Origin of the sequence: Phenylobacterium sp. (assembly GCF_036821595.1) — a bacterium.
Classification (GTDB): domain Bacteria; phylum Pseudomonadota; class Alphaproteobacteria; order Caulobacterales; family Caulobacteraceae; genus Phenylobacterium.
Map to the genome: position 1 here is coordinate 1 of NZ_DAISJG010000002.1, position 56,631 is coordinate 56,631.

The window sequence follows — 56,631 nt, forward strand, 5'->3', positions numbered from 1 at the left end:
GGGCGAAGAAGAAGGCGGCCGGCAGGAAGACCTCCAACTCGCGCATGGCGTTGCGTGCGAAGACCGCGTCGGCGCTCAGCCGCCCCCCATCGCTGGCGATCACCCGGAGGCCCATGGCCCGCTTGCCTGGCGTGGCGGCGCCGGGCCGCAGTTCGAAGAAGACGAAGTAGAAGTAGCGGACCGCGAAGAAGCCCAGGGTCCAGACCACCGCAGCCAGCTCCAGGGCGAAGCCGAACCGCAGGCGCAGGTTGGCCAGCACCACGACCAGGGTGAAGGCGACCAGGCCCGCGGCGATGATCAGGGCGTCGAGGACGAAGGCGGCGGCGCGTTCGGAGTAGGCGCCCACTTTCAGCCGCAGGTCGACCCCCTCGGGCGTGATGAACTCGCGCCAGCCGTCGTCCGGCGCGCGGTCGGGCCGCTCTCGCTTCCGCCGGCGGAGCACGCCCGCGAGGCTCATCGGGGCGCCTTGCGGGGCAGGTAGAAGTAGCCGGCCCAGAAGATCCCCGTGGCCGCCGCCACGGCATAGCGGGCGAGGTCGTGGCGGATCAGCTGCCGGGCGAAGCCCTCCAGCAGGCCGGCGGCGAACAACATGACCACCACCCCGCCCATGACCATGGCCGCTCGCCGCCCGGCGTGGGCGGCGGCGTCGACCCGGGTCCGCTCGCCGGGGAAGGCCACCGCCCAGCCGATGGAGAAGCCCGCCGCGCCCGCCAGCGTGATGGCGAAGAGCTCGGTGACCCCGTGGATCATCAGCCAGCCCGTCGCCTCGAACGCCAGGCCGTGGCTCGCGAACAGCGCCAGGAAGGCTCCCAGCATGCAGCCGTTGTAGACCATCAGCCCTGCCGTCGGCAGGCAGAGCGCGAAGCCGAGCGCGAAGGCGAAGATCGCCACCTGGGAGTTGTGGGTGAACAGGAAGGCCGCCATGACGCCCAATCCGTCGCGCAGGGTGGCTTCGCCGTAGAGCGTGCTCCGCAGGCTGGCGGCGGAGGCCGTAGGGTCGCGCCCGCCGGCCAGCTCCGCGGGGATGAAGCCGTAGAACCAGTCCGGGTCCTGGCCCACCAGGACGAAGGCGGTGATCGCGCCCACCACCATGATCGCCGCCGACACCAGGGTCTCGCGCCAGAGCCCCCGCACCGCCGCCGGCCACTCGTGGCGGAAGAAGCCCAGCACACGTTCGCCCAGCCGCGTGCGCGTGCCGTAGACGAAGAAGTAGGCCCGGGTGCAGAGGCTCTCCAGATATTCCACCAGGCTCTGGTCCAGGGAGATCGACCGCGCCACCGACAGAGACGAGAGCGCCTGCTGGTAGAGCACTGGCATCTCCAGCAGCTCGTTGCGCCGCAGTTTCGCCGCGCCGCCCTTCTCGACCTTGGCCAGCAGGGTCTCGAGGCGCCGCCAGTCGGCCTCGCGCTCCTCACGGAACCGGTGGCTCTTGAGCTGCAGCTCGGCCATCAGAGGAGCTCCCGCCGCTTGGCGTCCAGGTAGGCGTTGACCAGCGCGGGCCCGAGCTCGCCGGCCTTCGCCTCGACGATCTGCGCGCCCAGCCGCTTCAGCCTCGCCACCACCACCTCCCGCTGGCGCAGCAGGGCGCCGGCCACCACAGCACGCGAAACGTCGTCGGCGTCCTGCGGCTCGGCGCGGACGAGGTCCTCCAGCTCCTGGTCGCGGAAGACCACGAACATCACCAGGTGGGTGCGCATCAGGCGCTGGACGTTCTCCACCATCAGCTCGGCGCTGGTCGGGTCGGCGAAGTCGGTGAACACCACGACCAGGGCCCGGCGGTCGAGCCGACCCGCCAGCGTGGTGAGGCCCAGCGTGAAGTTGGTCTCCTCGGCCGAATACTCGATCTGCGCCGCCAGCCGCTGGATCAGCGGGAAGGCCTGGGCGCCGGCGGTGACGCCGCTCGCCACCCTGGGGCGCGCGTCGAAGGCGAAGAGGCCCACCCGGTCCCCCAGCTTGAGGCCCACGAACGCCAGCAGCAGGGCCGCGTTGATCGCGTGGTCCAGGCGCGGGACGCCCGCTGTCGGCGCCGACATCAGGCGGCCGGTGTCGATCGCCAGGATGACATGGTGGTTGCGTTCGGTGCGGTACTCCCGGCCCACGAGCTTCGCGTGCCGCGCGCTCTGCTTCCAGTCGATGGACCGGAGGTCCATGCCCGTCTGGAACTCCTTCAGGGCGTGGAAATCGGAGCCCTCGCCGGTGTCGAGCTGGGCCTTCTGGCCGAACGGAGCGTCACGGGCGAAGAGACGCAGGGCCTCGTCCTTCACGCCCTGGACGTCTGGCGTCACCGCCAGCGTGCGGGCCGGCCTCGTCTCGCGCTGGCGCCAGACCAGGCCGAGCGGGCCCCGCCACCGCGCCCAGAGCCCCTCCAGCCGCCCCTCGCCCCGCCGCTGCGGCGACAGCGCGAACCGGGCCCGCGCCGCACCCCCGGCGGCGGGCGCCGTATGGCGTACGGGCCAGACCGACAGGCGGTCGTTGACGCCCACGGCCAGCTCCACCTCGCGTGGACCACGACCGGAGAAGGCCGCAGTGACCTCCGCCGCCGCCTCCCGGCCCACGCCCAGCACCCGCGGCGCGACGACGCTCAGCTCCAGCGCGGCGGGCCTCGCCGACAGCAGCGCGTCGGCCAGCATCAGCCCCACCGCCATCAGCACCCAGGCGCCGGCCGCCACCCACAGCCCGGGCGCGGCGAGCGCCACGGCCAGCGCCACCGGCGCCCCGGCGGCGGCGAGCCATATGGCCCTGCGGGTGGGGTAGAGGGTCACCGGCTCAGCGCGGGGCTGCGGCCTGGTCGACGAGGTCGCGGATGACCTCGTCGGCCCGGCGGCCCTCGATCTCGGCGGCCGGCGACAGGATGACCCGGTGGCGCAGCGCCGGCAGGGCCAGCGCCTTCACGTCGTCGGGAATGGCGTAGTCGCGGCCGTCCAGGGCCGCCCGCGCACGGGCGGCGAGCGCCAACTGGGCCGCGCTGCGCGGCGAGGCGCCGCTCGACAGGTCCGTGGTCTCCCGCGTCGCCCGCACCAGGTCGATGACGTAGCCGGCCACGTCGTCGTTCAGCCGCACCTCGGACACCGCCTTGTGCGCGGCGCTCAGCGTCTTGGTGGTGGCGACCTTGGCGACGCCCATGTCGGCGGGATCGGCCTGGCCGGCCTGCACGCCGTAGGCCTTCACGATCGCCAGCTCCTCGTCGCGGCTCGGGTACTGCAGCGACTGCTTGAACAGGAAGCGGTCGAGCTGGGCCTCCGGCAGGGGATAGGTCCCCTGCTGCTCCAGCGGGTTCTGGGTGGCCACCACCATGAACCGCTCCGAGAGCGGATGCGACTTGCCGTCGATGGTCACCCGCCGCTCCTGCATGGCCTCCAGCAGCGCCGCCTGGGTCTTCGGCGGGGTGCGGTTGATCTCGTCGGCCAGCAGCAGCTCGCAGAACACCGGCCCCGGGTTGAGGGTGAAGCTGGAGGTCTGGAAGTTGAACAGGTTGGTGCCGATGATGTCGGCCGGCATCAGGTCGGGCGTGAACTGGATGCGGCCGAAGCCCAGGTCGAGCGTGCGGGCGAAGCACTGCGCCAGATAGGTCTTGGCGGTCCCCGGCGGCCCCTCCAGCAGCACGTGGCCGCGGGCGAACAGGGCCACGAGCAGCAGGTCGACCGTTTCGGTCTGGCCGACGATGGCCTTGCCGATCTCCGCCCGCACCTGTTCGGCGAGGGCCTTCACCTCAGTGACGTTCACGCGTCATCTCCAGTCTCCAGTCGTGCAGCTTGCGCGCGGCGGCGAGAAGCTCGTCGCGGGTCTTGGCGCGCCCGGCCTCGGCCGCGATCTCGGCCGGCGGGACGGCGCCGCGCAGACGCGCCAGTTCCTCCAGCCAGGCCTCGTCCGCCCGTTCGGCGCCGGCGGCGCGGGCGATCAGGGATTTGATCAGGGCCACGTAGTCGGCGGCCATCTCGGGCTCGCGGCCGGCCATCCGCACCAGGCCGGCGGAATTGTCCACCAGCGCCCGCTTGCCGAGCGCCACGGCGCGGCCTCGTTCACGCGCCGGGCCGAAGCGCGCGAGCGCGTGCAGGCCCAACAGCAGGGCGGCGGCCACGGCGCAGAGGGTGGCCGCCAGCCACGGCGGCTCCAGCAGGGTGCGGCCGATGCTGCGGCCCTGCTTGAGCCCGTTCAGGGTGACGTCGAAGCTGACGCCGTTCTTGCCGGCTTGCGGGTCCAGCACGATCAGTCCGGCGCGGGCGTTGGCCAGGCTGTCGATCCCCTGGTTGTTCAGGAGATCGGGGTCGGCGAGCACGATCACGTCCGGCCGTCGGCGCGACTGGCCCACCACCGTGCGGCCCAGTTCGTCTGCGAGCAGCGGGATCCAGTCCGGACCGGAGATGGTCTGCAGCCGGTCGATCTCGCCCAGCGGCAGCTCGCCCGCGCCGGCGAACGCCGCGCCGACGCCATGCAGGCGGGGACGGGAAACGCCCTTGCGGTGGGCCACCTCCGTGCGGTCGGCGAACGGCGCCAGCAGCGCCGTCGCCTGGGCGGCGCTGGCGCCCAGCCCCGCCTTGCGCAGCCGGCCGGCGCGTATCGGATCGCGCGCCGTCCGCCATTTCGGCAGCACCACCAGGGTCTTCTCCGCCCTGGGAAAGGCGGCGAGGTCCTTGCCCTCGGTCTTCCAGCCGGGCGTCAGCACCCTGACCAGCTCCGGATCGGCCTGCAGCCGGCGCGGATCCTGGCGGTTCACCTCGACCGGCGTCCCCATCTCCTCCAGCAGGATCACCGCGCCCCGAAAGCCCACGGCGGAGCTGGAGAGCGCGTGGCCGCCGGTGTCCTGGCTGATCCTCATCTCGGGCGCGTAGGCCGACAGCACCGCCAGGGAGGCGAAGGAGACGATCCCCACCAGCACCAGCGCCAGCACCGTGCGCGGCGAGAAGGTCGCCGCCTTCGCCTGGCGCGCCTCGGCCGCGGCGCTCACCGCCAGGCCCCGGAGAAGGCGAAGGCCTCGTAGTCGGCGCGGGCGGCGCGGAAGTCGTCGGCGTCCACGGGCCGTCCGCCGAAGAAGCTGCGCTCGACCACCTCGGCGATGCGGGCGAAGGCGCCGCGCGGCTCACCGGGCAGCGCGTCCAGGCGGGCGATGTCCCGGGCGGTGAGCGCGGGCCGCACCACCCCAGGCCGGCGGCCGGAGAGGTCGTCGATGCTGCGGAACAGGAGCAGGTGGATGGCGTCGGCGAAACGCCCCTCGCCCGCGAGGCGGTCGGCGTCCTCCAGCAGGGCCCGGGCCCGCGCCGCGTCCGGCCGCCAGTCGGGCGGCTCGACCCGCACCCGTTTGCGCGAACCGATCCGCAGGCCCATGAGCTCGCCGGCGACGAACCAGAGGATCAGGGCCGCGCCGAGGATCACCCCGCCCCAGAAGACGTATTTCAGCACCGGACCCAGCGCCGTCAGGGCCTCGATCAGCGGCTGCAGCCACGGCGGCGGCTGTTGCGGCCGGAGGACCGGAAAGTCGAACTGCAGGCCGGGCGTCCGGAGCAGTTCGGCGTGCGCCTCGGCCAGGCTCGCGCCCGCCGTCCGGCCCGCCTCCGACGCCCCCGCGCCTGCCGCCACGCAACACCCTCCGCCGCCGCAGGACCGCGCGGCGTCGGCCGAGGCTAGCGCAGCGCGCCGCCCCCGTCAGCCGGCATCGTCGGGCGCGTCAGGAGCCGGGCGCCGACGCCGCCTGGGGCAGCATGGCCACGACCTCGTTGGTCTTGGACATGAATTTCACGCCCTTCAGCCGGTCCTTGGGGTAGCCCGTCCAGGCCCGCTCCGCCTCGATGGGCGTCACCGCCTGGGCCGCGGCGCCCTCGGGCTTGGTGGCGATCACGTCCACCTCGTAGATCCCGTCCTTCGGCGCGGCGGCGTAGATCCTGGGCAGGAAGGCCGCGTCGCTCCAGCCGGCGGTGGGCGCCTTGCCCTCCACCTTCAGGATGAGCTTGCCGCCCTGTTCGAACTCCAGCTCGCCCTTGTCGATGCTGAGGATCTGTTCCTGGCCGGCGTACATCTGCGCCGGCCGGGCCAGGGACTTGGGCTTGGCCGGCGCCGGCGGGGCGGCCGCCTCGCTGGCCGACTGTTCGCAGCCCGACAGTGCGACCCCGCCCGCGAGCAGGACCGCCATCAAGAGGGTGCGCATCGGTATTCCTCCCCGTAATCACACCACGTCAGGGAGGGTGCCCACGGCAGCGCTTGGCTGGCAAGCCCGATGAACCGCGTTACGCCGCCGACTCAGGTCGCGAAGAAGGCCCAGGCGGCCCACAGGCAGAAGATCCCCGCCAGCGCCGCCACCAGCCGGGCCAGCCGCCTGCGCGCCGGGCTTTCCATCCCGCCGGAGAAGCGGATCAGCGCCAGCGCGCACAGCAGGTACATGCCGAGGTTGGCGAGCACGGCGGCGTTGATCAGGGCGTTGAACTGGCGGGTGAGGGTCGGGGAGAGGGTGGCCAGCGCCGTCAGCGACATCAGGACGGCGGTGACGATCACGCCACGCACCGGCAGGCGCGATCCGCGCTCACCGGCGATCGCCCGGGGCAGGTAGCCGCTCGCCCCGCCGGAGGCTCCGGCCTCGGCCGCCACCAGCAGCCAACCGGCGAGCGTGCCGAGCGTCTTGGCCAGCGCGCAGGCCGCCACCACCGCGCCCGCGATCGGCCCCACCAGCCGCTGGACCACGTCGGCGAAGGGCGCGGTGGACGCCGCCAGCTCCGACGCCGGGATCACCCCCATCACCGCCGCCGTGGCCGCCGCATAGATCACCGACGCCAGGGCGACCCCGCCCAGCGCCGCGATCGGCAGGTTTCGGCGGGGGTTGTCCACCGCCTTGGCCGCGATGGTCGCGCTCTCCAGACCGAGATAGGCCCAGAAGATGGTGACCAGGCTGGCCGGGATCGCCTGGGCAAGCGGCTGGCCGCTGACGTTCCAGGAGGCGGCGAAGACGTCGCGGTCGAAGGCCAGGGCGCCGAACACGACAGCCGCCAGGATCGGGACCAGGCCGATCAGCAGGGTCGAGCCCGCGAACCAGCCCACCGCACGCGGCCCGAAGAGGTTGGCCAGCGTCATCAGCCAGATCAGGCCGATGGCGGCGAGGGCCGTGGGCCAGGCGCCGATCAGTCCGGGCAGGAAGAAGGCGAGGTAGCCCACCGCCGCCAGCGCGATCGCCACGTTGCCGATCCAGCAGGACGCCCAGTAGGCGGCCCAGGCCACGAACCCCGCCGCCGAGTGCAGGCCGTCGGCGGGATAACGCACCAGGCCGTTCGGATCGGGCCGGATCGCCCCCAGGATCGCGAACACTCCGGCCAGGGCCATGGCCCCGGCCCCGGCGATCGCCCAGCCGATCAGGCTGGAGCTGCCGACGCTGGCGAGCGAGGCCGGCAGCAGGAAAAGGCCGGAGCCCACCATGTTGCCGGCCACCAGGAAGGTCGCGGTGAGCGGCCCCAGGCCCCGCTGCTTCGCCTCGTCCACGCTCGGTCCCCCCGCGAGGGGCCAATGGAGCACATCCCCCCTGCCCCGGGGAGAGGGAGCGGGTCAGAACCGTCTGCGCCGTGCGTCGCGGACCACCTCGCGGGCCGCGTTGTGCCCCGGCGCGCCGGTGACGCCGCCGCCCGGGTGGGTGCCCGCCCCGCACTGGTAGAGTCCCGCCACCGGGGTGCGGTAGTCGCCCGCGCCCAGCACGGGGCGGGCGGAGAACATCTGATCCAGGCTGAGATTGCCGTGCATGATGTCGCCGCCCACCAGGCCGAAGGTCCGCTCCAGGTCCAACGGCGAGAGCACCTGGCGGCCGAGCACCGAGGCCCTGAACCCCGGCGCGTGGCGGTCGACCGTCGCGATCATCAGGTCGGCCACCTCCTCGCGGCAGTCGTCCCAGGAGCGGCCGTCCGGCAGCGCCGGCGCCACGTGCTGGCAGAACAGGCTGGCCACGTGCCGGCCGGCCGGCGCCAGGCTGTCGTCCAGGGTTGAGGGGATCAGCATCTCGACGATCGGCGCCTTCGACCAGCCGTGGTGGCGCGCGTCGGTGTAGGCGCGGTCCATGTAGTCGAGGCTCGGCGCGATGATGATGCCGGCCGTGAGGTGGTCGCCGAGCTCGGGCAGGACCGAGAACCGGGGCAGTTCCGAGAGCGCCACGTTCATCCGGAAGGTGCCGGAGCCGGAGCGGTAGCGGCCGATCCGCTCCCGGAAGTCGGCGGGCTGGTGGGCCTCGTCCACCAGCTTACCGAACAGCTGCTTGGGATGCAGGTTGGAGACCACGGCGCGGGCCTTGAGGGTCTCGCCGGCCCCGGTGACCACGCCCGTGGCGCGGCCCTTCTCCACCAGCACCTCCGCGACGCCGGTCCCGGTGCGGATCTCCACGCCGCGCTCGCGGCAGCAGGCGGCCATCGCCTGGGTGATCGCGCCCATGCCGCCGATGGCGTGCCCCCAGGCCCCCTTCTTGCCGTTCACCTCGCCGAACACATGGTGCAGCAGGACGTAGGCCGAGCCCGGCGTGTAGGGGCTGGCGTAGTTGCCGACCACGCCGTCGAAGCCGTAGGCGGCCTTGATCGGCTCGCTCTCGAACCAGCCGTCCAGCCAGTCCCCGGCCGACTGGGAGAACAGGGCCAGGAGGTCGCGCTTGCCGGTCATGTCCAGCTTGGAGAGCCGCCGGCCCAGGCTCGCGCTCTTCAGGAGCTCGGGGATGGCTCTCGCCAGCCCGCCTTCCACCAGGTTCGGCGGGGTCATCAGGACCAGTTCGCGCAGCACGTCGGCGATGCGCTCGAGGCGGTCGCCGTAGGCGTCCAGCCGCTCGGCGTCGCGGGCCGAGAAGCGAGCGACCTCGGCCTTGGTGCGGCCCTCGCCGACGCAGAAGTGGTCCCCCCCCAGCGGGAGGAAGTTGGACATCTTCCGCTCCACCACCTTCAGGCCGTGGCGGTGCAGCTCCAGGTCGCGGATGACCTTCGGGTTGAGCAGGGAGACGGTGTAGCTGGCCACCGAATTGCGGAAGCCCGGATAGAATTCCTCGGTGACGGCGGCCCCGCCCACCACGTCGCGGCGCTCCAGCACCGTTACCTTAAGCCCGGCGGCGGCCAGATAGGCGGCGCAGGTCAGGCCGTTGTGGCCGCCGCCGACCACGATCACGTCGGTCATCAGGCGGCTTCCTTCGGCGCATGGTCGAGGGCGGCTTCGGGGATCTGGGCCTTCAGCCGGCGGGCGAAGGCGGCGAGGCAGACCTCCGAGGGCCCGAGCGGACCGGAGACGTAGCCGGAGGTGGCCATGCCGTCCTGCACCCGCTGGATCAGCACCGTGTCCTCGGCGTTGACCTGCCGGTTGATCCGCCAGTTGAGGTAGCGGGCCGCCTTCACCTCGCGCCGCGCGTCCGGCCGCACATAGGCGATCTCGCGGATCAGGGTCTCGGTGGGCGACACCGGGATGAACTGCATGAAGTCCACCTGGTCCGGATAGACGTCGAAGGCGAGGTTCGGCCAGAGCCGGTAGTACAGCCACCGCCGCCGCCCCTCCGGCGGCAGGTGGTCGAAGCTGCCCAGCAGAGCCTGGTAGTTCCGCTCCACCCAGTTGGACGACGGGGTCTCGGTGATGTCGCCCCACAGCCGGTCGGTCCAGGCGCCGGCCTCCATGGCGTAGGTCGGGCCGAACAGGCGCGTGAGCCCCGGGTGGGCCACCGGGATGTGCAGGCCGTCGGCGTAGTTGTCGGCCACGTTCTTCCAGTTCACCGGACGGGGCCGGAGCGTCACCCGGCCCTGCGGCTGCAGGTCCTCGAAGCCGTGCGGCTCGATCTCGGCCTCGTAGGGGGCCATCATCTCGGCCACGCTCGGCAGGCCCGGCGCGAAGCGGACGAAGACGAAGCCGCGCCAGACCTCCTGCTCCACCGGCTTGAGACCGTGGGCGGCGAGGTCCAGGTCCTCAAAGCCCTGCCAGCGCGGCACGTTCTTCAGCGACCCGTCCAGGCCGTAGCTCCAGGCGTGGTAGGGGCAGACCAGCCGGTGGCCGCAGTTGCCCTCGGAGCCGTCCACCAGCCGCGCGGCCCGGTGGCGGCAGGCGTTGTGGAAGCAACGCACCGCCCCGTCGTCGCCGCGCAGGGCGATCACCCGCTCCCCCAGGATGTCGAGGGTCTGGTAGTCGCCGGCGTTCGGCACGTCGTTGACGTGGCAGACCACCTGCCAGCCGGTGCGGAACACCGTCTGCCGCTCCCGCTCGAAGAAGCCCGGATCCGAGTAGATCCAGGCCGGAAGGCTCTGCTCCAGTCCGCTCACCGCGCGCACCTCGCTCTTGCTATACGCTCGTATAGCAACGGACCCACTGCCGGGCCAGCCGCACCGCCTCCTCCGCGGTGAAGGTCTTCGGGTCGAGGCACAGTTCCAGCCACAGGCCGTCCAGCAACGCCGAAAGTCCGAGCGCCGCGGGCCTCGGCTCGGCCACGCCGAGATCCGCCAGCAGCCCCTCGATCCGCCGGCGGTAGGCGGCGAAGGTCTCTGCGTGCACGGCCGCGGCGCCCGGGTCGGAGCGCACCAGCCCCCAGAAGCCCAGCCAGGCCGACAGCAGGTCGCGGTCGACGATGGCCGGGGAGAAGCTGGCGGCCAGGAAGGCGTCGAGCCGCGCCTGCGGCTCGCGCCCCGCCTCCGCGATCGCCCGGTCGATGTGGACATCGACCCGGTCGACCACGTGGCGGTAGGCCTCGACCAGGAGCTGGCCGAAGCCGCCGAAGTGGTGGCGGACCAGACCGGGGGAGACGCCGGCGCGCCTGGCCACATCGCGCACCGACACCGCCCCCAGCCCCCGGTCGGCCAGGCTCGCGAGCGTGGCCTCGATCAGCGCCTTCCGGCGGACCTCGGCCAGCTCGCGGGAGAACCGTGCGTTCAGAACGACTGTCCGAAGCGCACCCCGATGGTCCGCGGCCGGATCGGCGTCACGAACACCCGGGTGCAGACCCCGGGGACGCACTGCACGCCGCGGTCGAGCTGGCCCTCCTCGTCGAGAAGGTTCTTGGCGAAGGCCTCCACCCGCCAGTTGGCCCGCTGCAGCCCGGCCGCGAGGTCGACGGTCGTGTAGGCGGGCAGCTTGCCGATGATCGCCCGGTCGTCGAGGCGCAGGTCCGGCCAGGCGGAGGTCGTATGCACGACCGAACCCTGCAGGTGGGCCTCCATCTCGCCCACGGTCCACTCGTAGCGGGCGGTGAGGTTGCCCTTGAACTTCGCCGTCACCGGCAGCGACGTGCCCTTCGGCGCGGCGGGCGGCGCGGTGGGGTCGGGGATGTAGTCCTCGTCCAGTTCGGCGTCGGTGTAGGCGGCCGCGCCGGTCAGGGTGAGGCCTTCGGCGACCAGCCAGTTCAGGTCGGTCTCGATCCCCTTCATCTTGGCGTTGCCGGCGTTGCGGATCTCCGTCAGGCCGTTGGCCCCCAGGAACGAGAACTGAAAGTCGTCCCAGCTCTCGGAATAGATCGCCCCGTTCCACCGCAGCCGGTTCTGCAGCCAGGTGGTCTTCCAGCCGAACTCCAGGTTCTTCAGATAGTCGGACTCGTAGGGCGGCAGGGTCCCGCGACGGTTGATGCCGCCCGGCCGGTAGCCGGTCGAGTAGGTGACGTAGACCATCCGGTCCTCGTCGATGTCGTACTGGGCGTTCAGCCGGTAGGTGTGGCCCTTGTCCTCCGTGACCTTGTCCACGTTGGTGCAGGGGCTGCCCTCGACGTCCTCGGGCGCGAAGCAGGCTGCGACGCCCGTGCTGCCGCTGTAGCCCTCGCCGAAGCCGAAGAAGCCCACGAGCGAATTGCGCGCCTTGAAGAAGCGGATGCCCGCGTTGAACGTCAGTCTCTCGGTCGCATCGAAGCTCAGGTCGGCGAAGGCGGCGGTGTCGCGGTCAACCCGCAGTTGCTTGGTGAGCCAGATGGTGTCGGGCCAGCCGGGGACTTCCGTCGCCTCGGCGAGGGAGTCGATCTTGTAGCGCTGCTGGATGTTGTGGGTCTGGCGCTGGTAGAACAGCCCGCCCGTGACGCGCAGCGGCTGGTCGGACGGGGTGCTGATCCGCAGCTCGTGGCTCTGCTTCTTGTAGACGTCCTTGGCCTGGATGTACTGCGATACGTCGTGGGCGTTGCCCGCATCGTCGCGCCAGTAGTCGGCGTAGCCGGCCAGGGTGTCGTAGAAGTACGAGTAGTCGGAATAGTCGGACTCGGAGTCCATCCAGCGCTTCATCAGCGCGCCGGCGTAGACGATGTCCAGGTCGGACGCCGTGCCCTCGATGGTCATGGCCGCCTGGTACCACTTGTCGTCCGAGCGCTCGGGCCGGAACCGGCTGACGTTCAGGTCGCCCTTGCCCGGATCGTAGGCGAAGCCGCCGTCGGCCTCGGTCCGCTGGGCGTTCAGGGTCGGCGTGACCGTCCAGTTCTCGTTGAGATCCACCCGAAGGGCCGCGCGGGCGCCGTAGGTGTCCACCTCGTTGTAGTCGTTCTCCACCAGCGGAGCGTTGTTCACGGTCACCGGGCCGGTGGGATAGGTCAGCGAGCCCGGCACGTTGTCGATGTAGCCGGCGTCGTGCTGGGCCCAGGCCACGAGGCGCACCGCCATGCTCTCGCCGAGCGGCTGGTTCACATAGCCTTCGAAGCCGTAGCCGTAGTCGCCGTGGCTGATCTTGTTGGCCTCCAGGTCGTAGGCGGCGGAGAAGCCCGACGGCGAGGGCTTGTTGGTGATGATCCGGATGGTGCCGGCCTGGGACGAGGCGCCGTAGAGCGTGCCCTGCGGGCCCGCCAGCACCTCGACGCGGGCGATGTCGTAGACGTGGATGTCCAGCGGGCCGGTGATGGTCGTCACCGGCTGTTCGTCCAGGTAGACGCCGACGCTGGGCAGCGGGCCGGAGTGGTTGTTGTTCTCGCCCGAGGCCACGCCGCGCATGTAGATGGTCGAGAAGCCCGGCGCGGCCGTCTGGATGGTGACGTTCGGCAGGAACCGGGCGTAGTCGGTCATGTCCGAGATCTGCAGCTCGTCGAGCCGCTCGGTGCCGATCGCCTGGACGCTGACCGGCACGTCCTGCAGGTTCTCCGACCGCTTCTGGGCGGTGACGACCACCTCCTCCAGCTGCGACGCGGCGGTCTGGGCGAGCGCAGGCGCCGCCAGTCCGGTGAACATGGTGGACGCCAGCAACGCGGCCAGCCTCCCCTTGGATTGAAGCCTCATACGCACCCCCTCTTCTCGGTGATCGGCCCCTCGTACGCCGGGGCTCTTGGATAGCTCTCCAGCACCGGGCCGAGCGCCGCCTTCAGCGGCTCCAGCCAGGGCTCGAAATGCCGCCAGTGCTCGGCGGCGTCGGTGTAGATCGGCTGGCGCACCTGCTCAGATGACGCCGTGCGCACCGCGCGGTCGTTCTCGTAGAAGCGGAGGCAGGCCGCCTCGAAGGGCAAGCCGCAATAGGCCAGCAGGCGCCGGACCTCCGTCTCGGGATCGGCGACCATTTCCTCGTAGATCACCCGGTGGACGCGTCCCGGCAGGACGGCGTCGACGTGCGCCATCAGCTCCACATAGTCGGCGTAGTAGCGGCCGATGTCGGTGAGCGAATAGGTGAAGCCCTGGCCGCGGGCGAAGTGCTGCTTGAAGGCCGAGAAGCCGCAGCCCAGCGGGTGGCGACGGGCGTCGATGATCTTCGCGTTCGGCAGGGCGAGCTGGATCAGCCCGACGTGCGCCCAGTTGTTCGGCATCTTGTCGATGAAGAACGGCCGGCCGAGCTTGCGGTGGACCTTCGCCCGGTCGAGGTACTCCTGCCCGAGCGCCGCCAGCTCGGCGGGCGACAGCGCGGCCAACGCCTCGGGATAGGCCGTCCGGCCCTCGGCGTCCGGCTTGCCGCCCAACCGCCGCGAGAGCGCGATGATGTCCGGCAGCTCCTGCGTCCCCTCCACCTGGGAGTGGCTGGAGAGGATCTGCTCGATCAGGGTCGAGCCGGCCCTCGGCAGGCCGACGATGAAGATCGGGTCCGGCGCGGCGCACCCCTGCCCGGCCCGCGCGGCGAAGAAGCCCTCGGTGAACAGGGTCTTGGCCCGCTCCACCTGGTCGCGGGTCAGGCCGGCGTCGTAGCCCAGCCCCTCCCGGCGGAGCGCGTTGCCGGCCTCGTAGTGGCGGAAGGAAGCCGCCCAGGCCTCCGCGTCCTCGAACGCCTTGCCGAGCGCGAACTCGAGGTGGAAGCGGTCCTCGTCGGCGATGTCGCCGCGGGCGAGCTGGCCCTGCATCGCCGCCACGTCGGCGTCGGCGAAGCGGAAGGTCTTGAGGTTGGCCAGGCTCCACCAAGCCTCGCCCAGGCTGGGCTGCAGCTCCACCGCCTTGCGGTAGGCCTCGATAGCCTCCGGCTGCCGGCCGACCGTCTTCAGGGTGTGGCCGAGGCTCATCCAGCCCTTCGGCTGGGCAGGGTGCTGGGCGAGCACGCCGCGGTAGAGCTCGATCGCCTGATCGTACTCGCCGATCCGCACGAGGGCCGCGGCCTTCAGGTTGCGGTAGCCCGGGTGCCGCGGGTCCGCCGCCAGCAGGTGTTCCAGCTGGGCCAGGGCTTCCACGGGCTTGGCCTGCCGGTAGAGGATGGTGGCGTAGTTGTGCCGCGCGGCCGTGAACCCCGGGGCCAGCTCCACGCAGCGGGCCAGCAGGTTTTCGGCGTCGCCCAGGCGGCCCAGCCGGGCGCCGGTCTCGGCCAGCATGCGGATGGCCGCGACGTCGGTGGGATGGCGCTTCAGGAAGCCGCGCAGCACCTGCTCGGCCACGCCCAGCCGGTTCTCGCAGAGCGCCGTGGCCGCCTCGATGAGTTCGGGGTCGCGCACGGAGGCCTTGATGTGCCGGGCATAGGCCGCGTCGGCGCGGGCGGCGTCGCCGGCGAGCGTCCAGGCGTCGCCCAGCGCCCGCCAGGCCTGGGCGTGGGCGGGCTCTATCCGCACCGCCCGCTCCAGGGCGGCGATGGCGCCCGCCCCGTCGCCCAGGGCCGCCAGCGCCAGCCCGAGTTCCGCCTGCGCCTGGGCCCAGCCGGGATGCCGCGCGGCCAGCGGCTGGACGAGGTCGCGGGCCGCGGCCGCCGCGCCCTGGCCCCGCAGGGCGGCGGCGAGCAGCACCAGGGCCTGCGGATGGTCGGGTGCGACCTTTAGGATTTCGCGGGTCTGCGCCTCGGCCATCGCCGGGCTCTGCGTCAGGAGGCGGGCCGCGTGGCCGAGCGCGGTGGCGAGCGTTCCGACAGGCTCTGCGGCGGCGTCGGGCAAGCAGTTATCCGATCGTGCAACAACGATATGCGGATGGGAGGATTCGCGCCGCGCCTTGTCAATGCACGGCGAAGCTTCGGTGACGGGGTCGGCCGGACGGTGTGGTTTTCGGGGCGCAAGGCGCGCGGAATTTGTGCGCGCCGCGCGGGTGCGGCGCCTAGTGGACGTAGTCGGCCTCGGCCAGCGCCTGGGCGACCGCCTCCAGCAGGGTCTCGGCGCGCAGCGGCTTGGTCACGTGGCGGTCGGCCCCGGACTTCAGCGACATGGCCACGTGCTCCGGCAGGGCGTGGGCGGAGAGCGCGATGATCGGCGTCCGTTCCAGCCCCAGCTCCGCCTCCTGGCGGCGGATGGCGCGGATGGCCGACAGCCCGTCCAGCACCGGCATCTGCACGTCCATCAGGATCAGGTCGAACCGCTCCGAGGCCACGGCGTCGAGCGCCTGGGCGCCGTCGCCCACCAGCGTCAGGTCCACCGGCTCGTTGGACAGCATCAGCTCCACCACGCGGCGATTGGTGGCGTGGTCGTCCGCCACCAGCACCTTGGCCCGGCGGCCGTCGCCGGCGATCGCGGTCGGGCCCGGCGCGGCGAGCGCCCGGTCCAGCGCCGAGGGCGCGCCCAGCGGCAGGGTCAGGGTGAAGGTCGCACCCTTGCCCGGCGTGGCGCTGGCGGTGAGCGTCCCGTCCATCAGCTCGGCCAGGTGCCGGGAGATCGCCAGGCCGAGGCCCGAGCCGCCGAACTTCTGGGCGATCGAGCCGTCGGCCTGCTCGAAGCGGCCGAACAGCTCCGCCGTCCGCGACGGCTCGAAACCGATGCCGGTGTCGCGCACCTCGAAGCGGAAACCGCCGTCCTCGCGGAGGGTGACGCGCAGGCTGACCGAGCCCTCGGCCGTGAACTTGACCGCATTGCTGATCAGGTTGGTGAGGATCTGTTGCAGGCGCAGCGGGTCGCCGCTGACCGTCGCCCGCGTCGCCGGGTCGAGGGTGACCGTGAAGGCCAGCCCCTTCTCCTTGGCCTGCGGCCGGAACAGGTTCGCGACCCGCTCGACGATGGTCGGCAGGTCGAAGCGCTCCTTGCGGATCTCCAGCTTGCCGGCCTCCACCCGCGACAGGTCGAGGGCGTCGGACAGCAGGCGCTCCAGCGCCTCGGCCGACTCCACGATGGTGCGGACCATCTTGCGCTCTTCGGCCCCCTCCAGCCGCTCGGAGAGCACGCTGGCCACGCCCAGGATCCCGTTCAGCGGCGTGCGGATCTCGTGGCTCATGTTGGCCAGGAAGTCCGACTTGGCCCGGGTCGCGGCCTCGGCCTGCTGGACCGTGCGGCGCAGCTCGACGACGAGCTTCTCCAGGCCCGGCTGGTCGCGGCGGCCCCGCTCCTCGGCCTGCTTGCGGGCGATGTGCGCCTCCAGGCGCGCCTGGGCGATGTCGAAGTCCACCGGCTTGGTGAGGTAGTCGTTGGCGCCGAGCTTCAGGGCCCGCACCACGTCGGCGCTGGCGTCCTTCACGGTCGCCATGATCACCGGCAGGGCGGAGGAGGAGTAGGTCTCGCGGATGCGGCTCAGCACCTCGAAGCCGCTCATGTCCGGCATGACGATGTCGAGCAGCACCAGGTCCACGGACTCCCGCGCCAGGATGGCCAGGGCCGTCGGGCCGTCCGCGGCCTCGAGCACGTCGAAGCCGCGCCGCTCGAAGCGGCGGCTCATGATGATCCGGTTGTCCTCCAGATCGTCGACGATCAGGAGGCGGGGCCGGATCAGGCTGGCGACGCTGGACTGGTCGTGTTCCGACACAGCGGATCCTTTGGCGGTGTTCTGCGCCAATCTGCCACGCAGCCCCTTAACCGAGGGTGGATGGCGCGTTGACCGAATGGTTACCCCTTGCGGGATAGGTTGGACCCCAAGTCCGCCGGATCAGATCCGGCTGCAGAATGCAGGGGCGATCTTGTCGACGGAAACTGAAAGCGGGCGCCGGCTGCGCGTCCTCATGGCGGACGACCATCCGACCAACCGGGCCGTCGTCGAGGTGATCCTGGGCCTCATCGACTGCGATCTCGTGCAGGTCGAGGACGGGCTGCAGGCGCTCAACGCCTACAAGGCCGACGACTTCGACGTGGTCCTGATGGACCTGCAGATGCCGGTCATGGACGGCCTCACCGCCATCCGCGAGATCCGCAGGTTCGAGGTCGAGCAGGGTCGCCACCGCACGCCCGTCCTGGCCGTGACCGCCAACGCCATGAGCGAGCACGTGCAGGCCTCCCGGGCCGCCGGCGCCGACCACCACATCGCCAAGCCGATCATCCCGGACCTGCTGATCGGGGCCATCATCCAGTCCACCACCGAGGCCGCCGCCGCGGAAGCCCGCGCCGCCCACGGCTGACGGGTCCGGCGGCGTCCGCGCCGGTCACCTGACATCGCCCGAAGCAAAAAGGGCCGGAGCTTCGCCAGCTCCGGCCCTTCTTCGTTTCTGCGGCTCAGCCGCGGACTAGAAGGTCCAGTCCAGGCCCACCGAGGCGGCCAGCGCGTCACCCTCGAAGCGGCCGTTGGTCGGCACCACCGTCTGCGCCGGCGTGCCGCCGTAGAAGACGTCGAGGTCGGTCAGGTGGGTGTCCTTGAACCGGGTGTAGGCCAGCGCCCCGTTGAGCGTCACCGCCGGCTGCAGCCGCGCGCTCGCGCCGACCGCGAAGACCCAGCGGTCGCTGTCGAACACGCCGGGCTCGCGCAGGGAGTCCGGCGTTGGCGTCGGGTCGTACTGCACGCCGCCGCGCAGCGTCCACATCTCGGTCAGGTCGTGGTCGACCCCGACCGCCACGGACGTGGAGTCCTTGAAGCGCTGGGGGATGCCCACGGTCGCGCCGGCGAAGGTGACGTCGATCGTCTGGTTCACGCTCCAGTCCGAATAGACCACCTGCCCGTTCAGGGTGGTGGCGTCGGAGAGGTCGAACCGGACCCCGGCGGTCAAGGTCGCCCGCGTGTTGAAGCTGGCGTCGGCCGGCGCGGCGAAGTTGGCCCCGTCGAGAGGCGCCTGCAGGCCGCTCAGGACCAGGCCGCCTTCCAGCTCGTGCTCGACCTTGGAGCGGTAGCTGACGCCCACGGTGACGCGCTCGAAATGCGCCTGGGCGCCGGCCGTCCATCCATAGCTCCAGCCGTCGGCGGTGAGCTGCGACAGCCCGTCGGCCATGCCCGCCCCGAGGTTCGGATAGGCCTGGTCGTAGTAGGCGTCGGTCTTATTGGCGGTGAGGCCGAAGCCCAGGTCCAGCCACTCGGTCGCCTGGATGGCGGCCGCGCCCTGGATCTCCAGGACCTCGATCTTGCTGCGGACGGTGTCGTACCGCGCCCAGGAGCCGGCGCCGAAGTCCGTCTTCAGGCGGTAGGGCTTGTGCACGGAGACGCCCACGGCGAAGCGGTCGCCGAACGGCAGGGCCGCAGCGAAGTGCGGCGCGGTGAAGTCCTGGCTGACCTCGTCCACCGGCGAGATCCCGCCCACCCCGAAGGAGGCGCCGCCCGGATAGACGATGTTCGTGGCCACGTCCGAGAACGTCGTGGAATCGTTGCGGTGGTGGATGCCGACGCTCATGCCGCGGCCCCCGCGGGCGATCGCCGCCGGGTTCCAGAACAGGGCCGACGCGCCGGTGTCGGCGACCTCACCCGAGTTGGCGCGGCCGAGGCCTTCCACCGACACCTCGGTGACTCCGAAGCCGCTCGCCGCAGCCTGGCCCGCACCTGCGAGCAGGGCGCCCGCCGCCACGAGGCCACAGGCGAGCCGAATATCTTGATGACGCACTTTGTATCCCCGACTTCTGGCGCGGCTTGGGAGTAGCCGAACGTGGTTATTGTAGGCGGGATCGGTTACCCGCCGATTTACGACAAACCCTTACGCAGCAAGGGATTGCGCGGGCTCGGTCTGGGCATCGTCGATGGTCGCAACCGCTGGCAGGCGGACGATGAAGGACGAGCCGTGGCCGGCTTCGCTGCTGACCGAGATGCCCCCGCCCATGAGGGCGCAGAGCTTCTGGCTGACGGCCAGGCCGAGGCCCGTGCCGCCGTACTGGCTGGAGGTGCTGGCGCTGACCTGTCCGAAGTCCTGGAACAGCTTCGGCAGGTCCTCCTCGGCGATGCCGATGCCGGTGTCGTCGACGCGGATCTCGATCCAGTCGCCGGCCGGCTTCTCGTCGCGGCGCACGGTGACGGTGATCGTCCCCTCGCTGGTGAACTTGGCGGCGTTGGACAGAAGGTTCAGCACCACCTGCCGCAGCTTGGTCTGGTCGGTGGTCACCGAGCCCAGGCGGCCCTGCGGCTTCAGCACCAGGTGGTTGCCGTTCTGGCTCATCAGCGGCTGGGCGGTGGAGCCCACATGCTCGATGAACTGTTCCAGCTCGAAGGTCTCGAGGCTGAGCTCGACGGCGTTGCTCTCGATGCGCGAGACGTCCAGCACGTCGGTCACCAGGGCCAGCAGGTGCTGGCCCGCGGCGTTGATGCGGCCGAGGTCGGCCAGCTTCTGGTCGTCGGCGCCGGTGTCCTGGCAGTGCTCGAGCAGCAGCTCGGAGTAGCCGATGACGGCGTTCAGCGGCGTGCGGAACTCGTGGCTCATCTTGGCCAGGAAGATCGACCGGGCGAGGTTGGCCCGCTCGGCCTGGTCCTTGGCCTGGCGCAGCCGGATGGCCGTGGCGCGGTGGCGCTCGGCCTCCCGCTCCAGGTCGGACCTGAGCCCGATGGTCGACACGTAATAGACGGCCATCCACATCATGTAGACGGTGGCCGAGAAGATCGAGATCCAGCCCACGTTGGTGAGCTGGTCGAGCGGCACGCGCTCGTCGAACGAGCCAGCGATCGCATAGGCGGCGTAGAAGGCCAGCAGGTCGCCGGCGAACATGCCCAGCACCAGCAGCGGGCGCTCGCCGAGGTAGAAGAACCCGAGCAGCAGGGCGACCAGCAGCCACGGCAACAGCGGCGAGGAGACCCCGCCGTAGTGGAACGAGCCGAACAGCGAGGCGAAGGCCAGGGTCTGCACCGACAGCAGCGCCACGAGCTGCAGGTTCTTAGTGAACTTCAGGACGAACGGCAGGGCCCAGAAGGACCAGATCGCCGCGACCATGGTCCAGACGATCCAGTTCGGAGTCGGATCGGTCAGGTAGAGGAAGACGCAGATCGACTGCGCCATCAGCGGCCCGAAAAGGTGGGTGAAGACGAAGTTGCGCGCCAGGCCCAGCTCGGAGCGCTCGCGCTTGGCGGCCTCCGGCACGAACCAGTCGATCATCCTAAGGATGGATTCCCACATGCCCAGCTCCGCCCCGCTTCAGGGCGCCCCAATTTTCCGGACGAAGTGAGCCTCAGCACCGATTAAGAACTCGTGCACGACGCCCTTTAACCCAGCTAACCCGATCTTAATTGGAGCCGTGGAGACTGGTGGGAACCTCGGGTTCAACTCGGGGCGCCGCAAGTCGATCGTGGTGAATGCCTAATCGATCCTTGCCGGCTCTTGTTGGGGGCGGGTTCGATATGACCACCATGGCAGCGCAGGCGACCAACCTGCTCGATCGCTTCATCGACTGGTTCATTCCGGCCGAGGTGAAGGCTGAGCGCGACAAGCGGCAGCAGGCGCGCATGTTCCTGATCAGCCACTGCCTGGGACCGTTCCTCGGCAATGTGGTGCCGGGCGCCCTGCTCTTCCTGGATCCGACGCCGGGCTGGCCGACCTTCTGGCTGGCGGCCTCGATCACCTCGTTCTGGGCCTATCCGTTCCTGCTGAAGTTCTTCGGCCGGTACAACCTGTGGACCTTCGTCTCGGTCCAGAACCTGCACTTCTGCATCCTGTGGAGCTGCTACTACTACGGCGGGGTCACCTCGCCGACGCTCCCCTGGGTGCTGACGATCCCGCTCCTGGCGTTCTTCTACCTCGGCAACTCGCCGGAGCTGCGGAAGTACGCGCTGGCCCAGTTCGGCCTGAACTTCGCGGCCTTCGTCGCCCTCTACCACTTCCTGCCGCCGCCGGCCGACGACACGCCGCGCGAGGCCCTGCAGGGCCTGGGCATCGTCTCCACCCTGGCCTGCGCCGGCTACGTCACCATGATGGCGCTCTACTACCGCCGGATCCTGCAGTCGGGCGTCGAGCTCGAGGCGGAGATGCGCGGCCACATGGCCACCGCCGCCCAGCTGCGCCGGGCCACCGCCGAGGCCGAGCGCGCGGGCGCCGCCAAGGCCGAGTTCGTGGCGTCCATGAGCCACGAGCTGCGCACGCCGCTGAACGCCGTGATCGGCTATTCCCAGATGCTCCTGGAGGACGCCGCCGACGAGGACGACCAGGAGGCGATCGCCGACCTGGAGAAGATCCACAAGGCCGGCCACCACCTCCTACGGCTCGTCAACGAGGTGCTCGACCTCTCCAAGATTGAGGCCGGCAAGATGGAGCTGGTGCCCGAGGACGTCGCCGTGGGCGAATTCATCAACGCCATCGTCGAGCACAAGCGCGCAAAGGGCGACGCCAAGGGCGTTCCGATCGTGGTCGACCTGGGCCCGGGCCTCGGCACCGCGCGCTGGGACGGCCAGCGCGTCCGCCAGGCGGTGGGCCAGATCCTCGACAACGCCGTCAAGTTCACCGAAAAGGGGCGCGTCACCGTCGGCGTGGAGCGCAGGTCCACGCGCGCGGGGGAATCTATCGTCATCGAGGTGCGCGACACCGGCATCGGCATCGCCCCGGAGATGCTGCCCACCCTGTTCGAGAAGTTCACCGTCGCCCGCGACGCCAGCACGTCGAAGTATGGCGACACGGGTCTCGGCCTGGCGCTCAGCCTGGCGCTCTGCAACCTCATGGGCGGGGCCATCCAGGCCGAGAGCGAGCTCGGCGAGGGCTCCACCTTCACCATCACCCTGCCCGCGGCGCCGGCGCCGAAGCGCAAGCGCCGCACCCGCCTCGACGCGCCGGCCGCCGACCTGGCCGCCGCCTGATCCCGAAAGACCCCGGAACAGCCGCCATGACGAAGATCCTGCTGGTCGAAGACAACGAGATGAACCGGGACATGCTGACCCGCCGCCTGACCCGGCAGGGCTTCGAGGTCTGCTGCGCACCCGACGGCCCGTCGGGCGTGGCCATGGCCGAGAGCGAGCAGCCGCACGTGATCCTGATGGACATCGCGCTCGGCGACATGGACGGCTGGGAAGCCACCACCCTGATCAAGGCCCGCCCTTCCACGGCCGACATCCCGATCATCGCCCTGACCGCGCATGCGCTGGCCACCGATCGCGCCAAGAGCGTGGAGGTCGGCTGCTGCGACTTCGACACCAAGCCGGTCGACCTCCCCCGGCTGCTGGGCAAGATCAACGCCTGCCTGGGCGCCCGCGCCGCCTGATCCCGAGCGGAGCCCGGAGCTTGCAGCGCCCGCCTCTGGCGGGCGCTTTTGTTTTGCCCCAGAGGCGGCGCAACCGCGAATTTTGCAGACACACCAATAACTTGTGACGCAAGATTCGATTAACTGCATGAAGTCACGGCAAGTTAACTGCGCCTGTAAATCTTCGCGTCATCTTATGTACACTGACCAATAACACCTAGGGTGTACAACGTCCTCCGAACCCGAGAACAGGGTGGGGAGCTATCAATGCTGAAGGCATTCAATAACTATACGCCGCCGGCAGCCCTCACGGGCAGCATGCGGGACTATCGCTACCCGAAGGGCAGCGACCTGGAAGCCCGCGTGGCCGGCTTCTTCAAATGGCAGAACCTTCGTCGCCAGCACGGCCTGTGGCCGTTCTCGCGCTCGACGGAGGAGAGCCCGTCCACGGTCTGCGCCGCGCGCGACGACGCCGGCGGCAAGATCCATGGCGTGAACTTCGCCAGCCAGGACTATCTGTCGATGTCGACCAACCCGGTGATCAAGAAGGTCGCCCAGGACGTCATCGAGGAGTTCGGCGTGCACAGCGCGGGCTCCGCCGCCCTGCTGGGCAACACGCACCACTCCGTGCTGCTGGAGCGCAAGATCGCCGACTTCCTCGGCATGCCCGAGGCGATCCTGTTCCCAACCGGCTGGGCCGCCGGCTACGGCATCATCAAGGGCCTGGTGCGCTCCACCGACCACATCGTGATGGACTCGCTGGCCCACACCTGCCTGCAGGAAGGCGCCTCGGCCGCCACCCGCAACATCTACCTGTTCCGCCACAACATGGTCGGCGAGTGCCGCAAGTGGCTGGAGAAGATCCGCGCCAAGGACCAGGAGAACGGCATCATGGTGGTCATCGAGTCCCTGTACTCGATGGACTCCGACGTGCCGGACATCGCCGCCATGCAGGCGCTCTGCGATGAGTTCGACGCGACCCTGATGGTCGACGTGGCTCACGACCTGGGCAACCTCGGCGACGACGGCCGCGGCCACATCGGCATGCAGGGCATGCTGGGCAAGGTCGACCTGGTCATGGGCTCCTTCTCCAAGACCTTCGGCTCCAACGGCGGCTTCGTGGCCTGCCGCTCGCGCGAGGTGAAGGAGTACCTGCGGTTCTTCTCGCCGCCGTGCACCTTCTCCAACGCCCTGTCGCCCATGCAGGCGGCCACGGTGCTGAAGGCCTTCGAGATCATCGAGTCCGTGGAAGGCGCCGAGCTGCGCAACAAGCTGATGACCAACGTCCTCAGCCTGCGCCGCCAGCTCGTCGAGGCGGGCTTCGAGGTCTACGGCGAGCCGTCGGCCATCGTCTGCGTCAAGGTCGGCACCGAGGGCCTCGCGCGTCTCGTCAGCCGCCGCCTGCCCGAGGTCGGCCTGATCGCCAACCTCGTGGAGTTCCCGGCCGTGCCGAAGGGCCAGGCCCGGTTCCGCATGCAGGTGATGGCCAACCATACGCCGCAGAACATCCGCGACGCGGTGCAGCGCCTGAAGGACGCCTACGAGGTCGGCCACGCCGAGTTCGAGACGCTCAACGCCGAGCCGGAATCGATGCGCGCGACGGCCTGAGCCCAGCGCGAGCCACAACGAAGAAGGGCCGGGCGGTGACGCCCGGCCCTTTTTCGTGGGCGGCTGGTAGGTGAACGCATCCCTCTATGCTGATCCGACTTGAGCCCACGGCCGGAGCAGACTTGCTGCCGCGGCCTCAAGGGCCGCCGCGCCCGCAAGCGCGCCGGCCTAGGCCGCCGCGGCCTGGGCCTTGAGCGGCAGCTCGACGCGGAACACCGCGCCCTCGCCGGCCTGGCTCTCGGCGGTGATCGTCCCGCCCATCAGCTCCACCAGGCCCCTGCAGATCGCGAGCCCCAGCCCCACGCCGCCGAACCGGCGGGTCAGCGAGCCGTCGGCCTGCTCGAACGGGTTGAACATCCGGCGCGCGGTCTCCTCGTCGAAGCCGACGCCGGTGTCGCGGATCTCGAAGGTCAGACCGTCGGACGAACGGGCCACGCGCAGCGAGACCTCGCCGGCCTCGGTGAACTTCACGGCGTTGTCCAGAAGCTTGCCCAGCACCTGGCGCAGCCGCTGCGGATCGCACTCGATCGGCGCGCCGGCGTCCTTTCCGATCTCGGCCGTGAAGGCGAGCCCCTTGGCCTGGGCCTTGGCGGCGGCCGCGCCCGCGGCCTCCTCCACGATCTTGTCCAGCGCCGCGGTCTCCGGGCTGAGCTTCAGCCCGCCGGCGGTGAGGTCGAGGGTGTCGAGGAGGTCGGCCACCACGCCATGCAACTGGTCGGCCGAGGCGTTGACGATGCCGACCATCTTGCGCTGCTGATCGCTGAGCTCGGTGCGGGCCAGCATCTGGCCCATGCCGATCATGCCGTTCAGCGGCGTCCGCAGCTCGTGGCTGACGATGACCAGGAACTCGTCCTTGGACCGGTTGGCGGCCTGAGCCTCGGCGAGCGCGTCGCGGAGCTGTTCGGTGCGCTCGGCGATGCGGCGCTCCAGCTCCTCGTTGGCCCGGGACAGCGCCTCGTGGGCCCGCCGCACATGTTCTTCCGCCTGGCGGCTGCGCACCTGGGTCGAGACCCGGGCGAGCGCCACGGCGAAATCCACCGGCTTGGTGATGTAGTCGTTGGCGCCGGCGGTCAGCGCCTCGACGATGTCCTGGCTCTCGGTCTTGCCGGTCACCATGATCACCGGCAGCTGGACGTCGGTGTGCTTCTCCCGGATCCGGCGCAGCACCTCGAGCCCGTTCATGTCGGGCATCATCACGTCGAGCAGGACGACGTCGAAGGTCTCGCGCGCGATCATCTCCAGGGCGCCGCGCCCGGAGTCCGCCTCCGCGATCTCGTAGCCGCGGCGCTGGAAGCGGCGGCCGAGGATGGTTCGATTGTCGGCGATGTCGTCGACGATCAGGATCCGCGCGGGCGGCTCCTCGTCGGCGATGCTCGCATGGCTCTCCTCAGCCATAGCTACCCCAATAGCGCGAATACGGTCTGCGATGAGACCGCATGCTGGACCCGACCGTTTAAATATCCGTGCACGTTACAGAGCGCGCGCACCCACAGGAGCGCCGCGGCCCACACCTCCGATTGCTGAGCGATGATCTACAGCAACCCGAGGTTTTCATTTATGGTTACCTGATTATTATTACGGTATAAACCAGTGATCAACGTTCACCTCAGCGTTTCTTAAGGTTTACGCCGTAGAACCGCATCCAACGATTGAAACAAAGTGGGATGCAGGTGATGGCTTCCTTTAAGATTGCGGCCGCGGCCGCCCTGGCGGCGGTTTCCATGGCCGGCGCCGCGAATGCACAGGAGGCGAGCCGCTGGTTCGTCCATCTCGGGCCGGCCTACGTCGACCCGGTGGAGAGCGCCTCCATGACCGCCGGCGGCGCGCCGGTGGCCGGGGCCAACGTCTCCATCGACGGTCGCTGGACCCTCGAAGGCGAGATCGGCTACTTCGTGACGCCGAACGTGGCCTTCGCGGTCGCCGCCGGCCTGCCGCCCAAGTTCAACGTGGACGCCGACGGCACCCTCGCCGCCCTGGGCCGCGCCGGCACCATGACCGGCGGCCCGGCGGGCGTGCTCGTGCAGTACCACTTCAATCCTGAAGGCCGCTTCCAGCCCTATGTGGGCGCCGGAGCCTCCTTCCTGATCGTCTTCGACACCGAGGACGCGGCCCTCAACGACCTCGAGGCCGACAGCGCCATCGGCACGGCCCTTCAAGCCGGCGCCAACTTCATGGTCAACGACCGCTGGGGCGGCTTCGTGGACGTGAAGAAGGCCTATGTGGGCACGATCGCCAAGGCCAACCTCGGCCCGACGCCGGTCCGCGCCAAGGTCAAGGTCGACCCGCTGGTGTTCAACGCGGGCCTGACCTACCGCTTCTAGTTCGAGGCTTCAGGCGTCCTCGGGCGGCCGCTTGCGCCGCTCGGGGCCCTTGTAGTCCGGGTCCTGCCGCCGACGGCGGTCGGGCCCGAAGTAGTCTTCGGACCGCACGAACGGCCGGGGCGCGTGGATCAGCGCCTCCATCCGCTTCAGCAGCCCCACGATGGTGAAGGGCTTGCTCAGGAACTCGGTGACGCCCGCGTCCCGGGCCGCCTTCACGCGCCGCTGCTCGGTATAGCCGGTGAGCATGAGGATCGGCAGGTACGGGTTGGAGCTGTGCGGGTCCGTGCGGATCCGCTTCACCAGCGAGATCCCCTCGTCTCCCTTGCCCAGGTTCTGGTCGACGATGATCAGGTCGTAGGGCTCCGCCTGCAGCAGGCTGAACGCCTTCTCCGCCGTCGTGGCGAACTCCACCTGTTGCGCGCCCACGCTCCCCAGGACCGACTTGACGATCTCTGCGGCGTTACGGTTGTCATCGACGATCAGTAGACGGAGGGCTTTAAGGTCCATGCATCCGCTCTGAAAAGCCCCCCGTGCGCCGCGGGCGGCGCTCTTGCCGAACGCCGCGACGGCCAAATGCAGTCACCCGGACTGAATTTGAACGACCGGGTCAGCCCCTATCTGACACCTTAGGCCAAGCTTAGCCAAGCCCTTGAGAACGCGCGCCTTGCCGGAAAACGCCTGTCGCGCCAGCGCTGGTTGAGCCGGGGACATCCTAGCCGTGTGCGGACGATCCTCGCCGCCTGCGGGCGGCTCAGCCGGCGGCCGGCGCCTGCGAGAGCAGCCCCTCGAAGAGCGGCCGCACATAGTGGGCGGCGGCCGCCTCGGAGGGCAGCCCGGGCGCCCAGAAGCTCAGCTCCGCCGAGGCATTGATCATCCCTGTGATCATCTGGGCGGCGACGTTGACGTCCACCGGCCGCACCGAGCCGTCGGCGACGCCGTCCGACAGGATCGAGGCGAAGCGCATCGAGACCCGGTCGAACTGACGCACCAGCTGGGTGTTGATCGACTTGGGCACCGTCGTCAGGGCCGAGGTCCTGAGCAGCGGCAGGTTGCCGGTCATCTGGTGGTGCACCAGCGCCACGGAGGCCTGGGCCAGGACCTTCAGCCCCGAGCCGCCCTCCGCCTCGGCCGCCCGGATCGCCCGCCACATGATCTCGCAGGTCCGCTCGAAGCAGGCGACGACCAGGTCGTCCTTGGTTTCGTTGTGGTGGTAGAAGGCGCCCTTCGAGACGTTGAGCCGCGCCGAGATCCGCTCCACCGAGGCGCCGTGGTAGCCCTCCTCGTTGATCAGGGCGGTGGCCGCCCGCAGGAACAGCTCGGCCGACGCCTCGGCGCTCGGGTCCTCGTCCCGCGTCAGGCGGGGGATCTCGAACTCGGGCCATGCGACGCCGGGCGGCAGGATCCCGTCGGCGAGGATCGCGCCCATGCGCCGGGCCACCCGGCCATAGTCCTGCACGTCGGTCATCACCAGCCAGGCGACGCTCCAGAACAGCTCCGACAGCAGCAGGTGTGTGCGGGCGTTGCGGTCCAGCCGCGGAAGCTCGGCGCCGGGCCGCCCGGTCAGCAGCTCGCGGGCATGGCGGAACATGTTCACGTAGGCCTCGCCCACGGGCGCGGAGTTCAGGGCGCGCACGTCGTTGAACACCACGATCTGCTCGGCCTCGCCCAGGGCCGCCTGACGCTTGAACTCGAAATAGGCGTCGACGAAGGCCTGCAGCCGGGTCCGCTCGTCCGCGCCCGCCGCCAGCCCGACGCCGATCAGCGCGTCGAACCGCTCGATCGCCTTCATGAAGCAGGCGGCGGCGAGCTCCTCCTTGTTCTTGAAGTAGTAGATGACCCCGGTCGGGACGAGGTCGAGCCGCGCCGCCACGTCGCCCAGGGTCATGCCCCGCACCCCGCGGACGTTTATCTCGGCGACCGCCGAGGCGATGATGGCGTTGCGCCGCGCCTCGAACCGGCGCGTGGGCGTGCGCGGCGGCTTCACCGTCACAGGCCTGGACTCGGCAGCAGACATTCCCGCCTCATGTTCTCCCGTCCAGCGGGCAGGATTGCCCGCGGAAGGAGGCGCCAAAATGGCCGAGGGCGGACGGCTAGGCCAGCGTGATCCAGGCCGGCGCATGGTCGCTGGCGCCAGGCTCGCCCCGCACCTCCCGGTCGACCCCCGCCGCCGCCAGCCGCGGAGCGAGGCGCGGGCTGAGCAGCAGGTGGTCCAGGCGCATGCCGGCGTCCCGGCCCCAGGCGTCGCGCAGATAGTCCCAGAAGGTGTAGATCCGCGCGTCGGGGTGGAGCGCGCGGATGGCGTCGGTCCAGCCCTGATCGAGCAGCCGGCGGAAGGCGGCCTTGGTCTGCGGCTGCTGCAGGGCGTCGGCCGTGCGCGGCTTCACACGGTAGATGTCGAGGTCAGTGGCCACCACGTTGTAGTCGCCGGCCAGCATCGCGGGCACGTCCGCCGCCAGCAGGTCGGCGGCATGCGCGATCAACCGGTCGAACCAAGCCAGCTTGTAGGCGAACTTCGGGCCCGGCTGCGGATTGCCGTTCGGCAGGTAGAGGCAGCCCACCAGCACCCCGCCCACCGCCGCCTCGATGTAGCGGGCCTGGTGGTCGTCGGGGTCCCCCGGAAGGGCGCGGCGCGTCGGCACGGGCGTCCCGCCGCGGGCCAGGATCGCCACCCCGTTCCAGGTCCGCTCGCCCGTCCACACCGCCCCGTAGCCGGCGGCCTCCAGGGCGCTGGCCGGGAACAGGGCGTCGGACGTGCGGGTCTCCTGCAGGCAGACCACGTCGGGCTGCGCGCGTTCCAGCCAGGCCAGCAGGTTGGCCAGCCGCTTGTTGACGTTGTTGATGTTGAAGGTGGCGATCTTCATCGGCTGGGCTGCATTACGTCCGCCGATCCGCTAGCGTTCCGGTCAACGGCGGACACACGCCGGATCAGGGAGCGAACCATGGCGGATTCCGCGGCCGACACCATCCAGCTTTTGACCGACATTCCGCGGGTCCACGCCCGTGGACGCGGCGACCACTTGGCCGTGGAGTTCGAGGGCCGCGGCCTGACCTACGCCGAGCTGGAGCGCCGGTCGAACCAGGCCGCCGGCCTGCTGCAGGCGCTCGGCGTCAAGCCGGGCGAGCGGGTGGGCTGGCTCGGGAAGAGCTGCGAGGCCTGGTACGAAATCATGTTCGGCGCGGCCAAGGCGCGCGCCTGCCTGGCCCCGATCAACAGCCGCCTCGCCGTTCCGGAGATCGCCTTCATCCTCAAGGATTCCGGCGCGAACGTCTTCTTCGTCACGCCCGACTTCTTCGCCGCCGCCGAGGCCGTGACCGCCCAGATCGACCGGCCGATCCGCGTCCTGGCGGTGAACGGCGAGCATCCGGGGTTCGAGAGCTACGCCACGCGCCGCGACGCCGCTCCGGCCCCGGCGCTGGACGCCCCCCAGCCCGACGACGACGTCCTGCAGCTCTACACCTCCGGCACCACCGGCTTGCCCAAGGGCGTTCGGCTGAACAACGCCAACTACGCCGCCTTCCTTGCGCTCCGCCACCAGGTGGAAGGCTTCGACTACGGGCCCGACGACACCGTCCTGATCGTCATGCCGCTCTTCCATGTGGCCGGCACCAACATCAGCTACGCGGGACTCTCGGCCGGGGGCCGGCTGATCCTGATGGCCGACTTCAATCCGGTCGAGGTGCTGCGCCTGATCGAACAGGAGAAGGTGGCGCACGTCTTCCTGGCGCCGGTGATGATCAACGTCCTGCTGCAGACGCCGCAGGCGAAGACCACCGACTTCTCCAGCCTGAAGACCGTCTCCTACGGCGCCTCGCCGATCTCCGAGGCGGTGCTGAAGCAGGCCACCGAGACCTTCGGCTGCGGCTTCATCCAGTTCTACGGCATGACCGAGACCTGCGGCGCGGGCACGACGCTCGCGCCCTCCGAGCACAAGGGGGAGCTGATGCGCTCCTGCGGCCGACCCTGGGCGACGCTCGAGACCCGCATCGCCGACGAGAACGGCCGCGAGTTGCCGCCGGGCGGCATCGGCGAGATCGAGATCCGCGGGCCCATCGTCATGGCCGGCTACTGGAACCGGCCCGAGGCCACCGCCGAGACCATCCGGCCGGACGGCTGGCTGCGCACCGGGGACGCCGGCTTCATGAACGAGGACGGCTACTTCTTCGTCCATGACCGGGTGAAGGACATGATCGTGTCCGGCGGCGAGAACGTCTATCCGGCCGAGGTGGAGAACGCGATCCTGGGCTGCCCGGGCGTCGCCGACGCCGCCGTCATCGGCGTCCCGGACGAGCGCTGGGGGGAGGCGGTGAAGGCCATCGTTGTGCCCGCGCCGGGCGCCGAGCCCGATCCGGAGCAGATCATCGCCTACGCCCGCCAGCGGATCGCCGGCTTCAAGGCTCCGAAGTCGATCGACTTCATCGAGGCCCTGCCGCGGAACCCCTCCGGCAAGGTGCTCCGCCGCGAGCTGCGCAAGCCCTACTGGGAGGGCCGCGACCGCAACGTCGGCTAGGCGCTGGCCGCGACGCTCGGCCGCTCGCGCACCCGCGCCATCCAGCCCTGCAGGCGCTCCAGCTCGGCCGGCAGCGGCTGGCCGACCATGCCGCCGAAGTCGAGGAAGCCGAACAGCAGGACGTCCGCCAGGGTGAAGCGGTCGCCCACCACCCACGGTCCCTCGAAGTTGGATTCCATCCACTGCAGCCCGTCTCGGGCGATCGCCTTCAGGCCGTCGGCAGCTTCCGGCAGGCAGCGCATGCGGTTCTGGAACAGCGGCAGGCCCTCTGCGAAGCGGAAGCCGTTGGCCATGGGCTCGCAGACCTTCAGGTCGACGCGGCGCATCCACATCCGGGTCTTGGCCCGCTCCTCCGGCGTGCGGCCGATCAGCGGCGGGTCGGGGAAGCGCTCGTCGAGGTACTCGCAGATCGCCAGGATCTCGGTCAGGTGCGTGCCGTCGTCCAGCTCGAGCGCCGGCGTCTGGCCGGCGGGATTGATCTTCAGGTACGGCTCCTGGCGGTTCTCGCCGCCGCGCAGGTCCACCTCGACCCGGGGAATGTCGAGGCCCTTCTCGGCGATGAACATCTTCACCACCCGCGGATTCGGGCCGACCGACGTGAACAGCTTCATGAGCTTCCCCCTTGTTGTGGCGGGCGACCCTAGGAGGCTGCCGTAAGGGTGGTCAACGCGCCTCCGGGCCGGTGAAGGAGAGCTGCTGGGCGCTCTTGCCGGCCCCGGCGGCCAGCGCCTGCTCCAGCGCCTCGCGGAAGGCCGCCCAGGCCACCTCGCGCATCTCGAAGACGTCCTGCCCCTCGAACGGGACGGGCACCTTCGCACTGACCGTCGGATGGACCTGGGTCTCGTCCTCCAGCGCCACCTCCACGCTCGCCCACATCCAGGGCCTGGGGCCCGGCTGCAGCCCGCCCTCGAAGGCGATCTTCAGGGTGCGGATCTCCGCCATGCTCGGGTTCCCTTCACGAATCAGTGAGCCGTTAACCAAGGCGTAACCATTGCCTGTGGCGTTCGGTCGCATACCGGCGTATAAATCCGCGCCATGGCCGATCAACACTTCAAACCAGACTTGGTGGGATCGGACGAGAGCCTCGAGCACCTGCTCGACCGTCTCCGGTCCTTCAGCATTCGAACCCCCTCCCGCGGCGGTCGCAGCGGACCGTCCGACTGGGAAGCCTTCGTGACCTCGCGGCGGCCCCCGAGGGGCTCCGGCGGGGCCGAGGCCCCGATCCCGGTCGAGCGCCCGCTCCAGGATTGCTACGCCGTCTGAGGCGCCCGCAGACCGGCCGGCTCCGGCCCGCCCGTCGCCCAGTCCAGCAGCTCCACGGGATGGATCACGGCTGCGTCCAGCGCCGGCTGCATCTGGGAGATGCAGCCGATGTTGCCCGCCGCCACGACCCGCGCGCCGACCGCCTTCAGGTTCGCCGCCTTCCGGTCGCGCAGGCGTCCGGCCAGCTCCGGCTGCAGGATGTTGTAGACCCCCGCCGATCCGCAGCAGAGGTGGGACTCCGCCGGCTCTCGCACCTCGAACCCCGCCTGCGCCAGGAGCGCCGCCGGCGCCGCCTTGATGCCCTGCCCGTGCTGCAGGGAGCACGGCGCGTGGTAGGCGACCGCCATCCGCACCTCGCGCGTCACCGGCGGCAGGCCGGCCTCGGCGATGAACTCCAGGATGTCCCGCGCCTTGAGGGCCGCCGCCTCGCCCTCGGCGCCCGCCTGTTTGCCGTAGGCCTTCAGCGTCGTGCCGCAGCCGGCGGCCGTGGTGACGATGGCGTCGAGCGGCCCCGCGTCGGCCCAGGCCCGGAGGTTGCGCCGGGCCATGCCGGCCGCCTCCTCCGCCCGGCCGAGGTGCTCGGACAGCGCGCCGCAGCAGCCCTCGCCCTTCACCTCCACCACCTCGAACCCCGCCCGCGCGATCAGCCGGGCGGCGGCGGCGCGGATCTGCGGCGCCAGCGCCGGCTCCACGCAGCCCTGCAGCAGGGCGACCCGTCCGCGCCGTCCCGGGGCCGCGCGCTCAGGCTCCGCAGCGGGCGCCCGCTCGGGCAGCAGCCGCAGCATGGCCGCCAGCGGAGCGAGCCGCATCCGCTCCAGCATCGGCGCCAGCGGCCGCGCGGCCCGGCCCAGGGCGAGCGCCGCCCTTAGCCGCTTCGGCCGGGTCAGCACGGCCGGGATCAGCGCCCGCAGCATCCGCTCAGGCCAGGGCCTTCTGTAGTGGTCCTCGATGTGCCGCCGCGCATGGTCGATCAGGTCGGCGTAGTCCACGCCCGAGGGGCAGGTGGTCTTGCAGGCCAGGCACGACAGGCAGCGGTCGATGTGGGTGACGGTCGCCTTCGGCGGCGCCCTCTCCGGCCTCTCCAGCATCGCCCGGATCAGCTCGATCCGGCCGCGCGGGCTGTCGCGCTCGTCGCCGAGCAGGACGTAGGTCGGGCAGGTGGCCGTGCAGAAGCCGCAGTGCACGCACTTGCGGATCGCCGTGTGGGAGCGGGCGAACTCCGGTTCGGCCAGCCGCTCGGGCGGGAAGTCCACACGCATCAGCCGAGCCTTCCGGGATTGAGCACGCCCAGCGGATCGAACGCCGCCTTCACGCGCGCGCCGAGGGCGCCGAGCGGTCCCTCCAGGGCCGCGAAGGCCGCCCCGTCGCCACGGTAGAGCGCGGCGTGGCCGCCCAGGGCGCGGGCGGCGGTACGCACCTGCGCCGGGTCGTCCTCCGACAGCAGCCAGACGAGCCCGCCGGCCCAGTCGTAGAGCAGGTCGCCGGCGAGCGCATGGCCCGCCTTCCAGCCGCCGGCCGGCGGTATGGAGACCCGCCAGAGCGGACGCGGGTCGGCGGCGAACGCCGCCACCTCGCGCACGCCGACCCAGAAGTCGCGGCTGTGGCGGGCGTCCAGCGCCTCCACCCGCCCGAAGCCCTTCAGCGTCGCGACCAGCCCCTCGGCCCGGGCCTGCACCGAGGCGGGGAAGCCCTCCAACCTGAGCGCGGTCACCGCCATCTCGGCCTTCAGCGGCGCGCAGCGGGCGGCGAAGTTCGGCAGGTGCGCCGCCGCCGACACCTCGGCGGGCGAGCCCATGGCGAGGGTCATGGCCTCGTTGGCCTTGCGGTCCTGCAGGCCGAAGAACAGCAGGGTAAGCTCCGTCCGCGCCGCCGGCAGGACCTTCAGGGTCAGCTCGGTCATCACCGCCAGCGTCCCCCACGAGCCAGCCATCAGCTTGGAGAGGTCATAGCCGGTGACGTTCTTGACCACCTTGCCCCCCGCCTTGAACGCCTCGCCTCGGCCGGTGACGCCGGAAAAGCCCAGCAGGTGGTCGCGGGCCGCGCCCGCCCGGACGCGCCGCGGGCCGGAGAGGTTGGCCGCCGCCGTCCCGCCGATCGTGGCCTTGCCCTTCGCGCCCAGCACCTTCGTCAGGGCGGGCGGCTCGAACGGCAGCATCTGGCCGTGGGCCGCCACCAGCTCCTCCAGGTCGGCCAGCCGCGCGCCCGGCTGCACCGTCAGCACCAGCTCCTCCGGCGCGTAGTCGACCAAACGGTCCAGAGCCTCCAGCGACAGCACCGCGTCAGCCCGCGTCGGCCCGATCGCGCGCTTCGTCCCGCCGCTCATGACCTCCAGCGTCCGGCCCGCCGCGCCCGCCTCGGCGATCGCCGCCTGCACGTCCTCGGCATCCCTCGGCCGCAGCGTCCTGTCCTTCGCCTCCAGCATCAGAACCGCGGCAGCTCGGGGAAGGCCAGCTTCCCGCGGTGGACGTGCATCCGCCCGAGCTCGGCGCAGCGGTGCAGGACCGGAAACACCTTCCCGGGGTTGAGCAGCAGGTCGGGGTCGAAGGCGCATTTCAGACGCTGCTGGCAGGCGAGGTCGGTGTCGTCGAACATCGTCCCCATCAGGTCGCGCTTCTCCACCCCCACGCCATGCTCGCCGGTCAGCACGCCGCCGACCGCGACGCACAGCTTCAGGATCTCGGCCCCGAACTGCTCGGCCCGCTCCAGCTCGCCCGGCTTGTCGGCGTCGTAGAGGATCAGCGGATGCAGGTTGCCGTCGCCGGCGTGGAAGACGTTGGCGACGCCCAGCCCGTAGGCCTTGGCCATCTGGTGGATCGCGGCCAGCACCCGCGGCAGCTCCCGGCGCGGGATGGTGCCGTCCATGCAGTAGTAGTCGGGCGCGATCCGCCCGACGGCCGGGAAGGCTGCCTTGCGCCCGGCCCAGAAGGCCAGCCGTTCGGCCTCGCTCTCGGAGACCCGCGCATAGTCGGCGCCGCGCGCCCGGGCGATCTCCAGCACCGCGGCCGACAGCTCGGCGCATTCGGCCTCCGGCCCGTCCAGCTCGACGATCAGCAGGGCCTCCGCCTCGGTGGGATAGCCCGCGTGCACGAAGGCCTCGGCGGCGACGATCGCCGGGCGGTCCATCATCTCCATGCCGGCCGGGATGATGCCTGCCGCGATGACGTCGGCCACGCAGGCGCCGGCCGCCTCCACAGACGGGAAGCCCAGCAGCATGGCCCGCGCCGTCTCAGGCGTCGGCAGCAGGCGCACCGTCACCTCGGTGACCACGCCCAGCAGCCCCTCCGACCCGGTCACCACGCCCAGCAGGTCGTAGCCCGCCGCGTCGTAGCCGCGCCCGCCCAGCCGCACGACCTCGCCGTTCATCAGCACGATCTCGCAGCCCAGAAGGTTGTTGGTCGTCAGCCCGTACTTCAGGCAGTGCACGCCGCCGGAGTTCTCGGCGACGTTGCCGCCGATGGTGCAGGCGATCTGCGAGGAGGGGTCGGGGGCGTAGTAGAAGCCGTCGGCCTGCACCGCCTGACTGATGGCGAGGTTGGTCACGCCCGGCTGGACCACCGCGCAGCGGTTGGCGTGGTCCACTTCCAGGATGCGGTTGAACTTGGCCATGCCGAGCACGACGCCGTCCGTCAGGGGCAGCGCCCCGCCCGACAGCGAGGTCCCCGCGCCGCGCGGCACCACCTTCACGCTGTTGGCCTGGCACCAGGCCAGCACCCGAGAGACCTGCTCCACCGTCTCCGGCAGCACCACGGCCAGCGGCGTCTGGCGGTAGGCCGACAGCCCGTCGCTCTCGAACGGCACGAGCCCGTCGGCGTCCGAGACCACGCCCTCGCCCGGCACGATCTTCCGCAGCGCGCGGACGATCTCGCTCTTGCGGGCGATCGTGGACGCGTCGGGCACGGGCATCTTCATGGGAGGATCAGTAGGCGCTGAGGCCGGCGCGCGCCACCGTCACTCGCCGCCGAACTGCGCCGTCCGCTTCTCGTTGAACGCCGCCACGCCCTCGCGGCGGTCGTGGGTCTTGAACAGCCGGTTGTAGTGGGAGAGCTCCAGGTCCATGGCCTCAGGCAAGTGCATCGCGGCGCCCTCGCGGACCACCGACTTCAGCGCCCGGACCGACAACGGCGCCTTCGACGCGATGGTCCCCGCCACCTCGAGCACCGTCGCCATCAGGGCCTCCGGCGCCGTCACTGCGCTGATCAGGCCGTAGTCCCGCGCCTCCGCCGCCGTGAACAGCCGCCCGGTGGTCAGCAGCTCCACCGCGCGCCGTTCACCCACCGCCCGGCGCAGGAGCTGGGTCCCGCCGAGGCCCGGCATGATGCCCAGCCCCACCTCCGGCAGGCCGAACCGCGCCCCGTCGCCCGCATAGGCGAAGTCGCAGGCGAGCGTCATCTCGCAGCCGCCGCCCACCGCCGCCCCGTTCACCGCGGCGATCACCGGCACGGGCACGGAGAGCTGGGCGCGGATCATCGCCTCGAAGATCTCGTGCTGGGCGGACCAGGCATGGTCGCTCATGCCGTTGCGTTCCTTGAGGTCCGCGCCGGCGCAGAAGTGCCGCCCCTCGCCGGCCAGCACCGCGCAGCGCAGGTCGCTCCGCGCCGCCAGGTGGCTCCAGGCGTGCAGCAGCTCCTCGCCCATCTTCGTGTTCAGCGAATTGGCCGCGTCCGGCCGGTTCAGGGTGACCACAGCGATGCCCGGGGCTGCGTCTTCGACCTTGATGGTTTGCGGCATCAGAAGCTCTTCGGCAGGCCCAGCACGTGGGTGGCCACGTGGCTGAGGATGAGGTTCGTGGAGATCGGGGCGACCTGGTAGAGGCGGGTCTCGCGGAACTTGCGCTCGATGTCGTATTCCTCGGCGAAGCCGAAGCCGCCGTGGGTCTGCAGGGCGACGTCGGCGGCGTACCAGGAGGCCTCGGAGGCCGTCAGCTTGGCCATGTTCGCCTCAGTCCCGCAGGGCTCGCCGGCCTCGAACAGCCCCGCCGCGTGGGCCACCATGTGCTCGGCCGCGGTCGTCTGGACATGGGCCCGGGCGATCGGGAACTGCACCCCCTGGTTCTCGCCGATGGCCCGGCCGAACACCTGGCGTTCTTTGGCGTAGGCGCTGGCGCGGTCGATGAAGAACTTCGCGTCGCCGATGCACTCCGAGGCGATCAGAATCCGCTCGGCGTTCATCCCGTCCAGAATGTAGCGGAAGCCCCGGCCCTCCTGGCCCACGAGGTTCTCCGCCGGGACTTCGAGGTCCTCGAAGAACAGCTCCGTGGTGGCGTGGTTGAGCATGGTCCGCACAGGACGGATGGTCAGCCCCTTGCCCACCGCCTCGCGCATGTCGACGATCAGCACGCTCATGCCGTCCGACGGCTTGGCGGCCTCCTCCCGCTTCTGGGTGCGGCAGAGCAGCACCATCAGGTCGGAGTGTTCGGCCCGGCTGATCCAGATCTTGCGGCCGGAGACCACATACCGGTCGCCGTCGCGCCGGGCGAAGGTGGAGATCCGCGTGGTGTCGGTGCCGGCGTCCGGCTCGGTCACCCCGAAGGCCTGCAGCCGCAGCTCGCCCGAGGCGATCTTCGGCAGGTAGGCCTGCTTCTGGGCCGGCGAGCCGTGCCGCAGGATCGTGCCCATGGTGTACATCTGGGCGTGACAGGCCGCCCCGTTGCAGCCCGAGCGGTGGATCTCCTCCAGCACCGCCGTGGCGGCCCGCAGCCCCAGCCCGGAGCCGCCGTATTCCTCCGGGATCAGCACCGACAGGAAGCCCCCCTCGGTCAGCGCCTGCACGAACTCGGTCGGATAGGCCCGCTCGCGGTCCAGCTCGCGCCAGTAGGCGCCGGGAAAGCGCGCGCACAGCCGACGCACCGCCTCACGGATCTCGGGAAAGGTCTCTTGGGTCACGGGAGCCTTCCTGCCACGCCGACCCCGCGTCAGCCTAGCCTGCGCCTAACCAGATGACACCGCCGGCCACGCCCGCCATCCTGCCGGGAAAGCACGAAGGGAGGAGGACGATGGCGGGCCTGAGCTACGTCCATGGGGCGAGCGCCCGGCCGCTGATCGGCAAGACGATCGGCCAGGCCTTCGACGAGACCTGCCAGGCGCACCCGGACGGCCTGGCGCTGGTCTCCCGCCACCAGGGCGTCCGCTGGAGCTGGGCCGAGCTGAAGACCCGCGTCGATGCGCCGGCCGCCGGCCTGATCCGCCAGGGCCTGCAGCCCGGCGACCGCGTCGGGATCTGGGCCCCCAACTGCTGGGAGTGGGCGGTCGTCCAGTTCGCCACCGCCAAGGCCGGCCTCGTGCTGGTGAACATCAACCCCGCCTACCGCCTGTCCGAAGCCGAGTACGCGCTCAACAAGGTGGGCTGCCGGGCGCTGGTCACGGCCGTGCGCCACAAGACCTCCGAGTACCTGGCCATGGTCCGCGAGCTGCAGGCCTCCGGCCGCCTGCCGAAGCTGGAGGCCGTGATCACCCTTGGCGAGGCGTCACACGAGGGGTGCCTGCGTTTCGGCGACGTCTTCGCCGATCCGGGCTCCGGTGAGCACGCCGACCTCGCCCGCCTGGCGGACCGCCTCCAGTTCGACGACCCGATCAACATCCAGTTCACCAGCGGCACCACGGGCTTCCCGAAGGGCGCCACGCTCAGCCACCACAACATCCTCAACAACGGCTTCTTCGTGGGCGAGGCGATCGGCCTGCAACCCGGCGAGAAGCTCTGCATCCCCGTGCCGCTCTACCACTGCTTCGGCATGGTCATGGGCAACCTGGGCTGCCTCACCCACGCCGCCACCATCGTCTACCCGGCCGAGGCCTTCGATCCGCTCGCCGTGCTGGAGGCGGTGGAGGCCGAACGCTGCGCCGCCCTCTACGGCGTCCCCACAATGTTCATCGCCATGCTGGGCCACCCGGACTTCGACCGCTTCGACCTGACCAGCCTGCGCACCGGCATCATGGCCGGCTCCCCCTGCCCCATCGAGGTCATGCGTCAGGTGATCGCGAAGATGCACATGCCGGAGGTGACCATCGCCTACGGCATGACCGAGACCTCCCCCGTCAGCTTCCAGTCCGGGACCGACGATCCCCTGGACCGGCGGGTCTCCACCGTCGGCCGCATCCAGCCGCACCTGGAGGTGAAGATCGTCGACGCCGAGGACCGTATCGTCCCGCGCGGCGAGCCGGGCGAGCTCTGCACCCGCGGCTATTCCGTCATGCTGGGCTACTGGGACGACCCGGAGAAGACCGCCGAGGCCGTCGACGCGGCGGGCTGGATGCACACCGGCGACCTCGCCACGCTCGACGATGCGGGCTTCTGCAACATCGTCGGCCGGATCAAGGACATGGTCATCCGCGGCGGAGAGAACATCTATCCGCGCGAGATCGAGGAGTTCCTCTACCGCCACCCGGCGATCCAGGACGTGCAGGTGGTCGGCGTCCCAGACCCGAAGTACGGCGAGGAGCTCTGCGCCTGGATCGTCCTGAAGCCGGGCGAGCGCCTCGACGCCGAGGCCGTCCGCGACTTCTGCCGCGGCCAGATCGCCCACTACAAGATTCCACGCCACATCCGTTTCGTGGAAGGCTTTCCCACCACCGTCACCGGCAAGGTGCAAAAGTTCGCCATGCGCAAGGCGATGATTGCAGAGCTTGACCTCGTGCTCGAAAAAACGGCGTAGACCTGTCGCATGAGGAAGCTTCAGACCGCCGTCGATCCGGCCTCGGACGCCTTCGCCGCCAACGCCCGGGTCAACCGGGCGCTCGCCGAGCAGCTGCGCCAGCGGGCCGGCCAGGCGGCCCTGGGAGGCCCCGAGGCCAGCCGCCAGCGCCACGAGAGCCGCGGCAAGCTCCTGCCCCGCGACCGGGTCATGCGGCTGCTCGATCCCGGCTCGCCGTTTCTGGAGGTGGGCCAGCTCGCCGCCTTCGGCCTCTATGACGACGAGGCCCCGGCCGCGGGCGTGATCACAGGCGTCGGCCGCGTCTCGGGCCGCGAGGTGATGATTGTCGCCAACGACGCCACGGTGAAGGGCGGCGCCTACTTCCCCATGACGGTGAAGAAGCACCTGCGGGCCCAGGAGATCGCCCTGCAGAACCGCCTGCCCTGCGTCTACCTGGTGGATTCGGGCGGCGCGAACCTGCCCCACCAGGCCGAGGTCTTCCCCGACCGCGACCACTTCGGCCGCATCTTCTTCAACCAGGCCCGGATGAGCGCCGAGGGCATCGCCCAGATTGCCTGCGTCATGGGCTCCTGCACCGCCGGCGGCGCCTACGTGCCCGCCATGAGCGACGAGACGGTGATCGTCCGCAACCAGGGCACCATCTTCCTGGGCGGCCCCCCGCTGGTGAAGGCCGCCACCGGCGAGGTGATCACGGCCGAGGAGCTCGGCGGCGCCGATACCCACGGCCGCCGCTCCGGGGTGGTCGACCACGTGGCCAACGACGACGAGCATGCGCTCGCCATCGTCCGCTCGATCGTCGCCAACCTGAACACCACCAAGACCATCGACCTGCACCTGGAGGAGGCGAGGCCGCCGGCCTACGACCCCGAGGAGCTCTACGGCATCGTCCCCACCGACGTGCGCGCGCCCTACGACGTCCATGAGGTCATCGCCCGGATCGTCGACGGCAGCCACTTCGACGAGTTCAAGCCGCTCTACGGCACGACGCTCGTCACCGGCTTCGCGCGCATCTGGGGCTATCCGGTGGCCATCCTCGCCAACAACGGCGTGCTGTTCTCCGAGAGCGCGTTGAAGGGCGCCCACTTCATCGAGCTGGCCTGCAAGCGGCGCATCCCGCTGGTTTTCCTGCAGAACATCTCGGGCTTCATGGTCGGCGGGAAGTACGAGGCCGGCGGCATCGCCAAGGACGGCGCCAAGCTGGTCACCGCGGTCGCGTCCGCCGAGGTGCCGAAGTTCACCGTCCTGATCGGCGGCTCCTTCGGGGCCGGCAACTACGGCATGTGCGGCCGGGCCTATTCCCCGCGTTTCCTGTGGACCTGGCCCAACAGCCGCATCTCGGTGATGGGCGGCGAGCAGGCCGCCAGCGTGCTCGCCACCGTCCACCGCGACGCCGGCAAGTGGAGTCCCGAGGAGGAGGAAGCCTTCAAAGCGCCCGTCCGCGAGAAGTACGAGGACGAGGGCAATCCCTACTTCGCGACCGCGCGCCTGTGGGACGACGGCATCATCGACCCCGTCCAGACCCGCGATGTGCTCGGCCTCTCCATCTCCGCCGCCCTCAACGCCCCCGTCCCCGAGACGCGCTTCGGCGTGTTCCGGATGTGAGGCGGGACATGGCGACGTCACCGGCGCGGCGAAGCCGCAACATTTCAACCACGGAATACACGGACGTACACGGAAGGGCGCAGCGCCCGGAGGGGACTTCGTCCGTGTCTTCCGTGTCTTCCGTGGTTCCATTTGTTGCGCCTGCGGCGCGCGGACCGGTCCGATGATCAGCTCCATCCTCGTCGCCAACCGGGGCGAGATCGCCCGGCGCGTCTTCTCCACCGCCCGCCGGCTGGGGATCGCCACCGTGGCGGTCTATTCCGAGGCCGACGCCGGCGCGCCGCACGTGCGCGAGGCCGACCGCGCCGTGCTGATCGGCCCGGCCGTGGCCCGGGAGAGCTACCTGGTCGGCGAGCGGATCATCGCCGCGGCGATCGAGACCGGCGCCGACGCCATCCACCCCGGCTACGGCTTCCTCTCCGAGAACGCCGACTTCGCGGAGGCCGTGATGGCCGCGGGCCTGACCTGGATCGGCCCGCCGCCGGCCGCCATCCGCGCCATGGGCCTGAAGGACGCCGCCAAGGCCCTGATGCAGGAGGCCGGCGTGCCGGTCACTCCCGGCTATCTCGGCGAGGACCAGGATCCGGCAACGCTCGCCCGCGAGGCCGAGCGCATCGGCTATCCGGTGCTGATCAAGGCCGTGGCCGGCGGCGGGGGCAAGGGCATGCGCCGCGTCGAGGGCCCCGGGGACTTCGACGCCGCCCTGACGTCGGCGAAACGCGAGGCCAAGGCCAGCTTCGGCGACGACCGCGTGCTGCTCGAGACCTACGTCACCCGGCCGCGCCACATCGAGGTGCAGGTGTTCGGCGACGCCCACGGCAATGTCGTCCACCTGTTCGAGCGCGACTGCTCCCTGCAGCGCCGCCACCAGAAGGTCATCGAGGAGGCCCCGGCCCCCGGCATGACCGAGGAGGCGCGCGCCGCCGTCACCGCCGCCGCCGTCCGCGCCGCCCAGGCCGTGGGCTACGTCGGCGCCGGCACCGTGGAGTTCATCGCCGACGCCTCCCAGGGCCTGCGCCCCGACCGCATCTGGTTCATGGAGATGAACACCCGCCTGCAGGTGGAGCACCCGGTCACCGAGATGGTCACCGGCCTCGACCTCGTGGAGTGGCAGATCCGCGTCGCCGCCGGCGAGCCCCTGCCGCTGCGCCAGGACGAGATCGCGCTCTCCGGCCACGCCGTGGAGGCCCGTCTCTACGCCGAGAACCCGGCCGCGGGCTTCCTGCCCTCCACCGGCGACCTGCTCCACTTTCGCCTGCCGCCCGGCGTCCGCATCGACGCCGGCGTCGAGCCGGGCGGGCGGATCACCCCCTTCTACGACCCGATGATCGCCAAGCTGATCGCCCACGCCGGGACCCGCGAGCAGGCGCTCGCCGAGCTGGCCGAGGCCTGCGACTGCGTGGAGGTCTGGCCGGTGAAGACCAACGCCGGCTTCCTCGCCCGCTGCCTGGACGCACCGGGCTTCATCGGCGGCGAAGTGGACACCGGGTTCATCGACCGGAACCTCGCCCAGCTGACCGAGGCCGCCGAGCCCTCCGCCGCCGCGCTCGCCGCCGCCGCGGCCGCCGCCATGATCGCCGAGGAGAGCGGGCTTTCGGAGGAGGCGCCCTCGCCCTGGCGCGAGCTGGCCGGCTTCCGCCTCAACGCCGATCCCGAGACCGCCGTGCGCCTGTTCCTCGACGGCCGGCCGGTCATGGCCGCGCCGTCGGAGACCGCCACCGAGCCGCGCTCGGTCCTGCTGGACGAGGACGGCCACATCGTCGTCTTCGAGCACGGCGAGGCCTTCGCCTTCGCCACCCACCCACCCAGCGCCGACGCCGCCGAGGGCGGGGCCGGCGACGGCCAGGTCCGCTCCCCCATGCCTGGCAAGGTGACCCAGGTGTCGGTGAAGCCCGGCGAGACCGTGACCAAGGGCCAGCCGCTGCTCACCCTGGAAGCCATGAAGATGGAGCACGCCCTCACCGCCCCCTTCGACGGCAAGGTGGAGACCATCGCCTTCCCCGTCGGCGCCCAGGTCACCGAGGGCGTGGTGATGGTGACCCTGACGGCGGCGGCTTAGCCGAAGCTCCGCCGCGCCAGGCCCGGCAGCAGCAGCGCCTGGCCGGCGGCGCGCAGGACGAAGAACAGGCTGAAGGCCAGCCACAGGCCGTGGTTGCCGAGCGGAGCGGCGAGCCAGCGGAGGGCGACGAACCCCGCCAGGGCCGCGGCCATGGAGATCACCATGGCCCGGGTCCAGCTCGCTCCGATCATCACCCCGTCGAGCACGAAGGACACCACCCCGGCCAGCGGCAGGACGGCGGCCCACGGAGCGTAGGCCGCCACCGCCGCGACCACCGCCGGATCGGTGGAGAAGCTGGCCGCGATCGGCCGGCCCGCGACCCCGAAGACGAGCGCGATGAGAACCGCGCAGCCGCCCGCCCAGGCGAGGTTGGCGCGAAGCTGGGCGTCGAACCGCAAGCGGTCGCGGCCGCCGACCGACTCGCCGGTCAGCACCTGGGTGGCGCTCTCGAAGCCGTCGAGGATCAGGGCCTGCAGCATGAAGAGCTGGTAGAGGATGGCGTTGGCCGCCAGCACCACCGGCCCCTGCTGGGCGCCGGCGCGGGCCAGCAGCACCGTGGCGGCCATCAGGAGCAGGGTGCGCAGGAAGAGGTCGCGGTTCAGCCGGAACAGGGCGCCGAGCTCCGCCGGCCGCCATGTCTGCGGGTCCCGCGCCAGCGCCAGGGCGCGCCGGGCCGGCGGCTCGCGCCCGACCGCGGCCAGCAGCGCCAGGAGCTTGGCGGTCTCGGACAGCAGGGTCGCCGTCGCCACGCCGGCGACGCCCCAGCCGAGGCCGAGCACGAAGCCCACGTCGAGCGCGATGTGCAGCAGGTTGGCGCCGACCTCGACAGCCAGCACCGTCTTCATCCGCCGCCGGCCGATCAGCCAGCCGGTGAGCACGCAGTTCACCAGCCAGGCGACCCCGCCCACGTAGCGGATGTCGGCGTAGGTCCTGGCCTGGTCGGCGAGCGGGCCGGCGGCGTCGAACAGGCGCAGGCCCCAGGTCACCGTCAGCGGCCAGGCGGCGAGCAGCCCCAGGCCCACCATCAGGGCCACGGCCACGCCGCGGGTGAGCGTCGCCGCCTGGTCCGCCTCCGCGCCGCGGCCGGCCGCCTGGGCGGTCAGCGCCACGGTGGAGGCGCGCAGGAAGTTGAAGACGATCAGCAGGGTCATGGTGAACTTCGCGCCCACCTCGACCCCGCCCTGGGCGGTGGCGTCGCCGAGCCGCCCGATGACCCACATGTCGGCCAGGCCGAACAGGGCCGTCGCCACATTGGTGACGATGGCCGGGACGGCGATCGTCAGGATGGTGCGGTTCAGGTCCCCCCGGTCCGTCGACACGCGCTCAGGCCACCACGCCCTGGTCGTGCAGCCGGCCGATCTCCGTCGAGGGCAGGCCTAGCACCTCGGCCAGGACCTCGTCGGTGTGCTGGCCGAGCCTCGGCGCCGGCCGCACCGGCCGGCGGGCGTCCTGCGGGATGGTGCCCATGGCGCCGGGGGCCGGATAGGAGAGCCCGCTCGGGTGGCGGACGGTCTCGAACATCGGGTTGTCCTTGAACAGCCGCGGGTCCTCCAGCGCCGCCTCCAGGGTCTGGTAGGCGCCCCAGGTGACGCCGCCGGCGTCGAAGGCCGGGGTCAGCTCGGCGGCGGTCCTGGCCGCGAACGCCCGCTCGAACAGCGGGTAGAGCCTCGCCCGATGGGTGAACCGCAGGCCCTCGTCGGTGGCGAAGGAGACGCCCAACTCGGCCTCCGCGGCGGCGACCTCGGCGGCGATCCCCAGCGCCTCCAGCGCCTTCGACCACTGCTTGGGCGTGATCGCGAGCAGCATCAGCTTCTGGCCGTCCTTGGTCGTGAAGTCGCGGCCGAAGGCGCCGAAGATGTCGTTGCCCATCCGGGGCCGCTGATGGCCCGCCAGCAGGGTCTCGGCAGTGAAGCCCAGGTTGGCCATGGTCGCCGCGCCGATGTCCGACAGCGGCGCGCGGATCTCCCGTCCGCCCTGGCCGCGCATCCGCGCCAGCAGGGCCGAGACGAGCGCGAAGGCGCAGTAGGCGCCGGTGAGCAGGTCCCAGGCGGCCAGCACATGGTTCACCGGCCGCTCGTCGTCCGCCGGCCCGGTCATCAACGGCAGGCCCAGCGCGGCGTTGATTGTGTAGTCCATGCCCTGGGCGCCGTCGGCCCAGCCCATCACCCGCACGCAGATCAGGTCGTCGCGCAGCGCCTTCAGCTTCTCGTACGAAAGGAAGCCGTCCACCGGGAAGTTGGTGACGAAGAGGCCGCCGTCCTCCCCGGGCGCGGCGGCCAGAGCCTGGGCGATCTCCCGGCCCTCGGGGTGCGCCAGGTCCAGCGCCACCGACTTCTTGCCCTTGTTCAGCCCCTCCCAGTAGAGGCTCGACCCATTGGCGGCGAGCGGCCAGCGGCCGAAGTCCGGCCCGCCGCCGATGTTGTCGAAGCGGATCACCTCGGCGCCCATCTGGGCGAGGTACAGCCCGCAGGTCGGCGCCGCCACGAACGCGGCCCCCTCCACCACGCGCAGGCCTTTCAGAAGGTCGTACATCAGGCCGCCAGCCCGGTGACCTCGGCCACCTCCTCGGGCGTCAGCCGCCAGGTCGCCGTGGCCGCGTTGGCCTTCACCTGCTCCGGCGAGGTCGCCCCGGCGATCACCGACGAGACCACCGGCTGGCCGAGCAGCCAGGCGAAGGCCAGTTCCAGGATGCTGTGGCCGCGTTCCTCCGCCCAGGCGCTCAGCCGCTCCACCCGGTCGAAGTTGGCGTCGTTCATCGCCTGTTGGCCGCGCTGGCCCCAGGCGGCCAGCCGCGTGCCCTCCGGCGGCGGCTCGCCCCGCCGGTACTTGCCCGACAGCAGGCCCGACGCCAGCGGGAAGAACGGCAGGAAGCCCAGGCCGAAGTGCTCGCAGGCCGGCAGCACCTCGAAGGCCGACTTCCGTTCGAGCAGGGAATAGAGGTTCTGGGCCGAGACGAACCGGGTCTGGCCGGCCGCGGTCCAGTCGGCGTCGGCGATCTGCCAGCCCGAGAAGTTCGAGTTGCCGATGTAGCGGACCTTGCCCTGGGTCACGAGGTCGTCGAGCGCACGCAGCGTCTCGTCGACCGGCGTCTCCGGGTCGGGCGCGTGGAGCTGGTAGAGGTCGATCCAGTCGGTCCCCAGCCGGGTCAGGCTGTCCTCCACCGCCTGCATGATCCAGCGCCGCGAGCCGCCCTTCTTCCGCTCGTCGCCGCCCACCGCCATGCCGAACTTCGTGGCCAGCACGATGTCGCGGCGGCGCTTGCCCAGCGCCTTGCCGAGGAATTCCTCCGACTTGGTCCCGCCGTAGATGTCGGCGGTGTCGAAGAAGGTGATCCCGGCCTCGAGGGCGGCGTCGACCACGGCCTGGGTCTGCGCCTGGTCGATGCGCATGCCGAAGTTGTTGCAGCCGAGGCCCACCTCGCTGACCTTCAGCCCCGAATTCCCGAGCCTGCGATGCTGCATCCTTCCCTCCTCCTGTGGCGGCGGGGGAGCCTAGCGGACTGCGGGGCCGCCGCCAGGGGTCCGCGGCGTCAACCCTTCAGAATGCTTGCTGCGCCGTTCACCAGGTTTGTTGGGGATATCGCAAGGGGCCGACCGCTAACCTTACGATCCTAAAAAGGAATTTGGTGGGGCGGACGAAAATGCGCGTCGTCACGATCGTCAGTCTGGGGGCCTCGGCCGCGCTCGGCCTCGCGGCCCTCGTGGTCGCCAAGACCGTGCTGCCCAACGCAGCCGCGGCCAAGGATGCGCCAGCCGCCGTGCAGCCGGTCGCCGGCGTGCCGGTGGTGGTGGCCTCCAAGCCGCTGAAGTTCGGCGACAAGCTGGACACCAGCGCGCTCACCGTCATCAACCTGCCGAAGGACGCCGTTCCGCAGGGCGCCTATTCCAACGTCGCCGCGGTGCTGGCCGCCGACAACGGCGGCGCCCCCGTGGTCCTCGTCCCGATCGCCGCGCGTGAGCCGATGCTCGCCGCCAAGCTCTCCGGCCCCGGCGCCCGGCCCTCGGTCGCCGCCGAGATCGCCGAGGGCATGCGCGCCTACACCATCAAGGTGGACGACGTCACCGGCGTCGGCGGCCACGCCCTGCCGGGCGACCGCGTCGACGTGGTGCTGATGCGCGACCTCACCCCCAACGGCGAGACCCGCAACCTAGTCTCCGAGGTGGTGCTGCAGAACGTCCGCGTGCTGGCGGTCGACCTCAACCTCAACACCGTCGAGGCCAAGCCGACCACGCCCAACACTGCCACCCTCGAGGTCTCGGTGCCCGACAGCCAGAAGCTCGCCGTCGCCGGCGACCTCGGCAAGCTCTCCCTCGCCCTGCGCCGCACCGGCTCGGCTGAGCTTGCCGACACTGCGCCGGTCCGCGTGGGCGGCGGCCGGCCCGCCGTCCAGCGGGCCGTGGTCCGCCGCGCGCCCGCGTCGGGCCCGGCCGCGCCGCGCCTGATCCAGATCGTCGAGGGCGACAGCCGCGGCGGCTCCGGCCGCGCGCGTCCCGCTCCCGCGCCGGCCCCGGCCGCGCCCGCCGCGCCCGCCGCCGACTGAGAGTGAACACGCCCATGTCCCGCACCCTCGCCGGCGCCTTCGCCGCCACCTTCGCCCTGCTCACGGCCCTGCCCGCGACCGCCGACGTCTTCCCGTCGGAGTCCGCGCCCAGCCGGGTGATCCACGTCCCGCGTGACAAGTCGCTGTCGTTCCGCCTGGACACGCCGGCCTCGAAGATCGTCGTGGCCCAGCCGGACACCGCCGAGATCGTCGCCACCACCGACCACAGCTTCTACGTCCGCGGCCGCGAATACGGCGCGACCAACCTCCTGGTCTACGGCCCCGGCGGCCGGCTGAAGGAGGTCATCGATGTGCGCGTGGGCTACGACGCCGCGGCCCTCGAGGAGGACCTGCGCCGCGCCCTGCCGGGCGAGGAGGTCCGCGTCCAGACCCTGGGCGAGGGCCTGCTGCTCACCGGCCTGGTCTCCACCCCGTCCGTCGCCGCCAAGGCCAAGGCGCTCGCCGACCGCTACGCTCCGGAGGCCGTCACCTCCACGCTCACCGTCCAGGCCGCCCAGCAGGTGGTGCTGGAGGTGCGCGTGCTGGAGGCCACCCGCTCGGCCCTGCAGGACTTCGGCCTCTCCGGCCTGATCCGCGGCAACGACTTCACCTTCGGTTACGGCAACGGCCTGCTCGGCAACAGCGCCCCCAACGGCGTGCTGCAGATCTCCGGCCGCTCGGGCTCGGTCAGCTTCGACCTTGAGCTGCAGGCGCTGGAGGAGAAGGGCGTCATCCGCACCCTCGCCCGGCCCAACCTGGTCGCGGTCTCCGGCGAGAAGGCCAGCTTCCTGGCCGGCGGCGAGTTCCCCTATCCGGTGCCCCAGGACCTCGACAAGATCACGCTCGAGTTCCGCACCTATGGGGTGAAGCTCGACTTTCAGCCCTTCGTCCAGGACAACGGCCTGATCAAGCTGGTGGTCGCCCCCGAGGTCAGCCAGCTCGACCCGGCCAACGCCCTGCGCGTCAACGGCATCAGCGTGCCGGGCCTGATCACCCGGCGCACCTCCACGACCGTGGAGCTGAAGAGCGGCGATTCCTTCGCCGTCGCGGGCCTGCTGCAGAACGACTATCAGAACATGATCCGCCAGTTCCCGGTGCTGGGTGACATCCCGGTGCTCTCGGCCCTGTTCCGCTCCAGCCGCTGGAAGCGCAACGAGACCGAGCTGGTCATCGTGGTGACGCCGAGGCTCGCCACCGCCACCGACGTCCGGGCCGGCGCCGAGGCCACCGTGGGCGGCGCCGACCCCAGTTCCATCGACCTGATCCTGATGGGCAAGGCCCTCGACAAGCCGCTGACGCGCGACGCCGTGCGGAAAGGCAAGTGAGATGCTGAAGCCGAAGTCCAAGGCCAGCGCCATGAGTGCTCCGATGTCTGGCTGCCGCGTCCTGGCGCTGGGCGATTCCCTCGCGCCCCTGGCCCACGGGCCGCTTGCCGGCTTCGCCTGGGAGGCGGCCGGCCTCGACCGCCTCGCCGGCGCCCGCTCCACCACCTGCGACCTGGTCCTGGTCGACGCCGACGCCTGGGAGGCGCCCGCGCTCGCCCAGGCCCTGCAGGCGCTGTCGGCCTCGCCGGCCGCCCCCGCCGTCCTCCTGGTCGGCGAGCGCCTGCCCACCCCCGTGGTCCGCAACCTGCTCCGCCTGGAGCGCTCCGACGTGCTGGAGGCGCCCTTCACCGCCGACCAGGTCGCCCAGGCCGTCGCCGGCCTGATGGCCGCCGGCGCTCCGGCCCAGGCGGCCGCGCCGTCCGCCGCCTCCTCCCGCTGCTGGGCGATCACCGGCGCCGTGGGCGGCGCGGGCGCCACCACGCTCGCCGTCGAGACCGCCACCGCGCTCGCCGCCCGCTCGGGCAAGGAAAAGAGCGTCTGCCTGATCGACCTCAACCTCGCCGACGGCGCGGCCGCCGCCTACCTCGGCGCCCAGCCGGCCATGCGCCTCGCCGACTTCGGCCCCGCCGCCGACCGCATCGACGCGGCCATGCTGCAGGCCTTCGTAACCCCGGTGACCAAGGAGCTCGACCTCCTGGCGGGCGTCCGCGAGCCGGGCGCCTTCGACGCCATCGGCCGCGAGGCGGTGCTGCGCATCCTGGAGGTCGCCTGCGAGGGCTACGAGTGGGTGATCCTGGACATCCCCCGCCACCGCCGCCCCTGGACCCTCGAGGCGCTGTCCGGCTGCGACGAGATCCTGGTGGTCTCCGAGCTCACCGTGCCCGCCCTGCTCGCCGCCCGCTCCCTGGCCGACGAGATCGAGGAGGCGCTCGGCCCGGCGTCGAAGCCGCGCATCGTGCTCAACCGCCTGGCCAGCCGCATGTTCGGCCCGGCGCCCTCCATGTCGGAGGCGGAACGCGCGCTGGGCCGCAAGGCCGACGCCGGCATCAGCTCCGACTGGGAGGCCGCCGCGGCCTCCGCCAACCTCGGCGGCCCGATCGCCCAGCACCGGCCCAAGTCCAAGATCGTCAAGGACGTCCAGGCCCTCGTCGACCGCCTGGCCGCGGAGCCCGCCCGGAAGGAAACCGCCGGCAGGAAGGCCGCCTGATGGGCCGCTTCAGCCTCGCCCGCGCCCCCGCCGCCAGGCCCGAGCCGGAGGCCGCGCCGCCCCCGGCCGCCGCCGCGCCGGCCCCTGCGCCCGGGCCGACCGCCGAGCCTGCGCCCAAGGCCAAGCCCGCCGCCGGCGGCGTCCTGCCGGCCCGGGACGGCCGTCTCGACATGCGGCTCCGCCTGCACGCGCGCCTGATCGACGAACTCGACCTCGCCAAGCTCGACAAGCTTTCGGAAGCCGACCTGCGCCGCGAGGTGATGAAGCTCACCGCCGACTTCGCCCGCGCCGAGCGCATGGCGCTGAACACCGCCGAACTCGAGGAGCTGGGCGCCTCGATCTACGACGAGATGGTCGGCCTGGGGCCCATCGAGCCGCTGCTCAAGGACGAGACGATCAACGACATCCTGATCAACGGGCCGTTCCAGATCTATGTGGAGCGGCAGGGCGAGCTGGAGCTCACCCCCGTCCACTTCCGCGACAACGACCACCTGCTGCGCATCGTCAACCGCATCGTCGCCGGCGTCGGCCGCCGGATCGACGAGAGCCAGCCCATGGTCGACGCCCGCCTGCCGGACGGCAGCCGGGTGAACGCCGCCATCGCCCCGATCGCCATCGACGGCGCGGCGGTCTCGATCCGGAAGTTCTCCAAGAAGCCGCTGACGCTGGAGAAGCTGGTCGCGGTGGGCGCCATGCCCCAGGCGGTCGCCGACTTCCTGCACGGGGCGGTCAAGGCCCGGGTCTCCACCGTCATCTCCGGCGGCACCGGCTCGGGGAAGACCACCCTCTTGAACGCGCTCTCGGCCGCCATCAGCGAGGGCGAGCGCCTTATCACCATCGAGGACGCCGCCGAACTGCAGCTCCAGCAGCCGCACGTGGTGCGCATGGAGACCCGGCCGCCGAACATCGAGGGCAAGGGCGAGATCCGCCAGCGGGAGCTGGTCAAGAACGCGCTGCGGATGCGTCCCGACCGGGTGATCCTGGGCGAGGTCCGCTCCGAAGAGGCCTTCGACATGCTGCAGGCCATGAACACCGGCCACGAAGGCTCCATGGCCACCATCCACGCCAACAACCCGCGCGAGGCGATCGGCCGCCTGGAGCAGATGGTCGCCATGGGCGGCATGAACATCAGCCCCGACGCCATGCGCCAGCAGATCGCCTCGGCCATCGGCCTGATCGTCCAGGTGATGCGCCTACCCGACGGCAAGCGGAAGCTGACCTACGTCACCGAGATCGTCGGCATGGAGGGCAACGTCGTGCAGATGCAGGACATCTTCACCTTCGTGCGCACCCACACCGCGCCCGACGGCACGGTGCACGGCGAGTTCCGCGCCTCGGGCCTGCGCCCGCGCTGCCTCGACGAGATGACCCGCCGCGGCATCCCCTACGACGTCGCCAACTTCGACCCGAGCCGGGTCCTGGGCCAGGCGTGAGGCGGCCGGCATGAGCATCGCCCAGATCGCCTTCCTGGTCCTCGTCTTCGCCGCGGTCTTCACCGCCGCCCAGGCGGCCATCGGCCTGCTCGGCGTCGCCACCCAGAAGCGCAAGCTGAACGCCCGCCTGAAGGTCGCCGAGAAGGTCGACGGGGTCTCCGCCCTGGTCATGGAGCTGCGCAAGCAGCGGGGCCTCAACGCCGAGGGCAAGAAGGGCGAGCGCCTGAAGTGGCTCTCCGACCTGATCGTCGCCTCGGGCGTGAAGTACGAGCCGCGCAAGTGGATCACCATGGCCGCCACCGCCGGGATCACCGCCGGCTTCTGCGTCGCCATGCTCACCAAGGCCGTGCTGCTGGCCCTGCCCGTGGCCCTGCTGGTCGGCCTCGGCGGGCCCATCTTCTATCTCAGGTACATGGCCGCCGACCGCGCCAAGAAGCTGGGCTTCCAGCTGCCGCAGGCGCTGGAGATCATCGTCCGCTCCCTGGAGGCCGGCCACCCGGTCCCCACCGCCATCGCCCTCGTCGGCCGCGAGATGCTCGACCCCATCGGCTCGGAGTTCGGCATGGCCGCCGACGAGATCTCCTACGGCGCCACCATGGAGCAGGCCATCGAGCGCATGGCCGAGCGCTGCCAGCATCCGGACGTGGACCTGTTCGCCGCCACCGTGCGCCTGCAGGAGCGGGCCGGCGGCAACCTCACCGGCCTCCTCAAGCTCAACGCCAACACGGTGCGCGAGCGCCACAAGATGCGCCTGAAGATCAAGGCCGCGTCCTCGGAAGGCCGCGCCTCGGCGATGATCCTGACGCTCGCCCCTTTCATCGCCATCGGCTTCATCGTCATCACCTCGCCCAGCTTCTACGGCGACGTCATCCACGAGCGGTTCGTGCAGATCGGCCTGGGGATCCTCGGCGTCTGGATGTTCATCGGCAACATGGTCATGCGGCGCATGATCGACATGCGGCTCTAGGCTCATGACCCTCCTCCAGCTTCAGAACCTCGTCTGGATCGCCGGCCTCGTCCTGGTGCTGGCCGCCATGGGCGGCGCGGCCTGGATCGCGGCCACCGAGTTCCGCCTGCGCGCCGTGCGCCGCCTGCGCATGACCCCGGCCGTGGCCGGCGGCGGCCCGGCCGTCGTCACCCCGCCGAAGACCGCCGGCGCCATGGGCGGCCAAGTGCTCGACACCGTCCGCCGGCTCGGCCAGCAGAGCGCCGTGCGCGACCCGGCCAAGCTCTCCCTGCTGCGCACCCGCCTGATGCAGGCCGGCTTCTACAACCGCGAGGCGCCGGTCATCTATCTGGGCGTCAAGGCCGCCGCCCTGGTGGTCGCCACCATCGGCGTCGTGCTCACCCTGCCGATGATCGTCGGCGGCAAGGCCGGCATGGGCGGGCTGATCGTCGCCTGCGTGCTGGCCGGCCTGGCCATCATGGGCCCCGAGCAGGTCCTGAAGTCCCGCAAGGCCTCGCGTGAGCGCGAATACGCCGACGGCTTCCCAGACCTACTCGACCTGCTGGTCGCCTCCGTCGAGGCGGGCCTCAGCCTCGACGCCGCCGTCACCCGGGTGACCGAGGAGCTCGCCCGGCGCTACCCGAACCTCACCATCCACCTGCGCTTCCTGGTGCTGGAGCTGCGCGCCGGCCGCGCCCGCAAGGACGCCTGGAGCGCCTTCGCCGACCGCCTCGGCATCGACGACGCCCGTTCGCTGGCCACCATGCTGCGCCAGGCCGAGGAGATGGGCACCAGCCTCGGCGAGACCCTGTCGGTGTTCTCGGCCGACATGCGCGCCAAGCGCATGCTGCGGGCCGAGGAGAAGGCGCTGGCGCTGTCCGCCAAGCTCACCGTCCCCCTGATCCTGTTCATCTTCCCCTGCCTGCTGGGCGCCCTGATGCTCCCCGCCGCCGCCCGCCTGATCCACGTCTTCAGCGGGCAGTAGGGGCTACGCCTCCGGATACGGCGTCCCGTCGCGGTGGCAGTAGCCGTCGGGGCAGGTCACCATGTCGATGTCGGGGTAGTCGCAGTCGTCGCTGTCCGGCTTGCGCGAGCCCACCTCCAGGTAGACGGCGTCGCGGTCGGAGCGGTTCTGCAGATGGTGGCCGTTCGCGACCCCGGCCTTCCAGGCCGCGAAGTCGCCGGGCCGCAGCACCTGCTCGCCGTCGTCCTCGACCAGCACCACCTCGCCCTCCAGGATCCAGACGAACTCGTCCTCGGCGGTGTGCCAGTGGCGCTGGCTCGACCACTTGCCCGGCGGCAGCCGCACGAGGTTGACCCCGAAGTCGGTCAGCCCCGCCGCGTCGCCCAGCCTGCGCCAGGTCGCCCCCAGGCAGATCTCCTTGAACGGATGCGGATAGCTGCACCCCGAGCGCACCGCCTGCGCCGCGACATCGATCTTCGGCATGGCTCCTAACTCCCCTTCCCCGCGTCAGCGCGACATTGATCAACCATGGAATACACGGAACTTGGGTCCGGCCGCGCGATCGCGCCAGCCGCGTCCGTGTGGTCCGTCTCTTCCGTGGTTCTCTTCCTCACGTGTTCCCACGCCCCTCCGCCGTGCTAGGCAGGCGGCCATGATCGACGCCCTCGAGCTCACCCGCGACCTGATCCGCCGCCCCTCGGTCACCCCCGCTGACGCCGGGGCCATGGACGTCGTCCAGCGCACCCTGGAGGGGCTGGGCTTTTCCTGCCGGCGCATGCGCTTCGGGGAGATCGAGAACCTCTACGCCCGCTACGGGACCGCCCGTCCCAACCTCTGCTTCGCCGGCCACACCGACGTGGTCCCGGTGGGCGACGCCGCCGCCTGGTCCAAGGACGCCTTCGCCGCCGAAGTGGTGGACGGGGTCCTGATCGGCCGCGGCGCCGTGGACATGAAGAGCGCCATCGCCGCCTTCGCCGCCGCCACCGCCAAGGCCATCGCGGCCGGCGAGGTGAAGGGCTCGCTATCCTTCCTGATCACCGGCGACGAGGAGGGCGTGGCCCTCGACGGCACGAAGAAGGTGGTGGAGGCCCTGATGGCCGAGGGCGAGGCCATCGACCACTGCGTGGTGGGCGAGCCCACCAGCGCGGAGGCCTTCGGCGACATGGTCAAGGTCGGCCGCCGCGGCTCCATCAACGTCGAGATCACGGTCGAGGGCGTCCAGGGCCACGTGGCTTATCCGCACCGGGCCGCCAATCCGACCCCGGTGCTGATCCGGCTGCTGGCCGCCCTGCAGGACCGGGTGCTGGACGAAGGTTATCCGGAGTTCCAGCCGTCGAACCTCGAGGTCACCTGGATCGACGTCCCCAACACCGCCACCAACGTCATCCCGGGCGTGGCGAAGGCGCGGCTTAACATCCGCTTCAACCCCAGCCACACCGGCCAGGCGCTGGCCGAGTGGATTCAGGCGGAGGCCGAGAAGGCCGCCGAGGGCTTCCGGGGTAAGGTCACCGTCGCCCCCCAGATCAGCGGCGAGGCCTTCCTCACCGAGCCCGGCCCGTTTACCGAGGTGGTCGCCGCCGCCGTGCAGGACGCCGCCGGCCGCGCGCCCGAGCTCTCCACCTCCGGCGGCACCTCCGACGCCCGCTTCATCCGAGCCCTCTGCCCCGTCGTCGAGGTCGGCCTCGTGGGCCGCACCATGCACCAGGTCGACGAACGCGCCCCGGTCGAAGAGATTCGCCAGCTGCAGGCCGTCTACGAAGCCCTCATCCGCCGGTATTTCGAGGCCTTCGCCGGGTAATTCCGCTCGGTTGGGGCTAGTACCCCACCCCCGTCAGATACAGCCCGTCGGCCGGCGCCACGGGGCCGCAGGCCCGCCGGTCGCGAGCCTCAAGCGCCGCCTTGAGGTCTTCCGCCGTCCAGCGGCCCAGGCCGACCTGCGCCAGGCTGCCGGTCATCGAGCGCACCTGCCGGTGCAGGAAGCTGCGCGAGGCGAACTCCAGCAGCACATGGTCACCCTCCCGCCGCACGGCCGCGACGTCGAGCGTCTTCATCGGGCTCTTCGCCTGGCAGCCGAGGTCTCGGAAGGTGGTGAAGTCGTGGTGGCCCACCAGCACCTGCGCCGCCGCGTGCATGGCCGCCGCGTCCAGCGGCTTCTTCACGTGCCACACCCGACCGCGGTCCAGCGCCGGCGGGCCGACGCGGTTGAGGATCCGGTAGAGGTAGCGCCGCTCCCTGGCCGAGAACCGCGCGTGCCAGTCGCCCTCGGCGACGCTCGCCTCCAGCACCGCCACCGGATCGGGGATCAGGTGGAAGTTCAGCGCATTGCGAACCGTCTCGGGCGGCCAGTCCTTCTCCAGGTCGATGTGCACTACCTGGCCGGTGGCATGCACCCCGGTGTCGGTGCGGCCGGCCGCCTGCAGCCGCAGGGTCTCGCCGCAGAAGGCCTTCACCGCCCGCTCGATGGCGCCCTGCACCGAGGGCAGGTCGGCCTGCGCCTGGAAGCCGTGGAACGGCTGGCCGTCGTATTCGATGATGAGCCGGTAGCGGGGCATCAGCCGAGCACGGTCCCGGCCGCCACCGGGGCGCCGTTCAGGAAGGCCTCGGCGTCCTGCGGGCCGCGGCCCTCGCGCTGCACGCGCAGCAGCCGCACCGCGCCTTCGCCGCAGGCCACCAGCAGCCGCGCGTCCAGCA

At 71.1% G+C, this 56,631-nt stretch carries 49 protein-coding genes (1 of these 49 only partly in view); 16 read left to right on the forward strand and 33 right to left on the reverse strand.

Translation table 11 applies throughout. From position 1 onward, the window contains the following. From V7Z97_RS01500 to V7Z97_RS01565, 14 genes are all read right to left on the reverse strand, one after another. On the reverse strand, positions 1–457 hold a 457-nt coding region (locus tag V7Z97_RS01500; RefSeq protein WP_334160941.1), incomplete at its 3' end, for an RDD family protein. After that, positions 454–1,449 carry a stage II sporulation protein M gene (locus V7Z97_RS01505; RefSeq protein ID WP_334160942.1) on the reverse strand — a complete coding sequence of 332 codons (996 nt, stop codon included), beginning with the start codon at positions 1,447–1,449 and terminating at the stop codon, positions 454–456. The genes V7Z97_RS01500 and V7Z97_RS01505, both read right to left, overlap by 4 nt. After that, the gene (locus V7Z97_RS01510) at positions 1,449–2,762 is read right to left on the reverse strand and encodes a DUF58 domain-containing protein (protein WP_334160943.1); all 1,314 of its coding nucleotides are present in this window, start codon (positions 2,760–2,762) and stop codon (positions 1,449–1,451) included. The genes V7Z97_RS01505 and V7Z97_RS01510 overlap by 1 nt, the downstream gene beginning before the upstream one ends. A gap of 4 nt (positions 2,763–2,766) precedes the next feature. Beyond that, positions 2,767–3,723 (reverse strand): AAA family ATPase, encoded by a 957-nt coding sequence (locus tag V7Z97_RS01515; protein WP_334160945.1) that lies wholly within the window; start codon positions 3,721–3,723, stop codon positions 2,767–2,769. Beyond that, entirely contained in the window at positions 3,710–4,945 is a 1,236-nt protein-coding gene (locus tag V7Z97_RS01520; RefSeq protein WP_334160947.1) for a DUF4350 domain-containing protein, read from the reverse strand. Before V7Z97_RS01520 ends, V7Z97_RS01515 begins: the two co-directional genes overlap by 14 nt. Next, positions 4,942–5,574 (reverse strand): DUF4129 domain-containing protein, encoded by a 633-nt coding sequence (locus V7Z97_RS01525; RefSeq protein ID WP_334160948.1) that lies wholly within the window; start codon positions 5,572–5,574, stop codon positions 4,942–4,944. Before V7Z97_RS01525 ends, V7Z97_RS01520 begins: the two co-directional genes overlap by 4 nt. A gap of 88 nt (positions 5,575–5,662) precedes the next feature. Next, the gene (locus V7Z97_RS01530; RefSeq protein WP_334160950.1) at positions 5,663–6,139 is read right to left on the reverse strand and encodes a hypothetical protein; all 477 of its coding nucleotides are present in this window, start codon (positions 6,137–6,139) and stop codon (positions 5,663–5,665) included. Between the two features lie 92 nt (positions 6,140–6,231). Next, positions 6,232–7,458: an amino acid permease gene (locus V7Z97_RS01535; protein ID WP_334160951.1), complete on the reverse strand. Its 1,227-nt coding sequence runs from the start codon at positions 7,456–7,458 to the stop codon at positions 6,232–6,234. 63 nt (positions 7,459–7,521) lie between these two features. Further along, positions 7,522–9,114, reverse strand: coding sequence for a phytoene desaturase family protein (locus V7Z97_RS01540; RefSeq protein WP_334160953.1), 1,593 nt, complete (start codon positions 9,112–9,114; stop codon positions 7,522–7,524). Further along, a complete protein-coding gene (locus V7Z97_RS01545) occupies positions 9,114–10,238 on the reverse strand; it encodes an aromatic ring-hydroxylating oxygenase subunit alpha (protein WP_334160954.1) in 1,125 nt (374 codons plus the stop codon). The genes V7Z97_RS01540 and V7Z97_RS01545 overlap by 1 nt, the downstream gene beginning before the upstream one ends. Positions 10,239–10,257: 19 nt before the next feature. Next, positions 10,258–10,926 carry a transcriptional regulator BetI gene (betI, locus tag V7Z97_RS01550; protein WP_334160955.1) on the reverse strand — a complete coding sequence of 223 codons (669 nt, stop codon included), beginning with the start codon at positions 10,924–10,926 and terminating at the stop codon, positions 10,258–10,260. Further along, the gene (locus tag V7Z97_RS01555) at positions 10,842–13,148 is read right to left on the reverse strand and encodes a TonB-dependent receptor (RefSeq protein ID WP_334160956.1); all 2,307 of its coding nucleotides are present in this window, start codon (positions 13,146–13,148) and stop codon (positions 10,842–10,844) included. Before V7Z97_RS01555 ends, betI begins: the two co-directional genes overlap by 85 nt. Next, positions 13,145–15,199 carry a tetratricopeptide repeat-containing sulfotransferase family protein gene (locus tag V7Z97_RS01560; RefSeq protein ID WP_334160958.1) on the reverse strand — a complete coding sequence of 685 codons (2,055 nt, stop codon included), beginning with the start codon at positions 15,197–15,199 and terminating at the stop codon, positions 13,145–13,147. The genes V7Z97_RS01555 and V7Z97_RS01560 overlap by 4 nt, the downstream gene beginning before the upstream one ends. A gap of 157 nt (positions 15,200–15,356) precedes the next feature. Next, entirely contained in the window at positions 15,357–16,985 is a 1,629-nt protein-coding gene (locus V7Z97_RS01565; RefSeq protein ID WP_334160959.1) for a response regulator, read from the reverse strand. 193 nt (positions 16,986–17,178) lie between these two features. Between V7Z97_RS01565 and V7Z97_RS01570 the strand changes: the two genes are divergently transcribed. Next, complete coding sequence (locus tag V7Z97_RS01570; protein ID WP_325462153.1) at positions 17,179–17,571, forward strand: response regulator; 393 nt, start codon at positions 17,179–17,181, stop codon at positions 17,569–17,571. 105 nt (positions 17,572–17,676) lie between these two features. On the opposite strand, the gene V7Z97_RS01575 is transcribed toward V7Z97_RS01570, so the two are convergent. Both V7Z97_RS01575 and V7Z97_RS01580 read right to left on the reverse strand, forming a co-directional pair. Then, positions 17,677–18,975 (reverse strand): OmpP1/FadL family transporter, encoded by a 1,299-nt coding sequence (locus tag V7Z97_RS01575; protein WP_334160962.1) that lies wholly within the window; start codon positions 18,973–18,975, stop codon positions 17,677–17,679. A gap of 90 nt (positions 18,976–19,065) precedes the next feature. Beyond that, on the reverse strand, positions 19,066–20,469 hold the full coding sequence (locus V7Z97_RS01580; protein ID WP_334160964.1) for a sensor histidine kinase: 1,404 nt from the start codon (positions 20,467–20,469) through the stop codon (positions 19,066–19,068). A 221-nt stretch (positions 20,470–20,690) separates the two neighbouring features. On the opposite strand from V7Z97_RS01580, the gene V7Z97_RS01585 reads away from it, so the two are divergent. The 3 genes from V7Z97_RS01585 (at position 20,691) to V7Z97_RS01595 (ending at position 24,124) form a co-directional block, all read left to right on the forward strand. After that, on the forward strand, positions 20,691–22,136 hold the full coding sequence (locus V7Z97_RS01585; RefSeq protein ID WP_334160965.1) for a sensor histidine kinase: 1,446 nt from the start codon (positions 20,691–20,693) through the stop codon (positions 22,134–22,136). A 26-nt stretch (positions 22,137–22,162) separates the two neighbouring features. Beyond that, on the forward strand, positions 22,163–22,537 hold the full coding sequence (locus V7Z97_RS01590) for a response regulator (RefSeq protein WP_334160966.1): 375 nt from the start codon (positions 22,163–22,165) through the stop codon (positions 22,535–22,537). A gap of 246 nt (positions 22,538–22,783) precedes the next feature. Continuing rightward, on the forward strand, positions 22,784–24,124 hold the full coding sequence (locus tag V7Z97_RS01595; protein WP_334160967.1) for an aminotransferase class I/II-fold pyridoxal phosphate-dependent enzyme: 1,341 nt from the start codon (positions 22,784–22,786) through the stop codon (positions 24,122–24,124). A 168-nt stretch (positions 24,125–24,292) separates the two neighbouring features. Here V7Z97_RS01595 and V7Z97_RS01600 read toward each other — a convergent pair whose 3' ends face one another. Continuing rightward, positions 24,293–25,519 (reverse strand): hybrid sensor histidine kinase/response regulator, encoded by a 1,227-nt coding sequence (locus tag V7Z97_RS01600; RefSeq protein WP_334160968.1) that lies wholly within the window; start codon positions 25,517–25,519, stop codon positions 24,293–24,295. Positions 25,520–25,797: 278 nt separating this feature from the next. Here V7Z97_RS01600 and V7Z97_RS01605 point away from each other — a divergent pair, with 278 nt between their 5' ends. Beyond that, positions 25,798–26,445, forward strand: a complete 648-nt coding sequence (locus V7Z97_RS01605) for an OmpW/AlkL family protein (RefSeq protein WP_334160969.1) — start codon at positions 25,798–25,800, stop codon at positions 26,443–26,445. A gap of 9 nt (positions 26,446–26,454) precedes the next feature. On the opposite strand, the gene V7Z97_RS01610 is transcribed toward V7Z97_RS01605, so the two are convergent. From V7Z97_RS01610 to V7Z97_RS01620, 3 genes are all read right to left on the reverse strand, one after another. Beyond that, the gene (locus tag V7Z97_RS01610; RefSeq protein ID WP_334160970.1) at positions 26,455–26,952 is read right to left on the reverse strand and encodes a response regulator; all 498 of its coding nucleotides are present in this window, start codon (positions 26,950–26,952) and stop codon (positions 26,455–26,457) included. Positions 26,953–27,196: 244 nt separating this feature from the next. Then, the gene (locus V7Z97_RS01615; RefSeq protein ID WP_334160972.1) at positions 27,197–28,459 is read right to left on the reverse strand and encodes a TetR/AcrR family transcriptional regulator; all 1,263 of its coding nucleotides are present in this window, start codon (positions 28,457–28,459) and stop codon (positions 27,197–27,199) included. Positions 28,460–28,535: 76 nt separating this feature from the next. Then, positions 28,536–29,306: an exodeoxyribonuclease III gene (locus V7Z97_RS01620; RefSeq protein ID WP_334160973.1), complete on the reverse strand. Its 771-nt coding sequence runs from the start codon at positions 29,304–29,306 to the stop codon at positions 28,536–28,538. A 78-nt stretch (positions 29,307–29,384) separates the two neighbouring features. Between V7Z97_RS01620 and V7Z97_RS01625 the strand changes: the two genes are divergently transcribed. Then, a complete protein-coding gene (locus V7Z97_RS01625; RefSeq protein ID WP_334160975.1) occupies positions 29,385–30,953 on the forward strand; it encodes a long-chain-fatty-acid--CoA ligase in 1,569 nt (522 codons plus the stop codon). Here V7Z97_RS01625 and V7Z97_RS01630 read toward each other — a convergent pair. The 7 genes from V7Z97_RS01630 to V7Z97_RS01660 form a co-directional block, all read right to left on the reverse strand. Next, on the reverse strand, positions 30,950–31,564 hold the full coding sequence (locus V7Z97_RS01630) for a glutathione S-transferase family protein (protein ID WP_334160976.1): 615 nt from the start codon (positions 31,562–31,564) through the stop codon (positions 30,950–30,952). The genes V7Z97_RS01625 and V7Z97_RS01630 overlap by 4 nt on opposite strands. A 52-nt stretch (positions 31,565–31,616) precedes the next feature. Beyond that, positions 31,617–31,895, reverse strand: a complete 279-nt coding sequence (locus V7Z97_RS01635) for a hypothetical protein (RefSeq protein WP_334160977.1) — start codon at positions 31,893–31,895, stop codon at positions 31,617–31,619. Positions 31,896–32,203: 308 nt separating this feature from the next. Next, positions 32,204–33,475, reverse strand: a complete 1,272-nt coding sequence (gene glcF / locus V7Z97_RS01640; RefSeq protein WP_334160979.1) for a glycolate oxidase subunit GlcF — start codon at positions 33,473–33,475, stop codon at positions 32,204–32,206. Continuing rightward, positions 33,475–34,638 (reverse strand): glycolate oxidase subunit GlcE, encoded by a 1,164-nt coding sequence (gene glcE / locus V7Z97_RS01645; protein WP_334160980.1) that lies wholly within the window; start codon positions 34,636–34,638, stop codon positions 33,475–33,477. Before glcE ends, glcF begins: the two co-directional genes overlap by 1 nt. Then, positions 34,638–36,125: an FAD-linked oxidase C-terminal domain-containing protein gene (locus V7Z97_RS01650; protein ID WP_334160982.1), complete on the reverse strand. Its 1,488-nt coding sequence runs from the start codon at positions 36,123–36,125 to the stop codon at positions 34,638–34,640. Before V7Z97_RS01650 ends, glcE begins: the two co-directional genes overlap by 1 nt. A gap of 39 nt (positions 36,126–36,164) precedes the next feature. Continuing rightward, entirely contained in the window at positions 36,165–36,944 is a 780-nt protein-coding gene (locus V7Z97_RS01655; RefSeq protein WP_334160984.1) for an enoyl-CoA hydratase/isomerase family protein, read from the reverse strand. Then, positions 36,944–38,098: an acyl-CoA dehydrogenase family protein gene (locus V7Z97_RS01660; protein ID WP_334160986.1), complete on the reverse strand. Its 1,155-nt coding sequence runs from the start codon at positions 38,096–38,098 to the stop codon at positions 36,944–36,946. The genes V7Z97_RS01655 and V7Z97_RS01660 overlap by 1 nt, the downstream gene beginning before the upstream one ends. A 110-nt stretch (positions 38,099–38,208) precedes the next feature. Between V7Z97_RS01660 and V7Z97_RS01665 the strand changes: the two genes are divergently transcribed. From V7Z97_RS01665 to V7Z97_RS01675, 3 genes are all read left to right on the forward strand, one after another. Further along, positions 38,209–39,864 (forward strand): AMP-binding protein, encoded by a 1,656-nt coding sequence (locus V7Z97_RS01665; protein WP_334160988.1) that lies wholly within the window; start codon positions 38,209–38,211, stop codon positions 39,862–39,864. A gap of 9 nt (positions 39,865–39,873) precedes the next feature. Beyond that, positions 39,874–41,466, forward strand: coding sequence for a carboxyl transferase domain-containing protein (locus V7Z97_RS01670; RefSeq protein WP_334160989.1), 1,593 nt, complete (start codon positions 39,874–39,876; stop codon positions 41,464–41,466). A 163-nt stretch (positions 41,467–41,629) separates the two neighbouring features. Next, positions 41,630–43,525: an acetyl/propionyl/methylcrotonyl-CoA carboxylase subunit alpha gene (locus V7Z97_RS01675; RefSeq protein WP_334160991.1), complete on the forward strand. Its 1,896-nt coding sequence runs from the start codon at positions 41,630–41,632 to the stop codon at positions 43,523–43,525. Here V7Z97_RS01675 and V7Z97_RS01680 read toward each other — a convergent pair. The 3 genes from V7Z97_RS01680 to V7Z97_RS01690 are packed head-to-tail and all read right to left on the reverse strand — an operon-like array spanning position 43,522 to position 46,986. Continuing rightward, a complete protein-coding gene (locus V7Z97_RS01680; protein ID WP_334160993.1) occupies positions 43,522–44,844 on the reverse strand; it encodes an MATE family efflux transporter in 1,323 nt (440 codons plus the stop codon). The two genes, V7Z97_RS01675 and V7Z97_RS01680, sit on opposite strands and share 4 nt — an antisense overlap. Before the next feature lie 4 nt (positions 44,845–44,848). Next, positions 44,849–46,057: a CoA transferase gene (locus V7Z97_RS01685; protein WP_334160994.1), complete on the reverse strand. Its 1,209-nt coding sequence runs from the start codon at positions 46,055–46,057 to the stop codon at positions 44,849–44,851. Further along, positions 46,057–46,986, reverse strand: coding sequence for an aldo/keto reductase (locus V7Z97_RS01690; RefSeq protein ID WP_334160996.1), 930 nt, complete (start codon positions 46,984–46,986; stop codon positions 46,057–46,059). Before V7Z97_RS01690 ends, V7Z97_RS01685 begins: the two co-directional genes overlap by 1 nt. 179 nt (positions 46,987–47,165) lie before the next feature. Here V7Z97_RS01690 and cpaB point away from each other — a divergent pair, with 179 nt between their 5' ends. The 6 genes from cpaB to V7Z97_RS01720 are packed head-to-tail and all read left to right on the forward strand — an operon-like array spanning position 47,166 to position 53,961. After that, on the forward strand, positions 47,166–48,065 hold the full coding sequence (gene cpaB / locus V7Z97_RS01695; RefSeq protein ID WP_334160998.1) for a Flp pilus assembly protein CpaB: 900 nt from the start codon (positions 47,166–47,168) through the stop codon (positions 48,063–48,065). 14 nt (positions 48,066–48,079) lie between these two features. Then, positions 48,080–49,390, forward strand: coding sequence for a type II and III secretion system protein family protein (locus V7Z97_RS01700; protein WP_334161000.1), 1,311 nt, complete (start codon positions 48,080–48,082; stop codon positions 49,388–49,390). Between the two features lies 1 nt (position 49,391). Then, positions 49,392–50,597 carry an AAA family ATPase gene (locus V7Z97_RS01705; RefSeq protein WP_334161001.1) on the forward strand — a complete coding sequence of 402 codons (1,206 nt, stop codon included), beginning with the start codon at positions 49,392–49,394 and terminating at the stop codon, positions 50,595–50,597. Next, on the forward strand, positions 50,597–52,030 hold the full coding sequence (locus V7Z97_RS01710; RefSeq protein ID WP_334161003.1) for a CpaF family protein: 1,434 nt from the start codon (positions 50,597–50,599) through the stop codon (positions 52,028–52,030). The genes V7Z97_RS01705 and V7Z97_RS01710 overlap by 1 nt, the downstream gene beginning before the upstream one ends. Before the next feature lie 10 nt (positions 52,031–52,040). Next, entirely contained in the window at positions 52,041–52,997 is a 957-nt protein-coding gene (locus tag V7Z97_RS01715; protein ID WP_334161004.1) for a type II secretion system F family protein, read from the forward strand. A gap of 4 nt (positions 52,998–53,001) precedes the next feature. Next, a complete protein-coding gene (locus V7Z97_RS01720; protein WP_334161005.1) occupies positions 53,002–53,961 on the forward strand; it encodes a type II secretion system F family protein in 960 nt (319 codons plus the stop codon). A gap of 3 nt (positions 53,962–53,964) precedes the next feature. Here the strand turns inward: V7Z97_RS01720 and V7Z97_RS01725 are convergent, their stop codons facing one another. Further along, positions 53,965–54,423, reverse strand: a complete 459-nt coding sequence (locus tag V7Z97_RS01725; RefSeq protein ID WP_334161007.1) for a cupin domain-containing protein — start codon at positions 54,421–54,423, stop codon at positions 53,965–53,967. A gap of 169 nt (positions 54,424–54,592) precedes the next feature. Between V7Z97_RS01725 and dapE the strand changes: the two genes are divergently transcribed. Next, positions 54,593–55,738 carry a succinyl-diaminopimelate desuccinylase gene (gene dapE / locus V7Z97_RS01730; protein ID WP_334161008.1) on the forward strand — a complete coding sequence of 382 codons (1,146 nt, stop codon included), beginning with the start codon at positions 54,593–54,595 and terminating at the stop codon, positions 55,736–55,738. Between the two features lie 16 nt (positions 55,739–55,754). Here dapE and truA read toward each other — a convergent pair whose 3' ends face one another. Both truA and fmt read right to left on the reverse strand, forming a co-directional pair. Next, positions 55,755–56,492 (reverse strand): tRNA pseudouridine(38-40) synthase TruA, encoded by a 738-nt coding sequence (gene truA, locus V7Z97_RS01735; RefSeq protein WP_334161009.1) that lies wholly within the window; start codon positions 56,490–56,492, stop codon positions 55,755–55,757. Then, positions 56,492–56,631, reverse strand: the final stretch of a protein-coding gene (gene fmt / locus V7Z97_RS01740) for a methionyl-tRNA formyltransferase (RefSeq protein ID WP_334161011.1). Its footprint extends 787 nt past the window's final position; 140 of the gene's 927 nt are visible here — the last part of the coding sequence; its start codon lies beyond the right edge, outside the window; its stop codon occupies positions 56,492–56,494. The genes truA and fmt overlap by 1 nt, the downstream gene beginning before the upstream one ends.

Excerpts from the sequence above, each read along its gene's own strand:
- cpaB (WP_334160998.1), top strand. The coding sequence starts at position 47,166 with ATGCGCGTCGTCACGATCGTCAGTCTGGGGGCCTCGGCCGCGCTCGGC.
- V7Z97_RS01585 (WP_334160965.1), top strand. The coding sequence starts at position 20,691 with ATGACCACCATGGCAGCGCAGGCGACCAACCTGCTCGATCGCTTCATC.
- V7Z97_RS01505 (WP_334160942.1), bottom strand. The coding sequence starts at position 1,449 with ATGGCCGAGCTGCAGCTCAAGAGCCACCGGTTCCGTGAGGAGCGCGAG.
- V7Z97_RS01600 (WP_334160968.1), bottom strand. The coding sequence starts at position 25,519 with ATGGCTGAGGAGAGCCATGCGAGCATCGCCGACGAGGAGCCGCCCGCG.
- V7Z97_RS01690 (WP_334160996.1), bottom strand. The coding sequence starts at position 46,986 with ATGCAGCATCGCAGGCTCGGGAATTCGGGGCTGAAGGTCAGCGAGGTG.
- V7Z97_RS01570 (WP_325462153.1), top strand. The coding sequence starts at position 17,179 with ATGGCGGACGACCATCCGACCAACCGGGCCGTCGTCGAGGTGATCCTG.
- V7Z97_RS01635 (WP_334160977.1), bottom strand. The coding sequence starts at position 31,895 with ATGGCGGAGATCCGCACCCTGAAGATCGCCTTCGAGGGCGGGCTGCAG.
- V7Z97_RS01615 (WP_334160972.1), bottom strand. The coding sequence starts at position 28,459 with ATGTCTGCTGCCGAGTCCAGGCCTGTGACGGTGAAGCCGCCGCGCACG.
- V7Z97_RS01650 (WP_334160982.1), bottom strand. The coding sequence starts at position 36,125 with ATGAAGATGCCCGTGCCCGACGCGTCCACGATCGCCCGCAAGAGCGAG.
- V7Z97_RS01705 (WP_334161001.1), top strand. The coding sequence starts at position 49,392 with ATGCTGAAGCCGAAGTCCAAGGCCAGCGCCATGAGTGCTCCGATGTCT.
- truA (WP_334161009.1), bottom strand. The coding sequence starts at position 56,492 with ATGCCCCGCTACCGGCTCATCATCGAATACGACGGCCAGCCGTTCCAC.
- V7Z97_RS01685 (WP_334160994.1), bottom strand. The coding sequence starts at position 46,057 with ATGTACGACCTTCTGAAAGGCCTGCGCGTGGTGGAGGGGGCCGCGTTC.
- glcF (WP_334160979.1), bottom strand. The coding sequence starts at position 33,475 with ATGCGTGTGGACTTCCCGCCCGAGCGGCTGGCCGAACCGGAGTTCGCC.
- V7Z97_RS01720 (WP_334161005.1), top strand. The coding sequence starts at position 53,002 with ATGACCCTCCTCCAGCTTCAGAACCTCGTCTGGATCGCCGGCCTCGTC.
- V7Z97_RS01715 (WP_334161004.1), top strand. The coding sequence starts at position 52,041 with ATGAGCATCGCCCAGATCGCCTTCCTGGTCCTCGTCTTCGCCGCGGTC.
- V7Z97_RS01670 (WP_334160989.1), top strand. The coding sequence starts at position 39,874 with ATGAGGAAGCTTCAGACCGCCGTCGATCCGGCCTCGGACGCCTTCGCC.
- glcE (WP_334160980.1), bottom strand. The coding sequence starts at position 34,638 with ATGCTGGAGGCGAAGGACAGGACGCTGCGGCCGAGGGATGCCGAGGAC.
- V7Z97_RS01530 (WP_334160950.1), bottom strand. The coding sequence starts at position 6,139 with ATGCGCACCCTCTTGATGGCGGTCCTGCTCGCGGGCGGGGTCGCACTG.
- V7Z97_RS01725 (WP_334161007.1), bottom strand. The coding sequence starts at position 54,423 with ATGCCGAAGATCGATGTCGCGGCGCAGGCGGTGCGCTCGGGGTGCAGC.
- dapE (WP_334161008.1), top strand. The coding sequence starts at position 54,593 with ATGATCGACGCCCTCGAGCTCACCCGCGACCTGATCCGCCGCCCCTCG.
- V7Z97_RS01625 (WP_334160975.1), top strand. The coding sequence starts at position 29,385 with ATGGCGGATTCCGCGGCCGACACCATCCAGCTTTTGACCGACATTCCG.
- V7Z97_RS01595 (WP_334160967.1), top strand. The coding sequence starts at position 22,784 with ATGCTGAAGGCATTCAATAACTATACGCCGCCGGCAGCCCTCACGGGC.
- V7Z97_RS01555 (WP_334160956.1), bottom strand. The coding sequence starts at position 13,148 with ATGAGGCTTCAATCCAAGGGGAGGCTGGCCGCGTTGCTGGCGTCCACC.
- V7Z97_RS01710 (WP_334161003.1), top strand. The coding sequence starts at position 50,597 with ATGGGCCGCTTCAGCCTCGCCCGCGCCCCCGCCGCCAGGCCCGAGCCG.
- V7Z97_RS01540 (WP_334160953.1), bottom strand. The coding sequence starts at position 9,114 with ATGACCGACGTGATCGTGGTCGGCGGCGGCCACAACGGCCTGACCTGC.
- V7Z97_RS01605 (WP_334160969.1), top strand. The coding sequence starts at position 25,798 with ATGGCTTCCTTTAAGATTGCGGCCGCGGCCGCCCTGGCGGCGGTTTCC.
- V7Z97_RS01580 (WP_334160964.1), bottom strand. The coding sequence starts at position 20,469 with ATGTGGGAATCCATCCTTAGGATGATCGACTGGTTCGTGCCGGAGGCC.
- V7Z97_RS01700 (WP_334161000.1), top strand. The coding sequence starts at position 48,080 with ATGTCCCGCACCCTCGCCGGCGCCTTCGCCGCCACCTTCGCCCTGCTC.
- V7Z97_RS01610 (WP_334160970.1), bottom strand. The coding sequence starts at position 26,952 with ATGGACCTTAAAGCCCTCCGTCTACTGATCGTCGATGACAACCGTAAC.
- V7Z97_RS01620 (WP_334160973.1), bottom strand. The coding sequence starts at position 29,306 with ATGAAGATCGCCACCTTCAACATCAACAACGTCAACAAGCGGCTGGCC.
- V7Z97_RS01665 (WP_334160988.1), top strand. The coding sequence starts at position 38,209 with ATGGCGGGCCTGAGCTACGTCCATGGGGCGAGCGCCCGGCCGCTGATC.
- V7Z97_RS01590 (WP_334160966.1), top strand. The coding sequence starts at position 22,163 with ATGACGAAGATCCTGCTGGTCGAAGACAACGAGATGAACCGGGACATG.
- V7Z97_RS01630 (WP_334160976.1), bottom strand. The coding sequence starts at position 31,564 with ATGAAGCTGTTCACGTCGGTCGGCCCGAATCCGCGGGTGGTGAAGATG.
- V7Z97_RS01655 (WP_334160984.1), bottom strand. The coding sequence starts at position 36,944 with ATGCCGCAAACCATCAAGGTCGAAGACGCAGCCCCGGGCATCGCTGTG.
- V7Z97_RS01675 (WP_334160991.1), top strand. The coding sequence starts at position 41,630 with ATGATCAGCTCCATCCTCGTCGCCAACCGGGGCGAGATCGCCCGGCGC.